Source organism: Georgenia sp. TF02-10, assembly GCF_022759505.1.
Lineage (GTDB): Bacteria > Actinomycetota > Actinomycetes > Actinomycetales > Actinomycetaceae > TF02-10.
In genome coordinates, this window is the sequence record NZ_CP094289.1 from 54,785 (window position 1) to 110,008 (window position 55,224).

Annotated in this window: 56 protein-coding genes and 1 pseudogene (1 of these 57 running past the window's edge); 27 read left to right on the top strand and 30 right to left on the bottom strand. The window is 75.2% G+C overall.

The genetic code is table 11. From position 1 onward, the window contains the following. The 6 genes in view from MF406_RS18810 to MF406_RS00310 are tightly spaced (each overlapping or abutting the next) and all read left to right on the top strand, a layout consistent with a single transcriptional unit that may run on beyond the window. A protein-coding gene (locus MF406_RS18810) for a glycosyltransferase family 9 protein (protein WP_305852975.1) crosses the window boundary here: on the top strand, nt 1–446 show its final stretch. 763 nt of this gene lie to the left of the window's left edge; 446 of the gene's 1,209 nt are visible here — the last part of the coding sequence; its start codon lies off the left edge, out of view; its stop codon occupies nt 444–446. Then, complete coding sequence (locus MF406_RS00285; protein ID WP_242896012.1) at nt 443–1,393, top strand: glycosyltransferase; 951 nt, start codon at nt 443–445, stop codon at nt 1,391–1,393. Before MF406_RS18810 ends, MF406_RS00285 begins: the two co-directional genes overlap by 4 nt. Beyond that, the gene (locus MF406_RS00290) at nt 1,390–2,715 is read left to right on the top strand and encodes a glycosyltransferase (RefSeq protein WP_242896013.1); all 1,326 of its coding nucleotides are present in this window, start codon (nt 1,390–1,392) and stop codon (nt 2,713–2,715) included. Before MF406_RS00285 ends, MF406_RS00290 begins: the two co-directional genes overlap by 4 nt. After that, nucleotides 2,712–3,395: an SIS domain-containing protein gene (locus MF406_RS00295; RefSeq protein WP_242896014.1), complete on the top strand. Its 684-nt coding sequence runs from the start codon at nt 2,712–2,714 to the stop codon at nt 3,393–3,395. The genes MF406_RS00290 and MF406_RS00295 overlap by 4 nt, the downstream gene beginning before the upstream one ends. Continuing rightward, nucleotides 3,392–5,020 carry a PfkB family carbohydrate kinase gene (locus MF406_RS18815; RefSeq protein WP_305852976.1) on the top strand — a complete coding sequence of 543 codons (1,629 nt, stop codon included), beginning with the start codon at nt 3,392–3,394 and terminating at the stop codon, nt 5,018–5,020. Before MF406_RS00295 ends, MF406_RS18815 begins: the two co-directional genes overlap by 4 nt. Then, entirely contained in the window at nt 5,017–5,745 is a 729-nt protein-coding gene (locus MF406_RS00310) for an SDR family oxidoreductase (protein ID WP_242896016.1), read from the top strand. Before MF406_RS18815 ends, MF406_RS00310 begins: the two co-directional genes overlap by 4 nt. A gap of 261 nt (nt 5,746–6,006) precedes the next feature. Here MF406_RS00310 and MF406_RS00315 read toward each other — a convergent pair whose 3' ends face one another. Further along, nucleotides 6,007–7,458, bottom strand: coding sequence for an MFS transporter (locus tag MF406_RS00315; protein WP_371744681.1), 1,452 nt, complete (start codon nt 7,456–7,458; stop codon nt 6,007–6,009). 341 nt (nt 7,459–7,799) lie between these two features. On the opposite strand from MF406_RS00315, the gene MF406_RS18620 reads away from it, so the two are divergent. The 7 genes from MF406_RS18620 (at nt 7,800) to MF406_RS00355 (ending at nt 14,510) form a co-directional block, all read left to right on the top strand. Next, nucleotides 7,800–8,315: a TetR family transcriptional regulator gene (locus tag MF406_RS18620; RefSeq protein WP_256463916.1), complete on the top strand. Its 516-nt coding sequence runs from the start codon at nt 7,800–7,802 to the stop codon at nt 8,313–8,315. Between the two features lie 35 nt (nt 8,316–8,350). Next, complete coding sequence (locus MF406_RS00330) at nt 8,351–8,956, top strand: response regulator transcription factor (RefSeq protein ID WP_242896019.1); 606 nt, start codon at nt 8,351–8,353, stop codon at nt 8,954–8,956. A 101-nt stretch (nt 8,957–9,057) separates the two neighbouring features. Beyond that, a complete protein-coding gene (locus tag MF406_RS00335; RefSeq protein ID WP_242896020.1) occupies nt 9,058–9,819 on the top strand; it encodes a deoxyribonuclease IV in 762 nt (253 codons plus the stop codon). A gap of 276 nt (nt 9,820–10,095) precedes the next feature. Beyond that, nucleotides 10,096–11,064 carry an ABC transporter ATP-binding protein gene (locus MF406_RS00340; protein WP_242896021.1) on the top strand — a complete coding sequence of 323 codons (969 nt, stop codon included), beginning with the start codon at nt 10,096–10,098 and terminating at the stop codon, nt 11,062–11,064. Between the two features lie 15 nt (nt 11,065–11,079). Continuing rightward, a complete protein-coding gene (locus tag MF406_RS00345; RefSeq protein WP_242896022.1) occupies nt 11,080–11,934 on the top strand; it encodes an ABC transporter permease in 855 nt (284 codons plus the stop codon). A gap of 167 nt (nt 11,935–12,101) precedes the next feature. Continuing rightward, entirely contained in the window at nt 12,102–13,424 is a 1,323-nt protein-coding gene (locus tag MF406_RS00350; protein ID WP_242896024.1) for a sensor histidine kinase, read from the top strand. Nucleotides 13,425–13,589: 165 nt separating this feature from the next. Beyond that, the gene (locus MF406_RS00355; RefSeq protein WP_242896025.1) at nt 13,590–14,510 is read left to right on the top strand and encodes an SDR family oxidoreductase; all 921 of its coding nucleotides are present in this window, start codon (nt 13,590–13,592) and stop codon (nt 14,508–14,510) included. Between the two features lie 23 nt (nt 14,511–14,533). On the opposite strand, the gene MF406_RS00360 is transcribed toward MF406_RS00355, so the two are convergent. Next, the gene (locus MF406_RS00360; RefSeq protein ID WP_242896026.1) at nt 14,534–15,511 is read right to left on the bottom strand and encodes a glycosyltransferase family 2 protein; all 978 of its coding nucleotides are present in this window, start codon (nt 15,509–15,511) and stop codon (nt 14,534–14,536) included. After that, nucleotides 15,508–16,248 carry an MBL fold metallo-hydrolase gene (locus MF406_RS00365; protein ID WP_242896027.1) on the bottom strand — a complete coding sequence of 247 codons (741 nt, stop codon included), beginning with the start codon at nt 16,246–16,248 and terminating at the stop codon, nt 15,508–15,510. Before MF406_RS00365 ends, MF406_RS00360 begins: the two co-directional genes overlap by 4 nt. A 397-nt stretch (nt 16,249–16,645) precedes the next feature. On the opposite strand from MF406_RS00365, the gene MF406_RS00370 reads away from it, so the two are divergent. After that, nucleotides 16,646–17,728 carry a YihY/virulence factor BrkB family protein gene (locus MF406_RS00370; protein ID WP_242896029.1) on the top strand — a complete coding sequence of 361 codons (1,083 nt, stop codon included), beginning with the start codon at nt 16,646–16,648 and terminating at the stop codon, nt 17,726–17,728. Between the two features lie 107 nt (nt 17,729–17,835). On the opposite strand, the gene MF406_RS00375 is transcribed toward MF406_RS00370, so the two are convergent. Beyond that, nucleotides 17,836–19,041 carry a sorbosone dehydrogenase family protein gene (locus tag MF406_RS00375; RefSeq protein ID WP_242896030.1) on the bottom strand — a complete coding sequence of 402 codons (1,206 nt, stop codon included), beginning with the start codon at nt 19,039–19,041 and terminating at the stop codon, nt 17,836–17,838. 91 nt (nt 19,042–19,132) lie between these two features. Here MF406_RS00375 and MF406_RS00380 point away from each other — a divergent pair, with 91 nt between their 5' ends. Then, nucleotides 19,133–19,585, top strand: a complete 453-nt coding sequence (locus MF406_RS00380; RefSeq protein WP_242896031.1) for a hypothetical protein — start codon at nt 19,133–19,135, stop codon at nt 19,583–19,585. 133 nt (nt 19,586–19,718) lie between these two features. On the opposite strand, the gene MF406_RS00385 is transcribed toward MF406_RS00380, so the two are convergent. Beyond that, a complete protein-coding gene (locus MF406_RS00385; RefSeq protein WP_242896032.1) occupies nt 19,719–20,489 on the bottom strand; it encodes a TetR/AcrR family transcriptional regulator in 771 nt (256 codons plus the stop codon). Nucleotides 20,490–20,570: 81 nt separating this feature from the next. Here MF406_RS00385 and MF406_RS00390 point away from each other — a divergent pair, with 81 nt between their 5' ends. Beyond that, nucleotides 20,571–20,948: a VOC family protein gene (locus MF406_RS00390; RefSeq protein WP_242896033.1), complete on the top strand. Its 378-nt coding sequence runs from the start codon at nt 20,571–20,573 to the stop codon at nt 20,946–20,948. 120 nt (nt 20,949–21,068) lie between these two features. Here the strand turns inward: MF406_RS00390 and MF406_RS00395 are convergent, their stop codons facing one another. Next, the gene (locus tag MF406_RS00395) at nt 21,069–21,635 is read right to left on the bottom strand and encodes a dihydrofolate reductase family protein (RefSeq protein ID WP_242896034.1); all 567 of its coding nucleotides are present in this window, start codon (nt 21,633–21,635) and stop codon (nt 21,069–21,071) included. Between the two features lie 295 nt (nt 21,636–21,930). Here MF406_RS00395 and MF406_RS00400 point away from each other — a divergent pair, with 295 nt between their 5' ends. The 5 genes from MF406_RS00400 (at nt 21,931) to MF406_RS00420 (ending at nt 26,567) form a co-directional block, all read left to right on the top strand. After that, nucleotides 21,931–22,098, top strand: a complete 168-nt coding sequence (locus tag MF406_RS00400) for a hypothetical protein (RefSeq protein WP_242896035.1) — start codon at nt 21,931–21,933, stop codon at nt 22,096–22,098. Between the two features lie 263 nt (nt 22,099–22,361). Next, entirely contained in the window at nt 22,362–23,591 is a 1,230-nt protein-coding gene (locus MF406_RS00405) for a zinc-dependent alcohol dehydrogenase (protein WP_242896036.1), read from the top strand. Between the two features lie 17 nt (nt 23,592–23,608). Beyond that, a complete protein-coding gene (locus MF406_RS00410; protein ID WP_242896037.1) occupies nt 23,609–25,291 on the top strand; it encodes an NAD-dependent epimerase/dehydratase family protein in 1,683 nt (560 codons plus the stop codon). Between the two features lie 198 nt (nt 25,292–25,489). Then, a complete protein-coding gene (locus tag MF406_RS00415) occupies nt 25,490–25,969 on the top strand; it encodes a pyridoxamine 5'-phosphate oxidase family protein (protein WP_242896039.1) in 480 nt (159 codons plus the stop codon). Between the two features lie 7 nt (nt 25,970–25,976). Beyond that, nucleotides 25,977–26,567, top strand: a complete 591-nt coding sequence (locus MF406_RS00420; protein WP_242896040.1) for a pyrimidine dimer DNA glycosylase/endonuclease V — start codon at nt 25,977–25,979, stop codon at nt 26,565–26,567. 264 nt (nt 26,568–26,831) lie between these two features. Here MF406_RS00420 and MF406_RS00425 read toward each other — a convergent pair whose 3' ends face one another. From MF406_RS00425 to MF406_RS00440, 4 genes are all read right to left on the bottom strand, one after another. Next, a complete protein-coding gene (locus tag MF406_RS00425) occupies nt 26,832–27,242 on the bottom strand; it encodes a toxin-antitoxin system YwqK family antitoxin (RefSeq protein ID WP_242896042.1) in 411 nt (136 codons plus the stop codon). Between the two features lie 161 nt (nt 27,243–27,403). Then, nucleotides 27,404–28,441: an Rv2578c family radical SAM protein gene (locus tag MF406_RS00430; protein WP_242896043.1), complete on the bottom strand. Its 1,038-nt coding sequence runs from the start codon at nt 28,439–28,441 to the stop codon at nt 27,404–27,406. Between the two features lie 477 nt (nt 28,442–28,918). After that, nucleotides 28,919–29,341, bottom strand: coding sequence for a VOC family protein (locus MF406_RS00435; RefSeq protein ID WP_242896044.1), 423 nt, complete (start codon nt 29,339–29,341; stop codon nt 28,919–28,921). 55 nt (nt 29,342–29,396) lie between these two features. Next, nucleotides 29,397–29,816 (bottom strand): helix-turn-helix domain-containing protein, encoded by a 420-nt coding sequence (locus tag MF406_RS00440; protein WP_242896045.1) that lies wholly within the window; start codon nt 29,814–29,816, stop codon nt 29,397–29,399. A 655-nt stretch (nt 29,817–30,471) separates the two neighbouring features. Here MF406_RS00440 and MF406_RS00445 point away from each other — a divergent pair. Beyond that, the gene (locus tag MF406_RS00445; RefSeq protein ID WP_242896046.1) at nt 30,472–30,660 is read left to right on the top strand and encodes a hypothetical protein; all 189 of its coding nucleotides are present in this window, start codon (nt 30,472–30,474) and stop codon (nt 30,658–30,660) included. Nucleotides 30,661–30,810: 150 nt separating this feature from the next. Here MF406_RS00445 and MF406_RS00450 read toward each other — a convergent pair whose 3' ends face one another. After that, nucleotides 30,811–33,096 (bottom strand): MMPL family transporter, encoded by a 2,286-nt coding sequence (locus tag MF406_RS00450; protein WP_242896047.1) that lies wholly within the window; start codon nt 33,094–33,096, stop codon nt 30,811–30,813. 134 nt (nt 33,097–33,230) lie between these two features. Between MF406_RS00450 and MF406_RS00455 the strand changes: the two genes are divergently transcribed. The 3 genes from MF406_RS00455 to MF406_RS00465 all read left to right on the top strand — a co-directional run bounded on the left by MF406_RS00455 (nt 33,231) and on the right by MF406_RS00465 (nt 34,534). Continuing rightward, a complete protein-coding gene (locus tag MF406_RS00455; protein WP_242896049.1) occupies nt 33,231–33,743 on the top strand; it encodes a MarR family winged helix-turn-helix transcriptional regulator in 513 nt (170 codons plus the stop codon). Nucleotides 33,744–33,852: 109 nt separating this feature from the next. Next, nucleotides 33,853–34,209 carry a spore germination protein GerW family protein gene (locus MF406_RS00460; RefSeq protein WP_242896050.1) on the top strand — a complete coding sequence of 119 codons (357 nt, stop codon included), beginning with the start codon at nt 33,853–33,855 and terminating at the stop codon, nt 34,207–34,209. Nucleotides 34,210–34,300: 91 nt separating this feature from the next. Next, complete coding sequence (locus MF406_RS00465; RefSeq protein WP_242896051.1) at nt 34,301–34,534, top strand: type II toxin-antitoxin system Phd/YefM family antitoxin; 234 nt, start codon at nt 34,301–34,303, stop codon at nt 34,532–34,534. A gap of 52 nt (nt 34,535–34,586) precedes the next feature. Here MF406_RS00465 and MF406_RS00470 read toward each other — a convergent pair whose 3' ends face one another. From MF406_RS00470 to MF406_RS00495, 6 genes are all read right to left on the bottom strand, one after another. After that, complete coding sequence (locus MF406_RS00470) at nt 34,587–35,132, bottom strand: DUF1697 domain-containing protein (RefSeq protein WP_242896052.1); 546 nt, start codon at nt 35,130–35,132, stop codon at nt 34,587–34,589. A gap of 61 nt (nt 35,133–35,193) precedes the next feature. Beyond that, complete coding sequence (locus tag MF406_RS00475; RefSeq protein WP_371744550.1) at nt 35,194–36,111, bottom strand: carbohydrate ABC transporter permease; 918 nt, start codon at nt 36,109–36,111, stop codon at nt 35,194–35,196. Further along, entirely contained in the window at nt 36,111–36,995 is an 885-nt protein-coding gene (locus tag MF406_RS00480) for a carbohydrate ABC transporter permease (RefSeq protein ID WP_371744682.1), read from the bottom strand. The genes MF406_RS00475 and MF406_RS00480 overlap by 1 nt, the downstream gene beginning before the upstream one ends. Nucleotides 36,996–37,224: 229 nt before the next feature. After that, nucleotides 37,225–38,472 carry an ABC transporter substrate-binding protein gene (locus MF406_RS00485; RefSeq protein WP_242896055.1) on the bottom strand — a complete coding sequence of 416 codons (1,248 nt, stop codon included), beginning with the start codon at nt 38,470–38,472 and terminating at the stop codon, nt 37,225–37,227. A gap of 160 nt (nt 38,473–38,632) precedes the next feature. Beyond that, the gene (locus tag MF406_RS00490) at nt 38,633–39,208 is read right to left on the bottom strand and encodes a hypothetical protein (RefSeq protein WP_242896057.1); all 576 of its coding nucleotides are present in this window, start codon (nt 39,206–39,208) and stop codon (nt 38,633–38,635) included. Between the two features lie 252 nt (nt 39,209–39,460). Beyond that, the gene (locus tag MF406_RS00495; protein ID WP_242896058.1) at nt 39,461–39,964 is read right to left on the bottom strand and encodes an SRPBCC family protein; all 504 of its coding nucleotides are present in this window, start codon (nt 39,962–39,964) and stop codon (nt 39,461–39,463) included. A gap of 327 nt (nt 39,965–40,291) precedes the next feature. Between MF406_RS00495 and MF406_RS00500 the strand changes: the two genes are divergently transcribed. Then, nucleotides 40,292–41,434, top strand: a complete 1,143-nt coding sequence (locus MF406_RS00500; RefSeq protein WP_242896060.1) for a glycerol dehydrogenase — start codon at nt 40,292–40,294, stop codon at nt 41,432–41,434. A gap of 11 nt (nt 41,435–41,445) precedes the next feature. On the opposite strand, the gene MF406_RS00505 is transcribed toward MF406_RS00500, so the two are convergent. Further along, a complete protein-coding gene (locus MF406_RS00505) occupies nt 41,446–41,604 on the bottom strand; it encodes a hypothetical protein (RefSeq protein WP_242896061.1) in 159 nt (52 codons plus the stop codon). 27 nt (nt 41,605–41,631) lie between these two features. Beyond that, nucleotides 41,632–43,338, bottom strand: a complete 1,707-nt coding sequence (locus MF406_RS18820; RefSeq protein WP_305852977.1) for an HNH endonuclease signature motif containing protein — start codon at nt 43,336–43,338, stop codon at nt 41,632–41,634. An 894-nt stretch (nt 43,339–44,232) separates the two neighbouring features. Between MF406_RS18820 and MF406_RS00515 the strand changes: the two are divergent. Continuing rightward, nucleotides 44,233–44,439 (top strand): annotated as a pseudogene (locus MF406_RS00515) (response regulator transcription factor); the annotation flags it as partial. A 231-nt stretch (nt 44,440–44,670) separates the two neighbouring features. On the opposite strand, the gene MF406_RS00520 reads toward MF406_RS00515, so the two are convergent. The 11 genes from MF406_RS00520 to MF406_RS00570 all read right to left on the bottom strand — a co-directional run bounded on the left by MF406_RS00520 (nt 44,671) and on the right by MF406_RS00570 (nt 55,193). Then, nucleotides 44,671–45,504, bottom strand: coding sequence for a CoA ester lyase (locus tag MF406_RS00520; protein WP_242896063.1), 834 nt, complete (start codon nt 45,502–45,504; stop codon nt 44,671–44,673). Beyond that, the gene (locus MF406_RS00525) at nt 45,501–46,709 is read right to left on the bottom strand and encodes a CaiB/BaiF CoA-transferase family protein (protein ID WP_242896064.1); all 1,209 of its coding nucleotides are present in this window, start codon (nt 46,707–46,709) and stop codon (nt 45,501–45,503) included. The genes MF406_RS00520 and MF406_RS00525 overlap by 4 nt, the downstream gene beginning before the upstream one ends. After that, nucleotides 46,709–46,957, bottom strand: a complete 249-nt coding sequence (locus MF406_RS00530) for a hypothetical protein (RefSeq protein WP_242896066.1) — start codon at nt 46,955–46,957, stop codon at nt 46,709–46,711. Before MF406_RS00530 ends, MF406_RS00525 begins: the two co-directional genes overlap by 1 nt. Beyond that, nucleotides 46,954–47,862, bottom strand: coding sequence for a ribokinase (locus tag MF406_RS00535; RefSeq protein WP_242896068.1), 909 nt, complete (start codon nt 47,860–47,862; stop codon nt 46,954–46,956). The genes MF406_RS00530 and MF406_RS00535 overlap by 4 nt, the downstream gene beginning before the upstream one ends. Further along, nucleotides 47,859–49,046: an ADP-ribosylglycohydrolase family protein gene (locus tag MF406_RS00540; protein ID WP_242896070.1), complete on the bottom strand. Its 1,188-nt coding sequence runs from the start codon at nt 49,044–49,046 to the stop codon at nt 47,859–47,861. Before MF406_RS00540 ends, MF406_RS00535 begins: the two co-directional genes overlap by 4 nt. Beyond that, on the bottom strand, nt 49,043–50,116 hold the full coding sequence (locus MF406_RS00545) for an ADP-ribosylglycohydrolase family protein (protein WP_242896071.1): 1,074 nt from the start codon (nt 50,114–50,116) through the stop codon (nt 49,043–49,045). The genes MF406_RS00540 and MF406_RS00545 overlap by 4 nt, the downstream gene beginning before the upstream one ends. After that, a complete protein-coding gene (locus MF406_RS00550; RefSeq protein WP_242896078.1) occupies nt 50,113–51,093 on the bottom strand; it encodes an ADP-ribosylglycohydrolase family protein in 981 nt (326 codons plus the stop codon). Before MF406_RS00550 ends, MF406_RS00545 begins: the two co-directional genes overlap by 4 nt. 77 nt (nt 51,094–51,170) lie before the next feature. Beyond that, the gene (locus MF406_RS00555) at nt 51,171–52,481 is read right to left on the bottom strand and encodes an ABC transporter substrate-binding protein (RefSeq protein ID WP_242896080.1); all 1,311 of its coding nucleotides are present in this window, start codon (nt 52,479–52,481) and stop codon (nt 51,171–51,173) included. Nucleotides 52,482–52,564: 83 nt separating this feature from the next. After that, entirely contained in the window at nt 52,565–53,479 is a 915-nt protein-coding gene (locus tag MF406_RS00560; protein ID WP_242896082.1) for a carbohydrate ABC transporter permease, read from the bottom strand. Then, nucleotides 53,479–54,375, bottom strand: a complete 897-nt coding sequence (locus MF406_RS00565) for a carbohydrate ABC transporter permease (protein ID WP_242896089.1) — start codon at nt 54,373–54,375, stop codon at nt 53,479–53,481. The genes MF406_RS00560 and MF406_RS00565 overlap by 1 nt, the downstream gene beginning before the upstream one ends. Next, on the bottom strand, nt 54,372–55,193 hold the full coding sequence (locus MF406_RS00570; RefSeq protein ID WP_242896091.1) for a substrate-binding domain-containing protein: 822 nt from the start codon (nt 55,191–55,193) through the stop codon (nt 54,372–54,374). The genes MF406_RS00565 and MF406_RS00570 overlap by 4 nt, the downstream gene beginning before the upstream one ends. Between the last annotated feature and the right edge of the window lie 31 nt (nt 55,194–55,224).

Sequence of the window (55,224 nt, forward strand, 5' to 3'; positions counted from 1 at the left end):
AGGATCGCACCCCGGCGGGGCACCCGGCCGGCGTCGGCGGGGAGGACGACGGCGCGAGCGCCCCAACCACCCCCGAGCCCAGCCCCGCACCCTCCCCCGGCACCCCCGCCACCACCCTGGCCGACCTCGGCGGGCGCACCACGCTGCCCGAGCTCGCCGCCGTCCTCGCCGGCGCGGACGCCGTCGTCGTCGGCAACACCGGCCCCGCCCACCTGGCCGCCGCCGTCGGCACCCCGGTGGTCTCCCTGTTCTCCCCGGTGGTCCCGGCCGAGCGGTGGGCGCCGTGGGGCGTGCCGACCGTCCTCCTCGGCGACCAGGACGCCGCCTGCCGCGGCAGCCGGGCCCGGGAGTGCCCGGTGCCGGGGCACCCGTGCCTGACCTCGGTGACCCCGGCGGAGGTGGTCGCGGCCGTCCGGTCGCTCGTCGGGGCGGGGGTGGCGGCATGAGGATCCTCGTCTGGCACGTGCACGGCTCCTGGCTCACCGCCTTCCTGGGCGGGCCGGACACCTATTTGCTGCCGGTCGTGCCCGACCGCGGCCGGGACGGCGTCGGCCGCGCCGACGGCTGGGACTGGCCGGCCAGCGCCGTCGAGGTCACCCCTGACCGGCTGCGCGAGGAGGAGATCGACGTCGTCCTGCTCCAGCGCCCCCACGAGCTGGAGCTGCTGGAGCGGTGGACCGGGCTGCGGGCCGGGGTGGACGTGCCGGCCGTGTACGTCGAGCACAACACCCCGGCCGGGCCGGCGGTGGCCACCCGGCACCCGCTCGCCGACCGCTCGGACATCCCGGTCGTGCACGTCACCGCGTTCAACGCCCTGGTGTGGGACAACGGCGCCGCCCCGGTGACCGTCATCGACCACGGCATCCCCGACCCCGGGCCCCGGTACACCGGCGAGCTCGCCCGGGTGGGCGCCGTCGTGAACGAGCCGGTCCGCCGCTGGCGGGTGGCCGGCACCGACGTGCTGCTGGACGTGGCGCGGCGGCTGCCCACCACCGTGTTCGGGATGAAGACGGCGGGCCTCGCCGAGCACCTCCCGGGCCTGCCCACCCAGGACCTGCCGCAGGACGCCATGCACACCGAGCTCGCGCGGCACCGGGCCTACCTGCACCCCTACCGGTGGACCTCGCTCGGCCTGTCGCTGCTGGAGGCGATGACGCTGGGCATGCCGGTGCTGGCCCTGGCCACCACCGCGGCCCCCGAGGCGGTCCCGGCCGAGGCCGGCGTGGTCTCCAGCCGCCCGGCAGACCTGGCCGCGGCCGCCGCCCGGTGGCTGGCCGACCCGGACGAGGCGCGCGAGCGGGGCCGGGCCGCCCGGGCCCACGCCCTGCAGACCTACGGCCTGGACCGGTTCCTCGCCGACTGGCAGCGCACGCTGAAGGAGGTAGTTCGATGAGGATCGCGATGGTCTCTGAGCACGCCAGCCCGCTGGCGGCGCTCGGCGGGGTCGACGCCGGCGGGCAGAACGTGCACGTGGCCGCGCTCGCCACCGAGCTGGCTCGCGGCGGGCACGAGGTCACCGTCTACACCCGCCGGGACGACCCCACCCTGCCCGAGCGGGTGGTGATGGCCCCCGGCGTCACCGTGGCGCACGTCCCGGTCGGCCCCGCCGCGCCGCTGCCCAAGGACGAGCTCGCCCCGTTCATGCCGGCGTTCGGGGCCTGGCTGGCCCGGTCCTGGGCCGCCCGCGGCGTGCCCGACGTCGTCCACTCCCACTTCTGGATGTCCGGCCTGGCCGCGCTGGCCGCCGCCGCCGAGGTCCGGGTGCCGGTGGTGCACACCTTCCACGCGCTCGGCTCGGTCAAGCGGCGCCACCAGGGCGCGGCGGACACCTCCCCGCCCGGCCGGGTGCGGGCCGAGCAGCGGATCGGCCGCGACGCCGACGTGGTCATCGCCACATGCACCGACGAGGTCGCCGAGCTCTGCCGGCTGGGCGTGCCCCGGGGGAAGCTCCGGGTGGTGCCGTGCGGGGTGGACGTGACCCACTTCAGCCCGGACCCCGCGCCCGGTGCCGGCACGACGGCGGCCGCGGGCGTCGTCGGTGACAGCCCGACGGCGGCCGGGGGCGCGGCCGTCGCCGGCGGTCCGACGGCGGCCCCGGGCGCGGCGGGCACCGCCCCGGTCCCGGCCCGGCGGCTGCCGCACCGGCTGCTCACCGTGGGCCGGCTGGTCGAGCGCAAGGGCGTGGCGACCGTCGTCGCCGCGCTGCCCGACCTGCCCACCGCCGAGCTCCTCGTCGCCGGCGGCCCGCCCGCCGCGGGGCTGGCCGCCGACCCCGAGGCCACCCGGCTGCGCCGCCTCGCGGCCGACCTCGGCGTCGCCGACCGGGTGCACCTCCTCGGCGCCGTCGCCCACGAGGACATGCCGGCCCTGATCCGCTCCGCCGACGTGGTGGTGGCGACGCCGTGGTACGAGCCGTTCGGGATCGTCCCGCTCGAGGCCGCCGCCTGCGGCCGGCCGGTGGTCGGCAGCGCGGTGGGCGGGCTGCTGGACTCGGTGGCCGACGGCTTCACCGGGCTGCTCGTCCCGCCGCGGGACCCGGCCGCGCTCGCCGCCGCCCTCGGCCCGCTGCTCGCCGACCCGTATCGGCGCCGCGGCATGGGGCTCGCGGCCCGGAGCCGGGCGGTGGACCGCTTCGCCTGGGAGCGGGTGGCCGCGACCACCCTGGCCGTCTACCAGTCGGTGCGCCACCCCGTGCTGAAGCAGGTGACGGCATGAATTCCGACGGCATCGGCGCAGACCTGGACGGCATCAGCGCGGACCGCGACGGGATCGGCACGGACCGGGCGCCGGCCGAGGCCAACGCACATGCCTGGCTGGCCGAGCACGAGCAGGAGCTGGTCGGCGCGCTGGCCGCCCTGCGCGCCGACGCGCCCACCGTCGGGCGGTGGGGCCGGGCGCTGGCCGGGCACCTCGCCGCCGGCGGCCGGCTGCTCGCCGCCGGCAACGGCGGCAGCGCCGCCGAGGCGCAGCACCTCACCGCCGAGCTCGTCGGCCGGTTCCGGGACGAGCGGCGCCCCTTCTCCGCGGTCTGCCTGGGCGCCGAAGCCGCGACGGTGACCGCGCTGGTCAACGACTACGGCGCGGAGGAGATGTTCGCCCGGCAGGTGGAGGGGCACGGCCGGGCCGGGGACGTCCTGGTGCTGCTGTCCACCTCGGGCACCAGCCCCAACGTGCTGCGCGCGGCCGAGCGGGGCCGCCAGCTGGGGTTGCAGGTGTGGGGCCTGACCGGGCCGGCGCCGAACCCGCTGCAGGCCCGCTGCCACGACGCCATCTGCGCCGACGCGCCCACCACCGCGGCCATCCAGACGATCCACCTGGTCGCCATCCACGCCCTGTGCGCGGCGCTGGACGCCGAGCTCGCCGCCGCCCGGCCCGCCCTGGGGCGGCCGGCATGAGGCCGGGCACGCCCCGGCCGCCGTCGGCCCGCACCGACGCCGCCCCGCCGTCGCCCGGCACCAGCGCCGGCCTGCCGTCGGCCGGCACCAACGGGCGCCGCGCCCCGCACGTCGTCGTGGTCGGAGACGTGGTCCTGGACCGCGACGTCGACGGCCGGGTGGAGCGGCTCAGCCCGGACGCCCCGGTGCCCGTCGTCGACGTCACCGGCACCCGCGACTCCCCCGGCGGCGCCGGCCTCGCCGCCCTGCTGTGCGCGGCCGCCGGGGCCCGGGTCACCCTCCTCGCCCCGGTCGCGGCGGACGACGCCGGCGCGCGGCTGACCGCCCAGCTCGAGCGCCACCTGACCGTGCTCCCCCTCCCGCACGAGGGCCCGACCCGCCGCAAGACCCGGGTGCGCAGCGCCGGCCAGTCTCTCGTCCGGGTCGACGACGGCGGGCCGGGCATCCCGGGCCCGGTCCCCCGGGCGGCCGTGGCCGCGGCGCTGGCCGAGGCCGACGCCGTCCTCGTCTCCTGCTACGGCGCGGGCGTGACCCGCGACCCGGTGCTGCGCGAGCTGCTCGCCGGCGCCGCCCGCCGCACCCGGCTGGTGTGGGACCCGCACCCGCGCGGCGGGGAGCCGGTGCCCGGCGCCACCCTCGTCGTGCCGAACCTCGCCGAGGCCCGCGGGCACGCGCCCGACCGCGGCGCCCCGCCGGACGTCCTGGCCACCGACCTGGCCGAGCGCTGGGCGGCCGAGGCGGTCTGCGTCACCGCCGGGGCCACCGGCGCGTTCCTCGGCCGGGCCGGCCAGGCCGCGGCGTTCGTGCCGGCCACCGCCGCCGACGGCGACCCGTGCGGCGCCGGGGACCAGCTCGCCGCCGTGGCCGCCACCGCCCTCGCCGGCGGGGCCCTGGTCAGCGAGGCCGTCGAGCGGGCCGTCGCCGCCGCCACCGCCTGGGTGGCCGGCGGCGGCGCGGAGGGCTTCCGAGCCCGCCGCGGCGACGGCGCCGGGCCGGGCACCCACGGCACGGCACCGGCCGGGTCGAGCACCGACGGCGCGGCCCCGATCACCGCAGCCGCCGCCGACGGTCCCCCGCCCGGGCCGGGAGCCGACGACCTGCCGCCGGCCCCCGCCCCGCCGTCGTCCGGGCCGATCCCGGCAGAACCGGCGGAGCTGGCCCGGCTGGCCGCCCGGCTGCGCGCCGACGGCGGCACCCTGGTCGCCACCGGCGGCTGCTTCGACATCGTCCACGCCGGGCACGTCGCCACCCTGCAGGCGGCCCGCCGCCTCGGCGGCCACCTGGTCGTGCTGATGAACTCCGACGCCTCCATCACCCGGCTCAAGGGCCCGGGCCGGCCGGTCGTGCGCGCCGCCGACCGGGCCAGGGTGCTCCAGGCCTTCGACTGCGTCGACGCCGTCGTCGTCTTCGACGAGGACGACCCGGCAACCGCGCTGGCCCACCTGCGCCCGGACGTCTGGGCCAAGGGCGGGGACTACGGCGGCGCGCCGCTGCCCGAGGCCGACGTCGTCCGCGACGGCGGCGGCCGGGTGGTCCTCCTGCCCTACCTGGGCGGGCGGTCCACCACCTCGATCATCGAACGCTCGGGCCTGGCCCGGGCCCGCACCGGAAGGACCACCGCATGACCGCTGCCACCCAGCCAGCCACCAGCCAGCCCGGCACCCCCCGGGAGATCGGCACCGTCTACGTCACCGGGGGCGCCTCCGGCCTGGGGGCCGCCGTCGTCGCGGCGGTGGCCGCGGCCGGCGGGACCCCGGCGATCCTGGACCGGGCCCGGCCGGCCGACGGCGTCGCCTTCGCCGCCGCCGACCTGGCGGACGCGACGGCGGCCGAGCGGGCGGTGGCGGACCTGGTCGACCAGGTCGGGCCGCCGTCGGCGGTGGTGACCGCCGCCGGGACCGACGCGTGCGGGCCGCTGCTGGAGATCGAGCCGGCCGCCTGGGAGCGGGTGGTCCGGGTCAACCTCTTCGGCACGGTCGCGGTGGTGCGGGCCTGCCTGCCGCACCTGGAGGCCGTGCGCGGGACGGTGGTGACCGTCTCCTCCACCCTGGGCCTGCGCGGCGCGGACGCCGCCACCGCCTACTCGGCGTCGAAGTTCGCGGTGCGGGGCTTCTCCCAGGCGCTCGCCGCGGAGTACGCCGGCCGGGTCGGGGTGACCTGCCTGGTGCCCGGCGGGATGCGGACGGCGTTCTTCGACGGGCGGGACGAGCGGTTCCGGCCGGCGCCGGACCAGGACCTCAACGACCCCGCCAACACCGCGGGCGCCGTCCTCACCGCGCTGCGGCAGCCGGTCGGCTGCGAGATCCGGGAGATGCTGGTGATGGCGTCGGGCGAGACGTCCTGGCCCTGACGGCGCCGGGCCGGGCGGACCGCTGCCGGGCGGCCGCCGCCTGGCCCTGATCCGGCTGGATCGGCGGCCGCCCACCGGCCGGCCACCGCCCGGCGGAGAACGGGTTGCCGCCGCCGGGTGGCCACGGCCCGGCGAAGAACGGGCCGCCGCCGGACCCCGGACCACGATCGCCTCCGGAGGCGAAAACGTGCGAGATCGGCACGCGATCGCCTCCGGAGGCGATCCTGGTCATCCGGTAGGCCCCGGTCAGCTGGGCCCCGGTCAGCTGGCGGTGGCCCGCCGCAGCGTCACGAACGACACCACCGCCGCGGCGACCGCCACCACCGCGCCGACGGCCGCGACGTGCTGCGTCCCGACGTCGAACGCCTGCCGGGCCGAGGCCAGCAGCGCCTCGGCCGTCCCCGGCCCGAGCGACCCGGCGGCCTCCACCGCGCCGCCGAGCGTCTGGCCGGCTGCGCCGCGCTGCTCGGGGCTCAGCGCGGCGGGCAGCACCACGTTCGCCCGGTAGGCGGCGTTCAGCACGCTGCCGAGCAGCGCCACGCCGAGGGTGGTGCCGAGCTCGTACGCCGTCTCCGAGATGGCCGAGGCGGCCCCGGCCTTCTGCGGCGGGACGGCGGTGGTGATCTGGTCGTTGGTCAGCGTCTCCGCCAGCCCCGCGCCGGCGCCCAGCACGGCAAAGGCCACGGCCACGGTGGCGGCGGTCGGCACCTCGCCGACCAGCGTGGCGACGGCGTAACCGCCGGCGGCGAGCAGGAAGCTGCCGCCGATGAGCGTGGCGGGCCGCACGTACCGCACCAGCCGCACGGCCAGCAGGCCCGCGGCGGCCGACGCCGCCAGCCCGGGCACGAGCACCAGGCCGGCGTCCATCGGGCTGAGCCCGGCGACGAGCTGGAGGAACTGGGACATCACCACGAGGAACCCGGAGAAGCCGAGCACCGAGAGCAGGTTGGCCGCCACCGCGCCGGAGAAGGTGGGCCGGCGGAACAGGCCGACGTCGAGCATCGGCACGGCCAGCCGCCGCTGCCGGCGGACGAAGGCCCACCCGGCGACCAGGCCGACCCCGGCGCCGGCCAGCGTGGCCGGGGTGGGGCCGTGCTCGCCGACGGCGATCACGGCGTGCACCAGCGGGAGCATGGTGGCCAGCGACAGCACGATGCTCACCGGGTCCAGCGGCCCGGGCTGGGGGTCGCGGGACTCCGGGACGAGCCAGCGGGCCAGCGGCAGCAGGAGCAGCAGCACCGGCACATTGAGCAGGAACACCGACCCCCACCAGAAGTGGGTGAGCAGCACGCCGCCGACGATCGGGCCGAGGGCGGCGCCGCCGGCGAACCCGGCGGACCAGATCGCGATCGCCAGCCGGCGCTGCCCGCGGTCGAGGAAGACGTTGCGCAGCAGCGACAGCGTCGAGGGCATCAGGGTCGCGCCGAAGACACCGAGCAGGGCGCGCGCGGCGACCAGCATGGCGGGGCTGGTGGACCAGGCGGCGACGGCGGACACCAGCGCGAAGCCGGTGGCGCCGATGAGCAGCAGCCGGCGGCGCCCGACCCGGTCCCCCAGCGCGCCCATCGGGACGAGCAGGCCGGCGAGCGTGAGCGGGTAGGCGTCGACGATCCACAGCAGCTGGCTGGCGCTCGGGCCCAGGGCGGAGGCGATGGCCGGCAGCGCGAAGCTGAGCACGGTGTTGTCCACGGAGATGAGCAGCACCGGCAGCATCAGCACGGCGAGCACCGCCCACGGGCGGGTGGGCCGGGCGGCGGTGCCGGGGCGCGTGCGGCCGACGGCGCCGGGGCGGGTGGGCCGGCCGGCGGTGTCGGGGCGCGTGCGGCCGACGGCGCCCGGGCGCGCCTGGTCGCCGCGGCGGCGGTCGGCGCGGTGGGAGCGGCCGGGGCGGGGGCCGCGGGCGGCGCGGTCGGGGTCGCCGTCGTGCGGGCGGGGTGGACGGACGGCCGTCTCGGCGGGCGTGGGCATGGCAGGACCTCGGGATCGATCGAACTGTACCGGCTGGACGGTACACCAACGCGGAGCGCAACACCGCTCCGGGTACGGTCATTCCCATGTCGGCGACGCGCGACCGGATCCTCGACGCCTTCGAGTCCCTGCTCATCAGCCAGGGTCCGCGCGCCGCCACGCTCGGCGCCGTCGCCGCCGCCGCCGGGGTGTCCAAGGGCGGGCTGCTCTACCACTTCCCCAGCAAGGCGGCGCTCGCCGAGGGCCAGCGCGCCCGGCTCGCCGCGCTCGGGTCGGCGGACGTGGCCGCCATGCGCGCCGCGCCGGAGGGCGCGACGGCGGCCTACCTGCGCGGGTCGATGGAGTCCGGCAGCCCGCTGGACCGGGCGATCGTCGCGGCCGTGCGGCTGTCCGAGGAGCCCGGGGAGGCGACGGCGGTGCTGGACGAGCTGCGCACCGGCTGGTACGACGCGCTGCTGGAGGAGCTCGGCGACCCGGCGCTCGCGCACGTCGTCCAGCTGATCGGGGACGGGATGTACTACAACGCCGTCACCGGCATCCGGGACGACACCGCGCTCGCCGACGCCCACACCGTGCTGGCCCGGCTCCGGCCCGGCGCCTGACGCTGGCCGCGGCGGGCTGCCACCATGGGCGCACCATGATCCGCCTGCTGCTCGCCGACGACGAGACCCTCATCCGCGACGCCCTCGCCGGCCTGCTCGGGCTGGAGGAGGACCTCGCAGTGGTGGCCACCGCCGCCTCCGGGCCCGAGGCGGTGGCCGCCGCCCGCAAGCACGTCCCCGACGTCGCCGTGCTGGACCTGCAGATGCCCGGCCTGGACGGGATCGCCGTCGCCGAGCAGCTCGCCGCCCAGGTGCCCGGCTGCCGCAGCGTCATCGTCACCAGCCACGGCCGTCCCGGGTACCTGAAGAAGGCGCTGGCGGCCGGCGTCGCCGCCTTCCTGCCCAAGACCGTCTCGGCGCGGGTGCTGGCCGACGTCGTCCGCCAGGTGCACGCGGGCGGCCGGTACGTCGACCCCGAGCTGGCCGCCGCCGCGATCAGCGCCGGGGACTCGCCGCTGACCCCGCGGGAGTCCGACGTCCTCGAGCTCGCCGCCGAGGGCGCGCCGATCGAGGAGATCGCCCAGCGCGCCCACCTCTCCGCCGGCACGGTGCGCAACTACCTCTCCGCCGCAGCCGCGAAGCTCGGCGCCGCCAACCGGCACGAGGCGGTCCACGTCGCCCGCCGGCACGGCTGGATCTGACCGGCGCGCCGGGAGCGGCCGGGGCCGGCCGGCGCAGGCCACCGCCACCGCCCCGGTCGGCCGGTGCTGGCGCCGGCCGCCCGCCGCCTAGGCTCCTGCCCATGGGACAGATCGGTGCGCACGTCCGTGACGAGGACCCGGTGGCGGCCGGGCGGGAGGTGGGCGCGGAGATCGTGCAGTTCTTCCTCGCCAACCCGCAGGGCTGGAAGAAGCCGCAGCCGCGCCCGGACGCGGCCGAGGTGGTCGCCTCCGGGCTGGGCGTCTACGCCCACGCGCCGTACCTGGTCAACGTCGCTTCGACGAACAACAAGATCCGCATCCCCAGCCGCAACATGATCGCCCAGCACGCGGCGGCGGCCGCGGCGCTCGGCGGGCGCGGGCTCATCGTGCACGGCGGCCACGTCGGCGCCGGCGACGACGTCGCCGTCGGGGTGGCCAACTGGCGCAAGACGCTCGAGCGCGCGACCTACCCGGTCCGGGTCCTGGTGGAGAACACCGCCGGCGGGGAGAACGCGTGCGCCCGGGACCTGGACCGGCTCGCCCTGCTCTGGGACGCCGTCGGGGAGTTCGACGTCGGCTTCTGCCTGGACACCTGCCACGCCTGGGCGGCCGGGCTGGACCTGGAGACCGTCGTCGACGACGTCCGGGCGATCACCGGCCGGATCGACCTCGTGCACGCCAACAGCTCGCGGGACCCGGCCGGCTCGAGCCGGGACCGGCACGCCAGCTTCGCCACCGGCACGATCCCGCCCGAGCTCATCGCGCACGTCGTCCGGGAGGCCGGCTGCGACGCGCTGGTGGAGACCCCGGCGGAACGCCAGGCGGAGGACATCGCCTTCCTGCGGGCCGCGCTCGCCGGCTGACCGCCCGTCGGGGCGTGGTGACGGTGGCCGGCGCCGGGGGCGTGGCGACGGCGACCGGCGCCGGTCGGGCGGGCACAGGGGGCCCGGGCGGCACGGGTGGGTGGGCGGGTTTGAGGCGACGGCGGCACCCGGGCGGCGGCGGCACCCGTCGGCCGGGCGACCCGGAGCCCCCGACCGGCCCGGATGACATCTGTCATGCCCCGCCCGGGCACGCGTCACGAGAACCGGTGACCCCGCGCACCGGTCAGCGCCCGGATCCCGCGGGAGCGTGGGGGCATGGACACCTCAGTGATCACCGCCCACGCGCTGCGCCGGACCTACGGCTCGGGCAGCGACTCCTTCGAGGCCGTCCGCGGCATCGACCTGCAGGTCCGGCGCGGGGAGCTCTTCGCCCTGCTCGGCACCAACGGCGCCGGGAAGACCTCCACCCTGGAGGTCCTCGAGGGCCTCGCGCCCGCCTCCGCCGGGCGGGTCCGGGTCCTCGGCCACGACCCCTACCGCGAGCGCCACGCGGTGCGCCCGCGCACCGGGACGATGCTGCAGGACGCCGGCTTCCCACCCGAGCTGACCGCCGCGGAGACCGCCCGGCTCTGGCACGGCACGCTCTCCCGGCCGGTGCCGGTGGACCAGGCCCTGGCCGCCGTCGGCCTCGAGCACCGCGCCGGCGTGCACGTCGCCGCTCTCTCCGGCGGGGAGCAGCGCCGCCTCGACCTCGCCCTCGCCATCATGGGCCGCCCCGAGGTCCTCTTCCTCGACGAGCCGACCACCGGCCTGGACCCGCAGTCCCGGCGGGCCACCTGGGACCTGGTCGCCGGCCTCCTGCACGAGGGCGTCACCGTGCTGCTCACCACGCACTACCTGGAGGAGGCCGAGACGCTCGCCGACCGGCTCGCCATCATGCACGCCGGCCGGGTCGCGCGGGCGGGCACCGTGGCCGAGATCGTGGCGACGGAGACCGCCCGGATCACCTTCGCCGACGACGCCGACGTCCCCGCCCTGGAGCTCACCGCCCTGCCGGCCCTCGCCGCGGCGCCGGCCCGCGAGCGCGGCCGGTGGACGCTGACCGCCACCGACCTGCAGGTCACCCTCACCGCCCTGCTCACCGCCGCCGGCGACGCCGGCGTGCAGCTGACCGGCCTGGAGGCCCGCAGCGCCAGCCTGGAGCAGGCCTTCCTCGCCGTCGCCGCCGACGACGACGCCCCCACCGCCCACGGCAGCCGGCGTACCGCGCCGGTGGCCGCCTGAGAACGGAGCGCCCCGATGACCACCCTGACCCCCACCGCCCCGGCCCCGGCCGCCGCGTCCCGCCCGGCCTGGCGTGGCGCGCTCCGGCGCCTCACCGCCCTCGCCCGGGCCGAGCTCACCCTGCTCGTCCGCAACAAGGTTGCGGTGTTCTACGCCGTCCTCGCCGCCCCGGTCTTCGTCCTCGCCCTCGGCAGCTCCGGCCTGCTGGACAACATCGCCGACGTCATGCCGGGCGGCGGCATGACGACCATGCTGGTCGTGCTGCTCGTGCTGATGGGGATGTCGATGTCGGTGTACATCAACGTCACCACCGCCGTCGTCGCCCGCCGCGAGGCCCTCGTCCTCAAGCGGCTGCGGACCGGGGAGTCGCGCGCCTGGGAGATCCTCACCGCCGTCGCCACGCCCAACGTGATGATCCTGCTGGCGCAGGTCGTCCTGGTCACCGCCGCCCTCGCCGTCGTCCTGGAGGCACCGGCGCTGACCAACCCGCTCGTCGCCGCCCTCGGCGTGCTCCTCGGCGGCGTCGTCTTCGCCGAGCTCGCCTACCTCACCGGGGTCAGGACCCGCACGGTGGAGTCCGCCCAGCTCACCACCATGCCGCTGTTCATCCTGTCCTTCTTCGCCTCCGGGTTCATCATCCCGCTGCCGATCCTGCCCGACGCCGTCGCCGCCGTGCTGCGCTACCTGCCCGTCTACCCGGTCACCGAGCTCGTGACGATCGGGGTCGGCGGGGCCACCATGGCCGGCGAGCCGCTGGACCTGGCGGCGACCTTCGCCGCCGCCGCCCAGCCGCTCGCGGTCATGGCCGTGTGGGCCGTCGTCCTCGGCTACGCCGCCGCCCGGTACATGCGCTGGGAGCCGCGGCGCTGAGCGGCGGGACTGGGGGTCCGGGCCGGGGCGCCGCCTCGGCGCCGAGACCCGCTCGGCGGGGTGCGCCGGGCGCCGGGGTCGCGACGCCGAGACCTGGGCAGGGGCCGCGGCACCGAGACCTGGGCCGGGGCACCGGGCGGACCACCGATGCTGGGAGAGTTGAGACCGTGACGAGCACGAGCGGGCCGCGCGGGCGCACCGACCCGGAGCGCTTCGACCTGTACACCCGGTGGTCGCTCTACCTCCTCCTCTTCACCACGCCGCTGCTCGGCGTCGGGGCCGTCGACGGCCTCGCGCAGGGGCCGGCCGTGCGCGGCTACCTCCTCGGCCTGGTCCTCGAGGCGGCCGTCGCGGCCCGGGTGACGGCCCTGGCGCTGCGCCGGTTCCTCGCCGGCGCGCGGGTGCCCGCCGGCTGGTACCTCGCCCTCGGGCTGGTCGCCGCGGCCGGGGCGGGCACCGCCGCGCTCGCCGTCCCCCCGGCCGAGGGCCTGGCCGGGCGCGCCGGCGCCGTGGCCGTCCCGCTCGGGGTGGCGCTCATGGCCCTCGCCCCGGTGCTGCGCACGCGGTGGCTGGTCCTCGGGACCCTCGCCGTCGCCGGCGCCGCGGCCGCGTCCTTCGCCCTGCCGGTCCCGGGCGGCCCGGACCCCGGGGTGCACCCGCTCCCCGCGGCGATCAGCATCACCTTCGCCGTCGGCGGGATCGCGGCGAGCTTCCGGCTCTCGGCCTGGATGCTCGGCGTGGTGTGGGCGCAGGAGCGGATGCGGACCGTGCACGCCCGGCTCGCCGTCGCCGAGGAGCGGCTGCGCTTCTCCCGCGACCTGCACGACGTCGTCGGCCGCACGCTCTCCGGCATCGCGATGAAGAGCGAGCTCGCCGCCGAGCTGGCCCGGCGCGGCCACGACGGCGCCGTCGAGCAGATGCTCGAGGTGCGCGGGCTCGCGCAGGACGCGCTCCAGGAGGTCCGCGGCGTCGTCGCCGGGTACCGGGCGGTGGACCTCGCCACCGAGCTCGACGGTGCCCGGTCGGTGCTCCGCTCGGCCGGGGTGAGCACCCGGGTGATCGGCGAGGGCACCACGCTGCCCGCGCCGGTCCAGCAGGCGCTCGCCTGGGTGGTCCGCGAGGCGGTGACCAACGTCGTGCGGCACGCCCGGCCCGGCTCGTGCACGATCGACCTCGACCTCGACCGGGAGCCCGACCGGGCCGGAAGCGGGCGGGGCGATGTCGCCCGGCTGCGGATCGTCAACGACGGCGCGGGCCCGGACACCGGCCCCGGCACCGGCTCCGGCCTGATCGGGCTGCGGGAGCGGCTCGCCGCGGTCGGCGGCGAGCTGAGCACCAGCGCGGGTAGCGGGACGTTCACCCTGACCGCGACCGTGCCGCTGACCGCCGCGCCGAGGGCGGCTACGGGGCCGGCAGCGGATGGGCAGGCACCGACCGGGCGGACGGCGCTCGGGCAGACGGGGCCGGTGACACCGGCCGGCGGCGCATGACACGACGAGCAGCGACGGAGCTTCCCGCTCCTCGTCGAGGACGGTGAGCCCGCCCGGCCGCTCCGCCGCTCCCGCCCGGGGTGACCGCGGCCGCCGGCGTGCGCGGCGCCGTCGGCTGGCCCAGGCTGGACGGGTACCCACGCAACCGACCAGTCAGGAGGAGCGATGGCTACCGACGACGCCAGCGCCACCACGACCGACCAGCTCACCTTCACCAACCCGGTCACCCGGTACCCGACGATCAGCCCGCCCGAGCAGCAGCAGGACGAGCCCGGCCTGGAGTCGCAGATCGAGCCGCAGGCCGACCTCGGGGAGCAGTCCTACCGCGGCACCGGCCGGCTGGAGGGCCGCAAGGCGCTGGTCACCGGCGCCGACTCCGGGATCGGCGCCGCGGTCGCGATCGCCTTCGCCCGGGAGGGGGCGGACGTCGCCATCACCTACCTGCCCAGCGAGGAGCGGGACGCCCAGCACGTCGCCGAGGTGATCCGCGACGCCGGCAGCACGGCGGTGACCATCCCGGGCGACCTGACCGACCCGGCGTTCTGCCAGGAGGTGGTCGAGCGCGCCGCCGCCGAGCTGGCCGGGCTGGACATCCTGGTCAACAACGCCGGCAAGCAGGTCGCCGTCGAGAGCCTGGAGGAGCTGCCCGACGACCAGCTTGAGCAGACCTACCAGGCCAACGTCCTGGCCATGTTCCGGATCACCAAGGCCGCGCTCAAGCACCTGCCGCCCGGCTCGACGATCATCAACACCACCTCCATCGAGGCGTACAAGCCCGCGCCGATCCTGCTGGACTACGCCTCCACCAAGGCCGCCATAAACAACTTCACCAAGGGGCTGGCCCAGCAGCTTGCGCCGAAGGGCATCCGGGTCAACGCCGTGGCGCCCGGCCCGGTCTGGACCCCGCTCCAGACCAGCGGGGGCCAGCCGCCGGAGAAGCTGCCGCAGTTCGGGCAGAGCACCCCGCTCGGCCGGGCCGGGCAGCCCACCGAGATGGCGCCCGCGTACGTGTTCCTCGCCTCGCCGGAGTCCAGCTTCGTGATCGGCGAGACGCTCAACGCCAACGGCGGCATGCCGACGCCGTAGCGGGCGGCGCTTCGCCAGCGGCGTCACCGACGCGGCCGGCCGGCCGCTCCCGCGGCCAGCGGTGCCGGGCGCCTGACCGACGGCGCCGACGGCGGCCGACCGCCGGCCGTCCGCCCACCAGTGGGCGCTCCGGTCGGCGCGGCCTCGGCGACGTCGTCCGGATCCACCTCGCCCAGCCGCACCAGCCAGGCGAGGACCTCGGCGGAGAGCACCCGCCGCCGGCGCAGCGCGGCCGGCAGCTCGCGCACCGCGTCCGCGGCGCCGGCCCGCTCCGGCGGCTCGCCGTGCCACGCCCGCTGCAGGCGGGCCGTGGCCGCGGGCCAGGGCAGCCGCATGAACCCGGTGAGCACCGCCGCCCGGGCCACCTGGCGGCGCCGCTGCGCGGCAAGGTGCCGGCGGGCGCGGGGCTGCCGGTGCACCACGACGTCGTCCCGGTAGGCCAGGTGCCAGCCCTGCTCGGCCAGATCCCAGGCGAGCCGCTCCTCCTCGCCGGGAGAGCCGACTACCGGGTCGAACCCGCCGGCCGCCAGGAAGGCCGACCGACGCACCACCGCGGCGCCGGCGACGAACCCGAGCAGGCCCGGGGCGCCGTCGACGGGCGGCAGCGGCGAGGCGGCCAGCGGCGCGCACGCCGGGTCCGGGCGCCCGTCCGGGCCGAGGATGCGGGCGGCCACCACGGCGAGCCGGGGTGCGGCGTCCAGGGCCCGGGCGGCTGCGGCGAGGGAGCGGGCCGGCCACCAGGAGTCGGCGTCGGCGAGGGCCACGTACTCGCTCCCCGCCCGCCGCACCCCGAGGGTCCGGGCGTACGCGCCGGCGTCGCGGCGCAGGTGGACCACGGTGACGGCGGGGCAGGCGCCGCGCACGGCGGCCGCGGAGCCGTCCGTGGAGGCGTTGTCCACGTAGATGACCGGGGCGGGCTGGCGGTCGAGGGTGGCGAGCAGCTCTGCCCGGCGGTCCCGGCCGGCGACGACGACCGTGACGGGTGGGGCGGCCGCGCTCACGCCGGGCCTGCCGCCCGGGCAGCGGCGGCGGCGGCTGCGGCGTCCGGCCAGGGTTCGCCGTGCCCGGGCAGGACGACGGCGGCCCCGGTGTCGGCGAGGGCGTCCAGCGAGCTCAGGGCCTGGGCGGAGTCGGCGGTGGCCGCGCCGGCCACGATCCGCGGCCCGGTCCGGCCGGTGTAGGGGTCCAGGGTGACCAGGGCGTCGCCGCTGAGCAGGGCGCCGCGGTCGGGCAGGTGCAGGGCGCAGTGGCCGTAGGTGTGCCCGGGGCTGAACACCACCCGGGGCCGGCCCGGCACCGGCACCTCGGCGCCGGGTGCTAGCGTCTGCCCAGCGGCGGTGCCGCGGACCCACAGCGCCCCGGCGGCCGCCATCCTGGCCAGCAGCGGGATGCTGGCCGGGTAGCGCAGCGGGTAGACGCCCCGGACGGACTCGTGCGCGTACCGGTAGGGGTGGGCGACCAGCCGCTTCTCCGCCTCGTGCGCCCACACCGGCACCCCGAGCCGGGCCTGCAGCCGCCGGGCCACGCCGACGTGGTCGAAGTGGGCGTGGGTGAGCACCAGCGCCCGTACCTCGGACGGCCGCCGGCCGACCGCGCGCAGGGCCCGGCCCAGGTGCGGCCAGACCGCCGGCAGCCCGGCGTCGACCACCGTGACGCCGTCGTCGTCCTCGACCAGGTAGCAGTTGACGACCGCGTGCTCGATCCGGTGCACCCCCGGGGCGACCTCCCGGTGCAGCATCGCTCCTCCTCGTGCTTCGTCTGGGTGCGGCCTGGACGACGGCGGCGCTGCGGCGGCCGGCCGCCGTCCGGTGATGGTGCTCACCGTGGCACGGGTCACCGGGCGGCGCATGCGGAGCGGGGGCGCGGAGCGGGCAGACGCGTGCGGAGCGGGCAGGCGGGTCCGAAGTCGGTCGGCCCGGTCCGGTCCGCCTCCTCGGCGGGTCGCCCCTGCGGGCCGGTCTTCCTCCGCCGGCGACCGCCTCGCCCGGGCCAACTCCCCTCCCCCGCCGATCACCGGCCGCGGCCCGTCCGCCGCCCCAACCGCGCCCTCGCCCCGTCCCCGCGCCGGCGCTCCGGTTGCCGGGGCGGGGCGCCGGTCCCATGCTGGCACCAGCACCGCCCACCTGGAGGGACACATGAGCACGCACGACCGGCCGCACGAGGATCACCCGGCCAAGCCCGACTCCCTCAGCGAGATCCGCAAGCCCTCGTGGGGCTACGTGCTGAAGAAGTCCCTGCGCGAGTTCCTGGACGACCAGTGCACCGACATCGCGGCCGGGCTGACGTACTACGCCGTCCTGTCGCTCTTCCCCGCGCTCATCGCGCTGGTCTCGATCCTCAGCCTCGTCGGGCAGGCGGAGTCTACCACCAACGCCATCGTCGACATGCTCGAGGGCGTCGTCCCGGAGACCACCATGGAGACGCTGGAGCCGGTGATCGAGACGCTCACCACCGCGCCGGCCCCGGGCATCGGCCTGCTCATCGGTCTGCTCACCGCGCTGTGGACGGCGTCGAACTACGTCAACGCCTTCAGCCGGGCGATGAACCGGATGTACGAGATCCCCGAGGGCCGCCCGTTCTGGAAGCTGCGTCCGGTGATGTACGGGCTCACCGCCCTGCTGCTGGTGCTGGTGGCGATCGCGGGGGTCCTGCTCGTCGTCAGCGGCCCGATCGCCCGGACCATCGGGGACGTCATCGGGCTGGGCTCGACCGCCGTGACGGTGTGGAACATCGCCAAGTGGCCGGTGCTCCTCATCGTCGTCATCGTGATCGTCGCGCTGCTGTACTACGTCACCCCCAACGTGAAGCAGCCGAAGTTCCGGTGGATCAGCCCGGGCGCCGTCGTCGCCATCGTGGTGGCCGGCCTTGCCGTGCTGGGGTTCGGGATCTACGTCTCGAACTTCGGCAGCTACTCCGAGACCTACGGCACCCTCGCCGGCGTCATCATCTTCCTGCTGCTGCTGTGGATCACGAACCTCGCCCTGCTCTACGGCGCCGAGTTCGACGCCGAGCTGGAGCGGGGGCGGGAGCTGCAGGCCGGCATCGCCGCGGAGGAGAAGGTCCAGCTGCCGCCGCGGGACACGCGGGCGAGCGACAAGAAGGCCGCCAAGGCCCGGGACGACGTCGAGCAGGGCCGGCGGCTGCGCGAGCAGTACGCCGCCCGCCGGCCGGACCGGGACAGCGCAGCTGCCGGCGCGGGCGACCGCGGGCGGCGCTGAACCCGTCCTGCCTCGGAGACCGGTGACCCCGCTGCCTACCCAAGGGCCGGTGAGCCCCCTCGGGGGCCGCTGTCCCCGGGACAACTGGGGGGCAGCCGACCCCCCGCCTACCGCAGCGTCGCTGGGTCCAGCACGACCACCCGGTCGTCGCCCGGGCGGACCTGCCCACGGAAGGTGTTGGACGTGACCAGCCACAGCCGGCCGGCCGCGTCGGCGGCGACCGTGCGCAGCCGGCCGTACTCCCCGGCCAGCAGCCGGTCCGGCTCCCCGCCGTCGAGCGGGACCCGCCAGAGGGCGTTCCCGCGCAGCGCCGCCAGGTACGCCGCACCGCCGGTGACGGCGATCCCGCTCGGCGACGCGTCCGCCGTCGCCCACTGCTGGACCGGGTCGACGAACCCCTCCCGGCCGGCCGCCCCCTCCACCTCGGGCCAGCCGTAGTTCCCGCCGGGCTCGATCAGGTTGAGCTCGTCCCACCGGTCCTGCCCGAGCTCGCTGGCCCACAGCCGACCGCGGGCGTCCCAGGCGATGCCCTGGACGTTGCGGTGCCCGAGGGACCAGACGGGCGAGCCGGGGTCGGGGTTGCCCGGCGCCGGGCGCCCGTCGGCGTCCACCCGGAGGATCTTCCCGGCGAGGGAGGCGCGGTCCTGGCTGCGGGCCGGGTCGCCGGCGTCGCCGGTGGTCACGTAGAGGAAGCCGTCCGGGCCGAACGCGAGCCGCCCGCCGTTGTGGTTCCCGGCGCGGGGGATAGCGGAGAGGACGACGGCGTCCGGGACCAGCCGGTCCCCGTCCAGGCGCAGGCGCAGCACCCGGTTGTCCTGCTCGGTGGTGAGGTAGACGAAGACCCGGGTGTCGTCGGCGGGGTCGACGGCGATGCCGAGCAGGCCGCCCTCGCCCTGCGCCGCCACGCCGGGCACGCGGCCCAGGCTCGCCGGGGCTGCGCCCGGGCGCAGCCGGAGCACCTCGCCGCGGTCGCGCAGGGTGAGCAGCGCCGACCCGTCGGCGCGGAGGGCCAGCCCCCAGGGGACGTCGAGGTCGGTGGCGACCTCGCCGAGCGGGAAGGCCGACCCGGCAGCTGTTGGGCTCGGGGTGCCGGGGCCGGGCGCCGGCGTGGTCGACGGCCCGGGCGCGGGCGTCGTCGGTTCGCCGGCGGGTGCCGCGCCGGGGGACGTGGGAGCGTCGGCGCTGGTGGGCGCGGCGGACGGGCTGGGCGCGGCCGGCGACGGCGTGCCCGCTCCGTCCCCGCCCGGGCCGGCGGGCTCCCCGCAGGCCCCCACGAGGAGCATGAGCACGACCACCGCAGCAGCTCGGCGCATGACCCAGTGTGCGCCCCGGACTTGCTCGCGGCGGCGCGCAGCACATTGTTACGTTCGCTGCGGACCAGCCACCGCGTCGCGGAAGGGGCAGATGAAGGACCACTCCGAGTCGAAGATATTCGGCGGCGTCGTCATGACGCTGCTCTTCCTCGCCGCCCTATGCGCCGCGTGCCTGCCCCTGCTCGCCGGGTTGGTCGTCGCTGCCTACGTCCCCGGAACGGGCGACCTGCGAACCGAGACCGGCGGGAGTCGGCTGCTGCACCTGTTGCGGATGTACCCGGCGGTCTTCCTGTTCGCCACCGTGCTGGGCGGCGTCAGGAAGTACCTCGAGCGTGCCGGGCCCCGCCGCTGGGTGGCCGCCGGCGAGGAGTTGGCCATGTGGCTGTTCGTCTCGGCCCTCTTCACGGTCTTCTTCGAGCAGGCCGCAGGAGCCTTGCTGGGCGCCGCGATCGCCCTCCTGCTGTACTGGCCGTTCGTCCGGTTCCTGGAACGCGGCGCGGAGAAGAACGGCCCCGACCCCGAGGAACCGGTCGCCAGCAGCTGACCGCCGCCCGGTCGAGGCGTCGACCGGTCGGGGCCCATGGCCGCGGCCACGTCCCGCATGCGGCCCGCGGGCGCCCACGGGCGTCGCCCGACCGGCCCGACTCGACCAGCGGGCCGCCTCGCACGGGCGTGGCCTACCGATCGGACGCGATCAGCGGGGCCAGTCCGTCGAGCACCCTCGACAGCCCGAACTCGAAGGCGCGGCCAGGGTCCCAGGCGGCGCCCTGCACCTCCCCTGCCGCCCCGCCGACCCGGGTGGCGAGCGGGAACGCCGCGGGGTCGATCACCTGCGCGAGCAGCGGACCGGCGGTCGCCCACCACTGCTGCTCGTCCATGGCGGTCTCGTCCTCGGTAGCGGCGGCCGCCGCCGCGGATCGCGCCCAACCCTGGACGAAGGCGAGCACCCAGTCCAACGCGGCGTCCATCGTTACGTCGTCCAGGCCCAGCCCGTCGAGCGCGGCGAGCTCGTGGTCGTACTTCGCGGTCGCGCCCGGCCCGAGGGTGGGGCGGGTAGTGGAGACCGACGCCGCCCACGGGTGCGCCTGGAACAGCTCCCGGTTCTCCTCCGCGACGGCCCGGACCCGCTCGCGCCAGGGCCGGCCGGTCGTGTCCGCGCGGTGCATCTGCGCGTAGAGGTGGTCGAGCATGAGGTCGACGAGCTCGGTGCGGCCAGGGACGTAGGTGTAGAGCGTCATCGGCGCCGTCCCGGCGGCCGAGGCGACCCTGCGCATCGTCACCGCCGCCAGCCCCTCGGCGTCGGCGAGGGCCACCGCCCGCTGGACGATGGTGTCGACGTCGAGGCGCTGCCGGGGGCCGCGCCGGGGCGCCGCGACCGGGAGGGAGTGGCGCCAGAGCAGCGCGATTGTCCGTGCGGGGTCGCCGCTGCCGGCGCTCGGGGCGGTCATAGAGAATAACCCCTGCACACCGTACGTCGTACGCCGTACCTTGTACGGGTTTCCGGTTCAGCCCACTTCCCAAGGAGACCCGTGCGCATCACCTCGACCGCCATCAGCCTCAACGTCGCCGACCCGGCCGCCGCCGCGCGCTTCTTGACCGAGCACTTCGGGTTCACCGAGGAGATGGCCGCGGATGGCTTCCGCTCGCTCGCCCGGCCCGACGTCGGCGCCAACGTGGTCTTCCTGCGCGTCGGGCTGCCGACGCTCCCCGGCGACCAGCGCGAGGTCCACGCCCAGGGCCAGATCCTCGCGTTCGTCGTCGACGACCTCGAGGGCGAGCTCGCCCGGCTCGAGCAGGAGGGAGTCACCGTCACCATGCCGCTGACCGCTGAGGAGTGGGGCGAGCGCGCCTTCCAGGTCCGCGACCCCAACGGCGTCATCATCCAGCTCGTCGACTGGAACGGCTGACACGCGTGGAGCGACTGACGTGCGCCCTCGCCGCCGGCGCCCCGGTCGGTGCGCCTGCACCCTCGACGGTTCGGCGTCAGCCGGGCCAAGCTCCCCGGCCCGCGCCACCGCCCGCCGGGGTCAGTGGCGGCGCACGCCGTAGCGGAGCCAGAGCGTCCCGTTGCCGAACCGCCGCTCCTCCAGCAGCTCCAGGTCCAGCCGCAGGCCCTCGGGCCAGAACCGCAGCCCGCCGCCGACGGACACCGGCGCCACGTACGGCTGCACCTCGTCGACGATCCCGGCGCGCAACGCCTGCGCCGCGAGGGTCGGGCCGTCGATCGTCGCGTCGTGGTCCAGCGCCGCCACCGAGGCACGCACGGCCTCGGGGTCGAAGGTCCGCTCAAGGGTGGTCCGCGCGGTGCTTGGCGCGTCGAGCGTCGTGGAGTAGACGACCTTGGCGGCGGCCTGCCAGACGGCGGCGTACCGGCGGACGAACTCCGGCTGGTCCGGCTCGTCGAGGGCCGTCTCCCAGTAGGACATCGTGTCGTACATCCGGCGGCCGTACAGGTACGTGCCGACCGGCCGGGTCTGCTCGGACACGAAGTCGTGCAGCTCCGCGTCCGTGGCCCCGCCCCAGTCGCTGCTGCCGGAGGTGTCCGACGCGTAGCCGTCGAGGGAAGTGAACATCGAGTAGATCAGCCGCCCCATCGTCCAACCGTAGGGAAGCCCCGTCGCCGACGTCGAGGGGTCGCGGGGAGGGTCAAGGGTAGGGAAGCCGCTCGCCGACGTCGAGGGGCCCGGGGAAGTTCGACGTGACCCAGGAACATCGACGCCGGACAGCTCGGCGGTTCGGACCGAGCTCCAGGCCCGACGGACCCGACGAGGGCGTCGCCGCATGACGCCCGTGCCCGCACGGCGGTCGCTGCTGCCCGGCCCGGCCGGCCCCGGCCGCGCGGCGGCGGCCCCGGATGCGGGGTCCGGTGACGGGTGCCACCGTTGGAGCATGAGCGAGAACACCTCCAGCACCGAACCAGCCGAGCAGCCGTCGGAGCAGCCGTACGACCCGGCCCAGGACCCCGACGCCGACCCGGCGAACCTCACGTCCCGGCAGCCGGCCGAGCAGCCGGACCAGGCCGAGGGTGCGGACGACCCGGCCGAGACCCAGGGCTGACCGGACTGACGCTGCGGCTGCGGTCGCGGCCCCGGCCCAGGTCGGCGCGGGTGCCGCCGGCCGTGACCCCTGCCGGTCGCCGTCGCCGGACCGCCCGTGATGGCAGGCCGGAGTTGCCGGCAGCCGGGCGGGCGGGTAGCCGGACCCGGCCACCGTCGTCAGGACCGACCGCACCGCGCCGGACAGCCCGCCGTCGTCCCAGCACCGACCGCGGCCCGCCGGACAGCCGGCCCCACCCACCCACCAACCCCGAGGAGACCCACGTGCGCGCAGTGACCTGGCAGGGCAAGGAGGAGGTCCGGGTCGAGAGCGTCCCGGACCCCGAGATCGTCGACCCCACCGACGCGATCGTCCGCGTCACCTCCACCGCGATCTGCGGCTCGGACCTGCACCTCTACGACGTCCTCGGCCCCTTCCTCGACCCCGGGGACATCCTCGGGCACGAGCCGATGGGGATCGTGGAGGAGGTCGGCCCGGAGGTCAGCCACATCCGGCCGGGGGACCGGGTGGTGGTGCCGTTCAACGTCTCCTGCGGCCGGTGCTGGATGTGCCGGCACGGGCTGCAGTCCCAGTGCGAGACCACCCAGGTGCACAGCCAGCACACCGGCGCGGCCCTGCTGGGCTACACCAAGCTCTACGGCCAGGTCCCGGGCGGGCAGGCGCAGTACCTGCGCGTGCCGCAGGCGCACTACGGCCCGATCCCCGTCCCCGCCGACGACGAGCCGGACGAGCGCTACCTCTACCTCTCCGACGTCGTCCCCACCGCTTGGCAGGCGGTGGAGTACGCGCAGGTGCCCGACGGCGGCAGCGTCCTCGTCCTCGGGCTCGGCCCGATCGGGCAGATGGCCGCCCGGGTCGCCCGGCACCGCGGCGCCGGCACCGTGCTCGCCGCCGACCTCGTGCCCGAGCGGCTCGAGATGGCCCGCCGGCACGGGGTGGAGACCTTCGACCTGCGCGAGGTCGACGACCTCGTCGCCGCCGTGCGGGACCGCACCGAGGGCCGCGGCCCGGACTCGGTGATCGACGCCGTCGGCATGGAGGCCCACGGCTCCCCGTTCGTCAAGGGCGTGCACGCCGCGGCGAACCTGCTCCCCGACGCCCTCGCCCAGCCGGTGTTCAAGAAGGCGGGCCTGGACCGGCTGGCCGCGCTGCGGCTGGCGCTGGACGCGGTCCGGCGCGGCGGGACCGTGTCCCTCTCGGGGGTCTACGGCGGCGCCGCCGACCCGCTGAACATGTTCCAGATGTTCGACAAGCAGATCACCCTGCGGATGGGCCAGGCCAACGTGCACCGGTGGCTCGACGACGTCCTGCCGCTGGTCTCCGACCCGGCCGACCCCCTCGGGGTGCTGGACCTGCGCACCCACCGCCTGCCGCTCGCGGAGGCGCCGCGCGGCTACGAGATCTTCCAGAAGAAGCAGGACGGGGCCATCAAGGTCGTCCTCGACCCGTTCGCGGCCGCCCCGCCCGCCGCTCCGACGGAGGTGACGGCATGACGGACGGAGGTGACGGCATGAGGGTCGCCGTCATCGGCGCCAGCGGCAACGTCGGCTCCGCGGTCCTGCGGGCGCTGGCCGCCGAGCCGGCGGTGACCTCGGTGCTCGGCGTCGCCCGGCGCCTGCCGGACCGGTCGGCCCCGCCGTTCGACGCCGCGGACTGGCTGAGCCTGGACCTGGCCGCGGAGGACGAGGCCGACGTCGTCGACCGGCTGGCCACCGCGCTCGCCGGGGCGGACGCCGTCGTCCACCTCGCCTGGGCGATCCAGCCGAACACCGAGCGGGACTACATGCGCCGGCTCAACGTCGGGGGCACCCGCCGGGTAGCCGACGCGGCCGTCCGGGCCGGGGTGCGGCACCTGGTGGTCGCCTCCTCCTGGGGGGTGTACTCCCCGGTGCAGGACGACGTCCCGCGCACCGAGGACGCGCCCCGGGAGGGCATCCGCTCCTCCCACTACAGCGTGGACAAGGCAGCCCAGGAGCGGGTGCTCGACGAGCTGGAGGCCGAGCACCCGGAGATCACCGTCACCCGGATGCGCACCGCGCTGATCTTCCAGGCCGACGCCGGCGCGGAGATCGCCAGGTACTTCCTCGGCCCGTTCGTGCCGCTCGGGCTGCTGCGCCCCGGCGTGCTGCCCGTGCTGCCGCTGCCGGGGCACCTACGGCTGCAGGTCGTCCACGCCGACGACGCCGGCCGGGCCTACGCCACCGTGGTCGCCCAGCGGGCCGGCGGGGCGTTCAACGTCGCCGCCGCGGACACCCTGTGGCCGGTGGACCTGGCCCGGATCCTCGACCACGGCCACATCGTGCCGGTCCCCCCGGCCCTCGTCCGCCCGCTGGTGCACTACGCCTGGCGGGCCCGGCTGGTGGCCGCCGACGCCGGCTGGCTGGACATGGGGCTGGGCGTGCCGGTGATGGACACCACCCGGATCCGCGCGCTCGGCTGGCGGGAGACCCGCTCCGCCGAGGACGCGCTGCGCGAGCTGCTGGACGGCCTGCGCGACCGCCGCGGGCTGGCCAGCCCGGTCCTGCGGGCGAAGGACCGGAACTTCGGCGGGCCGGTGGAGTCAGCGCCGGCGCGGGCCGGCCTCGGGAACGGGCGCGGCAGGGGCGGGGCCGGCGCCGGGGGCGGTGCCGGCGGCGGGGGACGGCACCGCTCGCCGGCCCTCGCGGCCGCCGTCGGGCCCGCGCACGTCCCGCCGCACCTCGACGCCGGGCTGCTCGGGCTGTACCTCTCCGACCACCTGACCGGCGCCACCGCCGGCCTCGGCCGGATGACCCGGATGGCCGAGGCGTACGCCGACACCCCGATGGCCGACGACCTCGCCGCCATGGCCAGCCAGCTCCGCGAGGAGCGGGACCTGCTGCGCGAGCTCATCCACGCCCTCGGCCTGCGGCAGCGGCCCTACCGGCAGGCGGCCGCGCAGGCCGGGGAGCTGGTGGGCCGGCTGAAGCTGAACCGACGGGTCCTCACCCGGTCCCCGATGACCCCGCTGCTGGAGATCGAGGTCATGCGCGGCGCGGTGCTGGGCAAGCTCGGCGTGTGGCAGACCCTCGCCGACCACGCCGAGGAGCTGGGCCTGCCCGCGGAGACGTTCGTGTCCCTGGCGGACCGGGCCCGGGACCAGGCGGCCACGCTGGACCTGCTGCACGAGCGGTCCCGCCGGACCGCCTTCCGGGGCGGCTCCGGCACGGACTGACCCGGCCGACGGCGCCCCCGCCGGGCCCGGACCGCTCCCGCGCCCGGGCGTCCCCACCCGCCCCGCACCCGGCGGCGCCCGCCCCGCACCCGGCGGCGCCCGCCCTGCGTCCCGGCGGCGACGGGCGCCGGACCAATCCCCGCGGGCCCGCGCCGCCGGCGCCAGACCCACCCATAGACCCCTACCGAGGAGGAAGCGATGACCGACAACGACGGCGCCGCGAAGGTGTCCGACCTGATCAAGGGCATCCGCGTCGCGATGCTCACCACCACGTCCACCGAGGGCGGGCTGCGCTCCCGGCCGCTGGCCACCCAGGACGTCGACTTCGACGGCGACGTCTACTTCATCGTCGAGCGCGACTCCAGCGCCGTCGCCGACGTCACGAACCACGGCGCCGTCAACGTCGCCTACGTCGGCGACAGCACCTGGGTCTCGCTCTCCGGCACCGCCCGCGTCCTGCCCGACTCGCCCAAGCTCGCCGAGCTGTGGAACACCTTCACCGACGCCTGGCTGCACGGCGGCCCGGACGACCCGAACAACGTGCTGCTGCACGTGCAGGCCGAGTCGGCGGAGTACTGGGACGCGCCCGGGGCCAAGGTCGTCCAGCTCGCCAACCTGGTGCGGTCCAAGGTCACCGGCAAGCGGGTGGAGGGCGACTCCGGCACCGTCTCGCTGTAGGCCGGCGGTGCGGCTCTGGTCCCTGCACCCGCGCTACCTCGACCGGCAGGGCCTGACCGCCTGCTGGCGGGAGGCGCTCCTGGCGCAGGCGGTCCTGGCCGGGCGGACCCGCGGCTACCGCCAGCACAGTCAGCTCCGCCGGTTCCGCGGTCAGCCCGACCCGCTGGCCGCGGTGGGTGCGTACCTGGGCGGGGTCGCCGCCGAGGCCGCGGCCCGGGGGTACCGGTTCGACACCGCGCGCATCCTCCGGCCGGCAGTCGTGGCCGGTGGCCCGGAGGAGACGGGGACGCAGGAACCGTCCCTTCCCCTCAGCGGCCGACTGACGCCGGCGGCCGGGGGCGGTCCGCCGATGCCCGGGGGCGTCCTCCCGCAGGCGCCGGCACCGGCATCGCAGGGCGGCCTTCCAGTGCGCGTGCCGCCGGTACCGGTGACGGCCGGGCAGGTGGCGCACGAGTGGGCGCACCTGATGGCCAAGCTGGCGGTGCGCAGCCCCGACCTAGCCGCGGCGCATGCAGCGGTCCACCAGCCGGCGGTGCACCCGTTGTTCGTCGTCGTGCCCGGGCCGGTGGAGCCCTGGGAACGCAGTGCCGATGGTTAGGCGCCCGCGCGGTGAGCCGCGCGTCCGGCTCGCGCTGGCCTCCGGGACCATGCGACAGCACCGCGCACGCGGCCACACACGTGCGCGAGAAGTAACACAAACTCGGAGTGACCGATCTCTGCTGCGGCGGGATTCCGCCAGACCGGACCAGGGCCGCCCCGCGATTGTGTTACTTCTTGCACGCCGGCGGTGACCGCCGGCCCCGGCGTCGGGCGCTCGGAACGCCACGGCGGGCGGCAAGGCCTCGCCGGGCGCCGGCAGCGCTCAGCCGCGGTGGTTGCTGACCTTCTTCACCGAGCCGTCCGGGTTGTAGTAGGTCCACTCGCCGCGCTTCTTGCCGAGGGCGTAGTCGCCCTCGTCCATCAGGGACCCGGTGTCGAACCAGCGCCGCCAGTGGCCGTCCTGGACGCCGTCGACGAAGGAGCCCTCCTGCATCGGCCCGCCGCCCTGCCGGTACCAGACCCACGGACCGTGCAGCTCGCCGTGCCGCAGCGAGCCGCGCGCGCTGAGCGAGCCGTCGGCGAAGTAGTACGTCCACTCGCCGTGCTTCTTGCCCGCCAGGTAGCTGCCCCGCCCCGAGACGGTGGTGCCGTCCTTGAAGTACTCGGTCCACTCCCCCGTCCGCTGCCCGTCGGCATCGGTCGGTCCGGACTCGTGCCGCGCCTTGATCGCCATGGGCACACTCTGCCCGCCGTCGCCGCGCAGAGACGTCAGAACAGCGCAAGCGTCGCTCAGGGCAGCGTGGGTTCCGCGCCGGGCGGCGCGAATCCCCCTCCGAGCAGCGTGGGCTCGGATCAGAGCAGCGTGGGCTCGGATCAGAGCAGCGTGGGCTGGGATCAGAACAGCGTGAGCTGGTCCGGCCCGGTGACGGCGGGCGGCGCCGCGGCGGCAGGCGGCTCCGCCGTCGCCGGCCGCAGCCTGCGCGCCGGCCGCCGCCGGTCGAACCCGTGCGCCCGGCGCGCCCGGGCGGCCCGCTCGCCGAGCCACTGGCGGTACTCCTTGGTCACGTAGGAGCCGGAGCCGTACAGGCGGCGGTAGCGGGGGACCAGGTCGGGGTGCTCGCGGCCGAGCCAGGCGAGGAACCACTCCCGCGCGCCCGGCCGCAGGTGCAGCGGGCCGGTCGTGACGTCGGCGGCGCCGGCCTCGGCGAGCGCGGCGTGCAGGGCGTCGAGCTGGCTCTCGGAGTCGGTCAGCCAGGGCAGGATCGGCATGGCGAGGACGGTGCACTCGAGGCCGGCGTCGGTGACCGCCCGGACGAGGTCGAGGCGCGCCTTCGGCGTAGGCGTGCCCGGCTCGACCTGCTGCTGGAGCTCGGGGTCGACCAGGGCGAGGGAGACCGCCACGGAGACCGGCACGCTGCGCGCTGCCTCGACGAGCAGCGGCAGGTCCCGCTTGAGCAGCGGCCCCTTGGTCAGGATGGAGAACGGCGTGCCGGACTCCGCCAGCGCGGTGATGATCCCCGGCATGAGGCGGTAGCGCCCCTCGGCCCGCATGTACGGGTCGGAGTTCGTGCCGAGGGCGACGTGCTCCCGGCCCCAGGACGGCCGGGCGAGCTCCTTGCGCAGGACGTCGACCACGTTGGTCTTGACCACGATCTGGGTGTCGAAGTCCTTGCCGGCGTCGAGGTCGAGGTACTCGTGGGTGCGCCGGGCGAAGCAGTAGGTGCACCGGTGCAGGCAGCCACGGGTGGGGTTGATGGTCCAGCGGAACGGCATCGCGGACTGCCCGGGGACCCGGTTCAGGGCGCTCTTGCAGAGCACCTCGTGGAAAGTGACGCCGTCGAAGTCGGGCGTCCGGACGCTGCGGACCAGGCCGGCGAGCGGCAGCAGGGCAGAGGGGTCCGTGGCCCCCAGCTCGCGTCCTTCCCATCGCACCCGTTCATTCGAACACATTTTCGACCGGAGGTCCAGGGTGGGTCAGCAGCACCCAGGCTGTGTCGCCTGCCATAGGCATCGGACCGCTGTGAGCGGTCTTCTGCCAGGTTCATGGGACCACCTGGGTTGCCAATCATGGGACAACCCGGCGCGCCTTTCCGGTGCTCGCCGGCCGGCGCCTCCCCCCGGCTCGGTCGGTGGCGGCCCTCGACGCCGTCGCGCAGCCCGAGGAGCATCTTGCGCAGCATCCACACGCCGGCCAGCTCCAGCAGCAGCGCGAAGGCGAGGGACGCCAGGGTGGCCCGCGGCCGGGACCGGATCCGGGTGAGGACCCGGGTGGTGCCGTCCGGGCGCGGTCGAGCTGCCAGGCCCATGAGGTCTCCCCGGGGCGGCCCAGACCGTCTCGCCGTCGGACAGCCTGCGGCAGGGCTGTTGGTCCCCGGCCATGGGCGCCGGCGCCCTTGCGGCTGGTGCCAGCTACTCCTGCCACCAGGGGGTGTCGGCGAGCTCGGCGACCCGGATGTGGTTGCCGAACGGGTCCCGCAGGCCGAAGTCGACGCCGTACGGCCGGGTGGCCGGCTCGTCGGTGATGTCGACGCCGCGCTGCACCAGCTGCTCGTAGGTGCGCTGGGCGTCGTCGCAGGTGAAGAAGAGGTGGCCGCCGGCGGCGCCCTTGGTCAGCATGTCGCGGACCTGCTCGGCGGTGCGCTCGTCCATCGACGGCGGACCGGGGCGCTCCAGCAGGATCTGGCGCCCGTCGGGCGTGGTGACGGTGAGCCACCGCATGTAGCCGAGGTCCTGGTCGTCCCCGACCGCCAGGCCGAGGGTGCCGACGTAGAAGTCCAGCGCCTCCTGCTGGTCGAGCACGTAGACCTGGCTGATGCGCAGCGTGGTGATCATGGTGTCCTCCCGGTTGTGGCCGCCGCCGTCGGCGGCTCGACGGGCCCGACGCTATTCACCCGGCGGGTGACGAGGCTTCTCCGAAACTGCTCGGCCTGGTCCAGCGCTTGGTGAAGCAGGTCGGCACGGGCGCCGGGGCCGCCGTCGCGCGGAACTCGCTCGGGGAGGTGCCGACGACGTCCCGGAATGTGCGGCTGAACGTGCCGAGGCTGGTGAACCCGACGCTCATGCAGATGTCGGTCACGGTCCGGTCGGTCTCGCGCAGCAGGTTCATCGCCCGCTCCACCCGCCGCCGCTGGAGGTAGCGGTGCGGGGTCTCGCCGAAGGTGTCCCGGAAGGTGCGGATGAAGTGCGCCTCCGAGACCAGGGCGATGCGGGCGAGCGCGGGGATGTCCAGCGGCTCGGTGTAGGCGCGGTCCATGGCGTCGCGGGCCCGCAGCAGCCGGCGGTTGGCCTGCTCGGACTCCCGGCTCACCGGTGCACCTCCGGCCGTGGGCGGCTCAGGGGCACACCCGCGCGCGCCGCGCGCGCCGCTCGCGCCGGGCCGTCCTGCCGAGTCCGCGGGCTGGCCCGGTTCGGCTCGCCTAATCTCGTCACGGGCTCCTCCTCGCCCAGCTCCTCATCCGAGTCCATCTTCGGGGGCGACATGCCGCCAGACCACCTGCCCCGGTCCCCGCGACCGCTGCCCGAGCGGGCCCGCGCGGCCCTGGGGGTCGACGGGCCGGCCTGGGCCCGGGCCGGCGCGGACGTGGCGAGCGCCGCGGCCGTCCTCAGCCTGCTGGCCGGCGGGTGGTACGGCCACGTGGCGGTGGCGCTGTTCGCCCTGGTCCTCCTCGGCGTGGTGGTGGTGCGGCTGGTCCCGCTGCCCGGGCAGCTCCAGGCGCTGACCCTCCTCGTGCTGGTGGCCGCGGCGTGGGTGGCGCTCCTCGGCGGCTACCAGCGCGTCCCCGGGCTCGACGTCGCGGCGCACGCGCTCGTCACCGGACTCCTCGCCGTCGTCACGGTCGTGCTGCTCGCCGGCACCGCCCCGGGCGGCCCGGCCGGGGGCTGGCCGGCCGGGCGCGGGCCGCGGCTGAGCGCCCGCACCGGCCCCCCTCCTCGCCACCACCGCCGTCGGGACGACGCTCGCCGTGCTGTGGGAGCTCGGCGAGTGGGTGGGCCACACCTACGGCGACCCCGAGATCCACGTCGGCTACGACGACACCGTGGGCGACCTCGCCGCCGGCCTCCTCGGCTCCCTCCTGGCCGGCGCGATCGCCGCCTGCGTCGCCCGCGGACGGTCGGCCCGGGTCCCGGGACCGGCCCGGTCGGCGTTCTGAGCCCGGCGGGGACGTCACCACGGGAGTGACCGGCGACGGCGGACGGGTACCCGCGTCGTCCGCGCACCTGTCGTGGGCGGGACGCTCGGCGGTGCGCGGGGAGCCGGACGTGCCGGCGAGCTCGTCGGGCGAGCGGGCCGCGCCAGCGACTCAGTCGGCCGGCACCCGGGACTGCCACGGCCACCAGGACCGGCGGCCGACGTCGTGCACGAGGCCCGGCACCAGCAGGCTGCGGACGACGAGGGTGTCGATGAGGACGCCGGCCGCGACGATGAACGCGAGCTGGGCCAGGAAGAGCAGCGGGATGACCGCGAGCGCGCTGAAGGTCGCCGCGAGCACCAGGCCCGCCGAGGTGATGACCCCGCCGGTCACCGCCAGGCCGCGCCGGACGCCGTCGTGCGTGCCGTGGACGAGCGACTCCTCGCGGACCCGCGTCATGAGGAAGATCGAGTAGTCGATGCCCAGGGCGACGAGGAAGACGAACCCGTACAGCGGCACGGTGGGGTCGGCGCCGGGGAAGCCCGCGACGTGGTTGAACACGACCGCGGACAGCCCCATCGTGGCGGCGAAGGACAGCACGTTGGCCAGCAGGAGGATCAGCGGCGCGACGACCGCGCGCAGCAGGAGCACGAGCAGCACGAAGATGACGGCGAGGACGACCGGGATGATCGTGCGCAGGTCCCGCGCCGCGGTCTCCTGCGTGTCCAGCCGCTCGGCGGCGGCCCCGCCGACCAGGGCGTCCGGGTCGACGTCGTGCACGGCGGCGCGCACGTCCCGCACCGCCTGGACCGCCTCCTGCGTCTCGGCGCCGGCGTCCGTGGTGACCTCGACGAGCACCCGCCCGTCGACGACGACCGGCTCGGTCTGCCCGCCGTCGGGCCCGCCGCCCGGCTGCCCGCCGTCGGCCTGCTCGCCGGGCTGCCCGCCGCCCGGCGGACCGCCGATCCCCGCACCGGCCCCGCCGGCACCCTCGACGACGACCTCGGCGCCCGCGACGCCGTCGAGAGCCCGGACGGCCACCAGGACCTCCTCGGCCCGGTCCTCGGCGACGACGACCGTGACCGGCTGGACCTGCCCGGCGTCGAAGTGCTCGGCGAGCACCTCCTCCCCCGCCACCGCCTCGACGTCGCTGAGGAAGACCTCCGACTCCCCCGTGCCTTCCGCCCGCAGGGTCGGCACGAACGCCGCGCCGAGGAGGAGGACGACGGCGGTCACCGCCCAGACCGGCCGGGCGTGGGCGCTGACGAACCGGGCCACCCGCGCCCACAGGCCCGCGCGGCGGGGCGCCTCGCCCGGGTCCGCGGCGTGCCGCGGGAGGCGCGGGATCCGCGGCCAGAACACCGCGCGGGACCGGCGGCCGGCGGCGAGGAGGAGCGCCGGCAGCAGCGTGAGCGCGGCGAGCACCGAGGACACGATGCCGATGGCCGCGACCGGGCCGAGGCTGGCGTTGGAGCCGAGGTCGGACAGCAGCAGGCACAGCAGGCCGGCGACGACGGTGCCCGCGCTGGCCAGGACCGGCTCGAGCGAGGCCCGCCACGCGGCCCGCATCGCGGCGGCGGGGCGCTCGTGCCGGCCGAGCTCCTCCCGGTAGCGGGCGACGAGCAGCAGGGAGTAGTCGGTGGTCGCGCCGACGACGAGGATCGACAGGATCCCCTGGCTCTGGCCGTTGAGGGCGAGGACGCCGCCGCCGGCGAGCGGCTTGACGACCAGCGCCGCCAGGCAGAGGGCGAAGACGGCGGTGAGCAGCACCGTCAGCGGCAGGACCGGGGACCGGTAGACGACGACGAGGATGACGAGGACGACGGCGAGCGCGACGAGCAGGAGGATCCCGTCGATGCCGGCGAAGGCCTCGACGAGGTCGGCGACGTACCCGCCCGGGCCCGTCACCCACGCCTCGAGGCCGGCGTCGGCGAGCTCGCCGGCCGCCAGCTCGCGCAGGGCGTCGACCGTGACGTTGACGAGGCGCTCCTCGTCGGGGCCGACGGCCTCGTTGGCGACCTCGGCGTCGAGGGCGACGGGGACGAGCACCGCCTCGCCGTCCTCGGCGGGCACGGCGACGACCGGACCGGCGAGGGCGTCCTCGAGGTCACCCCCGTCCGGCAGCGGCAGGCCCGGCACCTCCTCGGCGAACGCCTGGGCCGCGGCCACCTGCTCCGCGGTGAGGGCCCCGGCCCTCGAGGTCATCACGACGAGGACCGGCAGGCTCTGCCCGTCCTCGAACTCCCGGGCAGCCTCGGCGGCGAGGGTGGACTCGGCGCTGGCGGGCAGGAAGGCGGCCTGGTCGTTCTCCTGGACCTGCGACAGCGTGCCCTGGGCCGTGCCGCCGAGGTAGCCGACGACCAGCCACAGGCCGAGGACGGCGACCAGGAGGAGCCCGCGCAGGACGCCGCGGCCGCGGTTGGCGCGGGGGGCGGTCGGGCCGGCGGCGTGGGTCACGGGAGGACCGCGGAGTCGATGCTCAGCATGCTGACCAATATTGTGGGGCGGAGGGACGCGCTGCAAGCCAGGGTGAGGGTCCACCGCAAGCGCGAGCGCTCAACCGGCCCGCCGGCACCTGCGACGATGGGCCGGTGAGGCAGGACGAGGTGCCGGGCGGCCCGAGCGTCCCGGGCGGTCGGGATCCTCGAAGTCCGGGGGCGTGGCCGGCGCCCGGCGACGCGACCGCGACGCCGCCGGAGAGCTGGCCGACCGGCCGGCTGCTCTCCGCCGCCGCCCGGCGGGTCGAGCGACGGTGGGACGCCTACCTCGAGCGGTGGTCGCTGACCCACGCCTCCCTCCCGGTGCTCGCGGTCCTCGCCGGCGGCCCCCGGTCCCAGCGCGAGCTCGCGGCCGACCTGCGGGTGACCGAGCAGACGACGAGCCGGATGCTCGCCGGGCTGGAGCGCACCGGGTACGTCGCGCGGCAGCGGCACGCCGCCGACCGGCGCCGGCACGTCGTCGCCCTCACCGACGCCGGCCGCGCGGCCCTCGCCGAGCTCGACGACCCCCGGGCCGTCGAGGCGGTGCTCGGCAGCGCGCTCGACGCCGCCGAGGCCGAGCAGCTGCGCGGCCTGCTGCTGCGGCTCGTCGAGCGCGGAGACTGAGCGCGGATCTCTCCCGGCAGCCGGGCGCGGGCGCCTACGCTGACCGCGACCGCCGTCGGGCCCGGCGGGGTCTGCGAGCCCGCGCACCGGCGGGTCCGAGGAGCCAGCGATGGAGCACCCAGGCGGCGCGAGCGTGGACATGGTCACCGGGGCGGCGAAGGACGTCCTCACCGTCCGCCGGGTCTTCGGCGAGCCGTACACCAGCGGGGACACGACGGTCATCCCCGTCGCGAAGGTGATGGGCGGCTCCGGCATGGGGTTCGGCGGCGGCGAGGGGCCCTCGGACCAGGAGTCCGGCGAGGGGGGCGGCGGCGGCTTCGGCGTGCGCGCCAGGCCCGTGGGCGCGTACGTCGTCCGCGGGGGCGAGGTGCACTGGCGGCCGTCGGTCGACGTCAACCGGCTGGCCACCGGCGGGCAACTCGTCCTGGCGATCGCCGTCCTCGCCTGGGCGCTGCGCCGTCGCTGAGACGCTCGGCGCGCCGTGCGGGACCGGCCGGGCTCCAGCGGACCGACCAGGCTCCAGCGGGACTGACCCGGCTGCACCTACCCTGGCTCGCATGGAGACAGTTAGCTCCACCGAGGCGCGGACGCACTTCTCGCGGCTCCTCGACGACGTCGCTCGCGGTCACTCCTTCACGATCACCAGGCACGGCCGCCGGGTGGCCCGCCTGGTGCCCGCCGATGACCGGGTGGAGGACACCGCCAGCGTCATCGAGGAGTTACGTGCGGCGCGCAGGGGCGTCACCCTGTCGGGATCAGTCCGCGACCTCGTCGACGCCGGTCGGCGCTGACGCCCCCGCCACCCGAGCCCGCCCCCCGGCCCCGGCGCCGGCCCCGCGAGCCTCAGCCCTCGAGTTTCTTGACGATCCGCTGGACCGTGAGCCAGGTCCGGGTGGTGATGTCCTTGCCGTAGGTCCGGTCCAGCCAGGACATGAAGTCCGGGGTTCTGCCGGGGTCGCTGTTGTCGATGACCGCGAGGAAGACGCGGGCCGCCGGGTTGTAGCCGACGACCCGCGTCAACGGGTCCGGCTGCTCCGGCAGCCGCACCGGGGCGGTGGCGCCGTCCTTGAGGAACGTCGCGGTGAGGTAGGTGCCGCGGCCGTGCGTCAGCCCCGGGAAGGGGTCGCTGTCCAGGAGGGCGCGCAGCTCGGTATGCGCGCGGATGATCGTGCCGCCGGGGATGCCGAGCTCCTCGGCGAGCGCCCGCTGGACCCGCCGCTCGAGGACGGGCACGTCGGTCGCGGGGCTGCTGAAGACGATGTTGCCGCTCGCCAGGACCGAGCCCACGTCCTCCAGGCCGAGCCCCTCGAACACCCCGCGCAGCTTGTCGTTGGTCATGTTCGGGTTGCTCGGCGCGATCCCGCGCAGGAGCGCCGCGTACCGGTGCATGGCACGACGGTACCCACGCTCGTGGGCCGGTGAGCGGTCACTTGCCAAAGGTGAGCGGCCGTCACTTGCCGGAGCCGCGCATGACCCCGGAGATGACCCACCGCTGGGCGAAGATGTACACGATCACGAGCGGCGCCATCGCCATCAGGTAGGACGCGAACGCGAGCGTGTAGTCGGTGCTGAACTGCCCCTGGAAGACGTACTGGACCAGCTGGAGCGTATAGCTCTCCGGGTTGCCAAGGATGACCAGCGGCAGCAGGAAGTCGTTCCACGCCCACATGCACGTGAGGATCCCGACGGTGGCGTTCATCGGCCCGAGCAGCGGGAAGATGATCCGCCAGAACGTCGTCCACACGCTCGCCCCGTCGGTCAGCGCCGCCTCCTCCAGCTCGCGCGGGATGGACTTGAGGTAGCGCACGTAGACGAAGATGTTGAACGCCAGCCCGTAGACGACGTACAGCAGGACGAGACCCACCTGGTTGGACAGCCCGAGCGTCGAGGTCTGCTTGACCAGCGGCAGCATGATGATCGGGAAGGGCACGAACAGCGCCGCCACGAAGTAGTAGTACAGGGCCTTGAAGAACGGCTTGTCCATGTTCCGGGAGATCGCGTAGGCGACCATCGAGTTGGACACCAGCGTCAGCGCGACGGCGAGGACGGTCACGACGGCGGTGTTCAGCGCCGCCCGCGGGTAGTTCGTCAGCCGGGCCGCCTCGGCGAAGTTGCCCCAGGCGAACGGGTCCGGCAGCCCCAGGCCGGCGCCGGTGAGCTGCTCGGGGGTCTTCAGTGCGGTGACGACGACGTAGTACAGGGGGAAGAACACGCTCACCGTCAGCAGGACCATGATCACCGTGAGCGGCCAGCTGGTCCCGCCCCGCCGGTCCTTGCGGTAGCGCCGCTCCGGCGCCGTGCCCGCCGCACGCTCCGCGGCCGCCGTCGCCGCGTTCCCCTCGAGGGACAGTCCCTGCTGGTCGGACATCAGGCCGCCACCTCCCGGCGCTGCAGGAACCGCAGCTGGAACATCGACAGGACCACGATCACGACGAGGTACACGACGGCGTTGGCCGTCTGGTACGCGAACTCCCCGCCCTGGAAGCCGCCGCGGTAGATGAGCAGCGAGATCGACGTCGTCGCGTTGCCCGGGCCGCCGTTCGTCAGGGCGACGATGTGGTCGAAGACCATAAGGAAGTTCTTCAGCGCGAGCACCATGTTGATGGTGAAGAACGGGGAGATGAGCGGGAACGTCATCGTCCAGAACCGGCGCCACGGGCCGGCGCCGTCGATCGAGGCCGCCTCGTAGACCTCGGTGGGGATCGTCTGCAGGCCGGCGAGGTAGAGGATGATGTTGAAGGCCGCCGCCTGCCACACCGCGACGACGACGATGCCGACCCAGGCCAGGCTCTCGTTGCCGAGGATGTTGGACGAGATTGCCTCGATCCCGAAGTTCTGCCCGAGCACCGGCAGGACGCTGGCGAAGAGGTAGCTGAACACGTACCCGACGACCAGCATCGGCAGGACGTTGGGCAGGAAGAACACCCCGCGCAGCGTGTTCCGGAGCTTGATGTTGGCGTTGAGCCCGACGGCGATCGCCAGCGCTATCGCGTTGGTGAGGATCGTGGCGACGACGGCGAACTGGAACGTGAAGAGGTAGGCGTCCAGGACCCGGTCGTCGCGGAAGAGGGCCAGGTAGTTGTTGATGCCGACGAACTCCCACTCGCCGTACCCGGCATAGTTCGTGAAGCTGTAGAAGACGCCCTGGAGCAGCGGGAGGGTGTGCAGCACGAAGAACAGGACGACGGCGGGCACCACCATCCAGTAGAACGTCGGGTGCGTGCGGTTGTGGCGGCCACGGACGGCGGACATCCCCGCCCCGGCCTGCCCGGCCCCGGCCTGCTCGCGGGCCTCGGTCGTGGTGGCCACCGTGTCCCTCCTCCTCCTCGTCCGGCCCGCTACCCGGTGCGCGCGGTCACGGCTCGGTCCCGAGACTGCTGCCCGGGGTCACGGCTGCTTGCTCGGCCGATCCCGCCCGGCCGTCGTGCCCGCTGCCCGCTGCGCGCGGTCGCGGCTCGGTCCCGAAGCCGCTGCGCGGGACTCACGGCTCGGTCCCGAAGCTGCTGCGCGCGGCGACCTTGTCCCACTCCTCGTCCAGCTCCCGCAGCCACCGGTCGCTGTTCCCGGAGAGCAGGAAGGCCTGGGTGAGCGGCTGCAGGTTGACCGCGGGCGGGATGGAGTGCTCGACGTAGGAGGTGACCCGTTCCTGCTCGAAGAACGGGAACACCTCCGCCACCGTCGGGTCGGACGGCTCGAGCCCCTCCAGGGTGGGCACTGCGGACTGCTCGTCCACGTAGCGCTGGATGTTCTCCGGCTCCATCAGGAAGCGGATGAACTCCAGGGACTCCTCCTCGTGGCGCGGGTTTGCGCCCATGGTGAGGATGACGTCGACGCCGGAGACGAGCTTGGTCTCGGCTGGGTCGTCCGTGGCCGGCAGGGCGAAGGAGCCGAGGTCGAGGTCCGGGTTGAGCGCGCGCACCGCCGGGATGACGTAGCTGCCGTGCATGAGGATCGCCGACTCCCCGTTGGCGAAGAGCCGGTTGCCGTCGTCGTACCCGAGGCCGGCGGCGTCGTCATTGCCGTTCTCGGTCAGGGTGAGCAGGGCGTCGGCGACGGGCGGGTACGCCTCCTGGAACGAGGCCTCGTCCTCGGCGAGCCGGTCGAAGAAGTCCTCCGGCACGAGGTTGGCCGCGAGCTGGTTGAAGTAGGGCATGGTCGTCCACGCGTCGACGAGCGTGAGCGCGTACGGCTGCACCCCGGCCGCCGCCAGCTCCTCGACGACGGTGCGGAACTCGCTCCACGTCTGCGGCGGCTCCAGCCCGTGCTCGGCGAAGATCTCCTTGTTGTAGACGAAGGCGTTGGCGTTGGAGGCAAGCGGGATGCCGTTGGTCTGCTCCTCGTACCGGCCCAGGTCCTGGAGGATCTCCAGGATCGCCGGCCTGACCTCGGTCAGGGATTCCTCGCCCGAGAAGTCGTAGAGGACGCCGGCCGAGGCGATCTCGCCGTACGTCGCGTTGCCGTTGAGCGTCATGACGTCCGGCAGGTCCTCCCGGACCAGGCGGGTGCGGATGGCGGTCTCGGCGTCGGGGACCTGGTTCTGCCGCACCCGGATGTCGGGGTGGGTGGCGTTGAACTGCTCGACGAGCCCGTTGAACGTCGCGAACGCCTCGGGCTTGAACTGGAAGAACTCGAGCTCGACGACGTCGTCCTCGGCGCCGCCGGCGGCCGAGCACGCCGCGGCCAGGAGCATCGTCGCCGCCACCGCGGCGGCTGCCGCCGACCGTCGCATCGCGCACCCCTTCGTGGTGGACGGACCAGCACCACCCCGTGGCGTCCGCGCTGCTCCACGGGTGCTGCCCCTGCCCGTTCCGCTCGGTCGTCAGGCTAGGGGCGACGGCGGGCGGGTGCACCCGGCGTGCTGGATCCGTTACGCGACCGTGACCTGCCCGTCACCCGCCGGCTGCACCGCCCGCCGGCACCGACCGGCGCCGCCGCGCCAGCCCCCGGCGCCCCCAGGGCTTGAGGACGGCGAGGGTCATGGCCGTCAGGACCGCCGTCGTCGAGACCACCGGCGGGAAGAGCAGGTTGGTCAGCTCGAGGCGCGGCCGCGTGCCCGTGGCGAGGGCGTCCCCGGCGGCGCCGCCGAGCGCGCCGAGCTCGGGGGCGAGGAGGACGAAGACGAGGGCGACCAGGACCACGTTGAGCGCGAGCTTGACCGCCACCCACCAGTAGCGGACGAGGCCGTACTTCGTCCCGAGCCCCAGGACGACGCCGGTGGCCAGGGTGAGGAGGCCGGCCGCGGCGAGGGTGGCCGGAGCGTACGTCCCGAGCGCGACGAGCGCGGCCAGCGAGTCGACGCCAGCGCCGGTGAAGACGGTGAGGACGAGGACGGCCATGACGACGTCGGCGCCGAGCCAGGTCCCGGCTGCGGCGATCTGCGCGAGCAGCACCAGCTTGTGCACCGTCGGCCGCAGCCGCAGCCGCGGGCGGCTGGTGCGGGGCGACGTCCGGTCGGTGGCGGTCATCCGCCCATGCTGGCCGCCCGGGCCGCTCGCGCGCCTCTGCCGGGAGTCGGACCCTGCCCTACGCCGGTCGGGGTAGGCGGGGGCCGTCCGGACGACTGCCGGTGCTCGGCGCCGTCGGGACGACAGCGGGTGCTCGGCGCCGTCGGGACGACGGCGGGTGCTCGGCGCCGTCCCGACGACGGCGGGTGCCGGCCCGTCCGACGACGGCCGGTGGCCTCACGCCAGGGCGGCTGCCTGCCGCTCGAAGTGGCCTCACGCCAGGGCGGCTGCCTGCCGCTCGAAGTGCGCCGAGGTCGATGGGTGGTAGTCCTCGAAGCGGGGCCGCGGCGACCCGTCCCGTGCGGCCACGAGCAGGTCGAGGTAGTACTCCCAGCCCGGTCCGATGTCCCCGACCCCGGCCGTGGAGGTCAGGTGGTGGACGAGCCGCAGCTCGATCGTGCCGCCGGCCTCGGCGAGCAGGAGCTCGAGGTGCCAGCTCCCCGCCTGGTCGGACGTCGTCACCGCCAGCCGGTGCGGCGGCTCGCACGCCTCGATGCGGGCCGTCGTCCAGGGAGCGCCGTCCTCGAAGCCTAGCTGGACCTCGATGGTGCCGCCCGGCCGGGCGGTGCCGCGCCACGCGCCGAACCACAGGGCCGTGCGCTCCGGCTCGGTGACGCTCGCCCAGACGTCGTCGATCGGTGCGGCGAAGGTGCGGGCTAGGACGAGGTCGTAGCCCTCGGCCGTGCGCCGCAGCTCGCCGGTCGGTGTCGGTGCCATGTCTGCTCCCGGTCGCCGTCGTCCCCGGGCGGGGCTCATGGCGAGGACTGTAGCCGCCGCCGTCGCCCGGGTCCCGCCGTCGCCCGGGTCCCGCCGTCGCAGCGCGCCGTCACGAGCCGGCGCGAGCCCGCGGACCGGTGACAGGACGACCCGCCCCCCGGACACTGGAGCGGTGCCCGCGCGTCCCGACCCTCGGTCCCGTGCCCGTCCCAGGTGACGCTCGCCATGGGGCTCTCGGCCCCGACCCGGGCCGGGAGTCCCCCGGCACCCGCGCGAGCGGTCCGTACCGTCGTCGGTGGAAGCACGCCAGACACAGGAGGAAGTTCCATGCCGAACGAGATCCGTTCCCTCATCGCCCCCGCCCGGTACGTCCAGGGCCGCGGCGCGATGGCCCGCCTCGGGGAGTTCCTCAAGCAGATCGGGTCCACCCCGCTCCTCGTCGCCGACGACGAGGTGTGGGGCTTCGCCGGGGAGGCGGTCACCGCCTCCCTCGAGGCGGCCGGCCTGCCGGTGAACCGCGAGCGGTTCGCCGGGTACGCCACCGCGGCGACGATCGACCGGCTCACCGAGGCGACCAGGTCGGCCGGGGCCGACGTCGTGGTCGGCGTTGGCGGCGGCAGCACGATCGACGCGGTCAAGGCCGCAGGGCACCTGGCCGGCGTCCGCTGGGCCTCGGTCCCCACGGTCGCCTCGACGGACGCGCCGTGCTCGGCCCTATCGGTGGTCTACCGCGAGGACGGCTCGATGGAGGAGTACCGCTTCTTCCCGCACAACCCCGACCTCGTGCTCGTCGACTCCCAGCTCGTCGCGAACGCGCCCGTGCGGTTCCTGATCGCCGGCGTCGGGGACGCGCTCGCCACCTGGCCCGAGGCCCGCGCGGTCGCGGCCGCGAGCTCGGCCACGATGGCCGGCGGCCTGCCGACCGTCTCCGGCACGGCGTTGGCGCGGCTGTCCTGGGACATCCTGCACGAGTACGCCCTGCCGGCGATCGCCGCCGTGCGCGACCACCTCGTCACCCCCGCGGTGGAGAAGGTCATCGAGGCGAACACCCTGCTCTCCGGCCTCGGCTTCGAGTCCGGCGGGCTGGCGGCCGCGCACGCCATCCACGACGGGCTGACCGCGGTGCCGAACACGCACGGCCTCACCCACGGCGAGAAGGTCAACGTCGGCACCCTCACCCAGCTCGTCCTCGAGGGCGCGCCGGCGCAGGAGGTCCACGACTTCATCACCTTCACCACCCGGGTGGGCCTGCCGAACACGCTCACCGAGGTCGGCCTCGCCGTCGACGCGAAGGACGCGCTGCGCACGGTGGCCACGGCGGCCACCGCCGAGGAGGAGACGATCCACGCGATGCCGTTCGAGGTCACGGTGACCGACCTCGTCGACGCGCTCGCCTCGATCGAGGGCCTGTCCCGGTCCGTGCGTCGTGAGGCCGGTCTCGCCGAGCCCCGGCCGTTCGTCCAGCACTGAGCGAGGGCACCTCAGGCGAGCACCGCCTCGATCACCGTCGGGGTCGGCGCGGCGGCTCGTCGGCGCCTCGCCGGGTCTACCCGGACCGACGGCAGCACCATCGCCGCTACGACCGCGGCCGCGCCGCCGCGCGCCCGGTTCGAGACGTCGGGACGGCGACTGATCAGCACGGCCAGCAAGCGATCACTGGCAACCGGTCAGGTGACGGTGGGGTCGTCCCAGAGCATGGGTGCGGCGCTGGTGCCGGCCTGGCGGGGCCGAGCGGGGTGCTGCCCGGCGGGGCCGGTGCCAGGGGGCGTGGCGGTGCCAGGATCTCGGGTGTCCGGGCCGGTCCGTCCGCCGGGTCCGGGGCTGGTGGTGGGCAGGGTTGTCCCCTGGACGCCGGGTTGACCTCTGGAGGCGTCCGGTAACCCGCCCGGTCCGCCGGGCGCGAGGCCCGGTCTGCCGTCAACGCGGGTAGGCGGGTCGGGCGCGCGGCCGCCGCGGTTCAGGGGGTCGGTGAGGTGCTGGCGGGTGCCGGTCAGGTCTGGGGTGTACCCGTCGGCGACCGGCGCCCGCCGGGTGGAGCGCGGCCCCCTTGGGGGGTGCGGGCTGGTCCCGATCAGGTGCCCGTCGCGGTGGTAGAACGCGAACCCCTCCCCGGCGGGGACCACGAGCACGTGCTGGGCGTGCAGCACGTGATGGTGGAAGGAGCACAGGGTCATCCCGTTGGCCACCGACGTCACCCCGCCGTGGGACCACCACCGGACGTGGTGGACCTCGCACCACGACGCCCTCATGGTGCACCCGGGCCACCGGCAGCGCCGGTCCCGGGTCGTCACCGCCCGCCGCAGCTCGGCGGTGTAGGTCCGCTGGGTCTGCCCCACGTCCAGCACCACCGAGGCGGCGTCCAGCACCACCCGGGTGGCCTCGCAGTCGCACAGCAGCCGGCCCAGCTCCCCCAGCGGGACCACCGTGCCGTCCTCCAGCTCGGCCGGGGCCACGTCCGGCAGCCCCACCACCGGGCGCAGCGCGGGCCGCACCCCCACACACCCGGTGTCGTCGTCTTCGTGGTTGTCGGGGTTGGTCAGGCCGAACGCGGCGCCCCGGTCGGCGGCCTCCTGCGCCCGCCGGTGGGCGGTGGTGGCGGCCCAGGTCTCCTCCTGGACCACCACCGCCAGGTGCGGGCGGACCTGGGCACCGTTGAGGTCCGCCCCGACCTGCAGCACCCGGGAGGCCATCGTCACCAACGCATCCGCCAGCCGCTGCTCCCGCGTGCGGGTGTCCTCCTTGCCCGGCACCCCGACGATGGCGTCCAGCGCGGTCGCCACCACCGTCCCGGACACCGGGTCCAGCACCCACTGCCCCGTCGCCGCCCCGCCGCTGCGCCGGGTCGTCACCGACCGGCGCTGCCACACCGCCTCGAAGTCCGCCTGCGCCGCCGCCGCATCGATCTGCGCCGCGACCTTCCGCGCCTCCTTCGCCAGGTCCGGCGCGGACAGGCCCTTGCCCTTCTCCACCAGCTCGGCCCCCACCTCCCCCGACAGCGCCTCCTTCACCGGCCCCGACGCACCCTGGCGGACCCGGGCCAGCGCCTTCGCGTGCTCCAGCCCCAGCTCCCCCCGAGCGACCGCCTCGCCCAGGGCCCGGATCTGCGCCATCCCCTCCGCGACCACGAGCTCCCCGGTCGCCGCGCCCCGCCCACCACCGGTGGTCCGCGAGCGCCAGTCCGCGAAGTCCCGGTCCTGCCCCGTCCCCCAACCCCCGTCCTCCCGGTGCGCCAGCAGCACCTGCCCCCGATACACCGTCAGGTCCCTGATCACCGCGTCCAGCCCGGCGATCACCCCCACCCGCACCGCCTGCCCCCACCCCCCGGCGCCCGACGCCGGCGCCCCCGAGCCCAGCGCGGCCACCGCCTCAGCCACCAACCCCAGTAACGCAGCCGGGGCGTCCGACGGCGACGCAGCAGGAGGCGGTCCAGCGGGCGCGACGGGCGCAGGCGAGGCGGGCGAGGCGGGCGCAGGCGAGGCGGGCGCCGTCGCACCGGGTGCAGGCCCGGCAGGCGACGGCGCAGCAGGAGACGCCACGACGGGCGCGACCCCCGAGACCGGCGAGGAGATCGCGACCGGCGAGGCGGCCGCACCCGACCGGGCCGGCGGCACCGACGTCGTCGTCGTCATCGTCACCACCCCTCCCCGGCACCCGTGCCGTCGAGCCCTTCATCGAACGCCTGTACCGAGGCTAGCGCGAGGCTCCGACACCGTCGCCCACCCTCCACAGCCCCACCCCGTCCGTCCGAGGAGCAGGACCGCTGTGCACGAGCAGGCAGGGCCCAACCATCGACCAGCCACCTCGCGGCCCCGTCCGCGAGGGCTGCCAACCCCTTGGCGGCCGACAACGCGGAAGCCGCACTCGACGGCGGCGCGGTCACCAGCGGCAACGGCGCGGACGTCGTCGTCGTCATCGCCACCACCCCTCCCCGGCTCCCGTGCCGTCGAGCTTGTCGTCGAACGCTTGTACCAAGGCTAGCGCGAGACACCGACACGGCGGGTCGTCCTCCACAGCCCCACCCAGCCCGCCCCTCAAGGAGAACCGCTGTGCACGAGCAGGCCACAGCGCACCACGCTGGACACCGCCCAACGAGCACCACCACCGGCGGGACGAGCGCGACCACCGCCAGGACGAGCCCCGAAACCGACCCCGCCCCCGACACGAACGAACGGGCACCCCATTCCCAGCGCGAACCCGGTCGGCAGCCGGCACGGAAGGTCAGTGATCGCGGCGGCGGGCGCGGTAGGTCGCCATCTTGGAGCGCCAGACCGCTGGACCGGCTCACGCCCCGCGAGCGGCAGGTGCTCGAGCAGATGGCGCAGGGCCGGAGTAACACCGCGGTCGGGCGCGAGCTCGTGGTGACGGAGAAGGCCGTGGAGAAGCACGTGCCCTCGATCTTCGACAAGCTCGACCTCCCGCCGTCGGCCGACGACCACCGCCGGGTGCTCGCCGTCCTGGCGAGGCTGCGGGGGTAGCGCGGCCGTCCAGGTGCCCCGTACTCCGTCAGCACCACCGGCCTGTCAGGAGGAGCACCTCTCGTCAAACCCCTTCAGGCTCTTACGAGGATGCGGCGGTCGAGCACGGAGTGCGGCCGCCACGCTGACGACGGCGGGCCGGACCTCCACGGCCAGGTAACCTCGGCGTCCGGCCCGTCGCCGGCGAGCGCCGGGGTGCCTTCGTCGAGCTTCCCCTCGTCGAGAGGCGGCCTAACTGATGGTCGGCTCGTCGGCGAGGGCGAGGACATCGCGGGCCTGCTCGACCATGGCGACATCCAGAAAGGTGCCGTCCTCCATGGCGACGGCGCCGATGCCCTCGGTGTGCGCCTGACCGACCGTGGCGACCACCGATCGTGCCCACTCGACCTCCGGGGCCGTGGGCCGGAACGCGTCCCGGATCGGCGCGAGCTGTATCGGATGGATGGCGGTGCGGCCGAGGAAACCGAGCGCCCTGCCCTCCCGGCAGGAGGCCATGAGACCACCGGTGTCCTTCACGTGCGGGTAGGCGGACATGTGCGGGGAGGGCAGCCCGGCGGCGCGGGCGGCGACAACGACGCGGCTCCGCGCCCATGTCAGCCCGGCGTCACCGGAGAGCCGCAGGTCTGAACGCAGGTCTGCCTCCCCCAGTCCGACCGATGCCACCTGCTTCGACGCCGTCGCGATCTCGAAGGCACGCTCGACGCCGAGGGCCGACTCGAGGAGGAGGTGCAGGGCCCGGCCGGGCAGCGCCGCCGCGAGCTCTCGCACCTGCGCGGGCGACTCGACCTTGGGCACCCGGGCAGAGATGCCGGCGGGCAGGGCGGCCAGCAGGGCGACGTCGTCACTGTGCCACGGCGTGCTCGGGTGATTGATGCGAACCTGGACCAGGCGGCCCGCACCCGTGAGCAGCTGCGCCGCTGCGGCTCGGGCCGCGTCCTTGGCAGCAGGGGCGACGGCATCCTCGAGGTCGACGATCACGACGTCGGCGTCAGAGGCGAGCGCCTTGCCCACCCTGTCCGGCCGGTCGCCCGGCACGTAGAGCAGCGTGAGCACGGGCCGGGTCAAACGGCCCCCTCCTCGCGCAGCCGGGCGATCTGCTCGGCGCCGTACCCAAGCTCGCCAAGGACGGCGTCGGTATCGGCGCCGTGCGCCCGGCCGGTGAAGGCGATCACGCCGTCGTGCCCGGAGAGCCGGAACAGCGGGCCCTGCATGAGCATGGGCCCGAGCTCGGCGTCGTCGATCGCGTGGACGGTCCCGAGAGCCTGGAACTGCGGGTCCTCCACGATGTCCTTGGCGTCGTAGACGGGAGCGACGGCGGCCTGGGCCTCCTCGAAGGCCGCGATGACCTCGTCACGTGTGCGTCGGCCGATCCATCCCCCAACAGCCTCGTCGATGACGTCAGCATGCCGGGCCCGCTGGTGGCCGCTGGCGAACCAGGGTTCCTCGGCCAGGTCGGGCCGACCGACGAGCCGCACGATCCGCTCGGCGACCGACTGGGCCGAGCTGGACACGGCGACCCACTGCCCGTCCCCCGTTCGGTACGTGTTGCGCGGGCTGTTGTTGCTCGAGCGGTTGCCCATGCGTGGCTGGACGGTGCGGGTCTGGTCCCACCGGGTGATCTGGGGGCCGAGCATGCCCAGGATCGGTTCGATGATCGCGACGTCGACGACCTGCCCGCGCCCGCTCGCCTGCCGGGAGTGCAAGGCGGTCAGGATCGCGTACGCGGTGGCCAGGGACGCAATGCCGTCGGCGAGGCCGAACGGCGGCAGCGTGGGTGGGCCCTCGGGCTCGCCCGTCATGGCCGCGAACCCGCTCATCGCTTCGGCGAGGGTGCCGAACCCAGGGCGGGTTCGGTACGGGCCGATCTGGCCGAAGCCAGAGACCCGGGCGAGGATGAGGCCAGGGTTGGTGGCGGAGAGGGCGTCGTAGCCCAGCCCCCACCGTTCGAGGGTGCCGGGCCGGAAGTTCTCGATCACCACGTCGGCGGCCCCGGCTAGCTTGAGGAAGACGTCCCGGCCGTCATCGGAAGCCAGGTCGATGGTGACGGCGCGCTTGTTGCGGCCCAGGGTCTTCCACCACAGGTTGACCCCGTTCTTGGTGGCGCCGTGGCCCCGGGAGGGGTCTGGCCGGCGGGGATGCTCGACCTTGATGACGTCGGCGCCCATGTCCCCCAGGTGCATGGCGGCCAGCGGTCCGGCGAAGAGCGTCGAGGCGTCGACGACGGTGAGGCCGGCCAGCGCACCGCCGGTCTTGTCGCGAGAGACGGCCACTACTCCTCCAGGTCCAGGACCCACTGGAGCCCGGTGCTCGCGGTCGGGGCCAGGCTCAGCTCCAGGAGGAACGGCTCGGCGGTGCGCCACGATGTGAGGGCGGCGCGCGAGGCGGGCCACGGGGTCGGACCGTCGGGTGCGGCGAAGGTGTACGCCTCGTCGAGCGCGGTGAGGTCCACGCCCGGGGTGATGGGCACGACCGTCGGCATATCCGTAGGCCGGACGAGCGGGTCGAAGTTGTAGCTCACGGGAGCCTTCCTGCCATCTCGGCCACCTCGTCGGCACTCGGGACGGCCCCCTGGGCGCCCGGCCGGGTGACCGCCAGCGCAGCGGCAGCCGAGGCGACCCGGGCAGCAGCGGGGAGGTCCTCCCCGCGGGCCAGCGCCGCGGCGAGCGCCCCGCAGAACGTGTCCCCGGCCCCGGTGGTGTCCACCGGTGCCACCTTCGGTGCTGGCACGGTGACCGGCTGGTGCCCGCGGCGGGCGACGAGCGCACCTGCGGGGCCCAGCGTGACGACGACGGCAGCCACCTTCTCCAGCAGGATGGCGGCGAGCCGGACTGGGTCGGTGCCGGGGCCAGCGGCGGCCATGTCGACGGCCTCGGGCTCGTTGGCGACGAGCACGTCGACCTGCTCCCACAGCACGTCCGGCAGGCTGCGTGACGGTGCGGCGTTGAGGACGAAGACTGCACCAGCCGTGCGGGCCCGCGCCGCGGCCAGCACGGTCTCGAGCGGAATCTCGAGCTGGGCGAGGACGACGTCGGCGCCGGCGAGCTGATCCTTGGCGGCGTCGTCGAGCGTGACCTGGGAGTTGGCTCCGGGGGCGACGATGATCGAGTTCCCCCCGTCGGGCGTGACCCAGATGAGTGCGGTGCCGGTGGGCTCCTCGGACCGGCCGAGCAGGTCCGTGCGCACCCCGGCGTCGATGAGCGAGCACAGCAGCAGGTCGGCGGCGCCGTCCCGGCCGAGCGCGCCGAGGAACCAGGTGTCCGCACCGCCGGCCCGGGCGGCGGCCACGGCCTGGTTCGCGCCTTTGCCCCCGGCGGTGCGGCGCAGGGTCCCGCCGAGGACGGTCTCCCCCGGCCCCGGGCTCCGTGGGACGTCGACGACGAGGTCGATGTTCGCGCTCCCGACGACGACGACCCTGCCCGTCATGCCGCCCCTCCCCCGGCGGTACCGGTCGCGCCAGCCACGGCGCCTCCGGCGAGCGCGGCGAACGCCCGCTCGACGTCGGCGCGCCGCTCGGCATCCCGGCGCCGGATCTCGACGGTGACGGCGGCGAGCTCGCGGGCGGGGGCCGCTAGGTCCATCCGGCTCGCCGCTGCGACGGCGTCGACGAGGTCGCCGCGCACCGCTGCCGCGCCGCCGAGCGCACCGGCGAGGGCGCCGCCCATCGTGGCGATGGAGTCGGCGTCCCGGCCGTAGTTCACCGCCCCGAGGACCGTGCCCTCCCAGTCCCCGTCTGCGATCAGGAGGAAGCCGAGGGCGATCGGCAGCTCCTCGATACTGTGCAGGCGGCTGGGTCGGTGCGCGGCGAGGCCCCGGTCCCGGTACCCCTCGGCGACCAGGTCGAAGGGCCGGACGGCGTCCCGCAGCGCCCCGGTAGAGATCGCATCGGTCCAGTGGTCCTGACCGGCGGCAGCCTCGGCGACCGCCTCGATCGCCGCCCGGGTGCCGTCCCGGGCAAGGCGAAGCGCCACCGTCACCACGTCCTCCGCCACCGTCCCGGGGATCATCGCCGCTGCCGTGGCGGCCGCCATGACCCCGGCCGCCTCCCGGCCGAAGGACGACTGATGTGCGCCGGTGACCTCGATGGCCTCCGCATACGCCGCCTCCGGGTCGGCGGCGTTGACCAGGCCGACCGGCGCGGCATACATGGCGGCGCCGCAGTTGACCGCGTTGCCGACCCCGGCCTCTCGCGGGTCGGCGTGGGCCCAGCGCAGCCGCAGGGACAGGTACTTCTCCGCAAGGGCGAGACGCTGGAGGAGGACCGTCTCCGTCTCGAGCTCGGGCACCCACACCCGCTCGGTGAGCAACCGCGGCACGAGCCGCTCGGCTACGTCGTACGCGTCGAGGTGGTCACGCTTGTCGCAGTACACCTCGATCAGCATCCGGGTCATGAGGGTGTCGTCGGTGACGTGCCCATCGCCCTTGTGGAACGGCGCCGTGGGTCTGCGGGTGCGCCAGTCCGGGTGGTACGGCTCGACGATCCCCTCGACCCAGCCGCCCCACCGCTCGCGGATCTCCTCGGGGAGGTAGGTCTCGGTCGCCCCGCCGAGCGCGTCCCCGACGGCGGCACCGACAACCGCCCCGATCGTCCGGTCGAAGAGCTCGCTCACCGTCCCTCCCCCACGACGGCAGAGCGGTCCGCTGACCGGCCCGCCTGCGCGGCGTCGATCTCGCCGAGGACGTCCTCGACCGCAAGGCCGGCGAGCGCGCGCACGCTCGTGCCCGTGAGGACCGGCAGGTCGGCGCCCGCCGAGGGGTCCCCGAACGCCGCACCGGCGACGGTCCCCGCCAGGGGGACCAGGGCGTCGGCGTGACGCGGGTGGGCGAACGCGCCGAGGAGGAGCTCCTCTCCGGTGCGTGCGGCGGCGAGGTGCGCCAGGAGCAGGCCGAGAGTCTCGGGGGCCTGGTTGGCGAAGGCGTAGACGTGGTCGACGACATCTCGCTCCAGCCGCGCGGCGAGCGGCAACGGTGCGGCCGGCCCGACGGCCAGGCACTCGGCGACGACGTTGGCGCACCAGCCCCCCGGTGGGAGCTCTCTCACGGCGACGTCGACGGCGTCCGCCCGGTCGCCGCCGCCCAGGAGGACGGCGAGGAGGGCGGCCGTGGCCCGGGCGCCATCCACCCCGTCGAGGGCGTGGGTGATCCGGGCGTCAGCGTCGGCGAGGTCCGCGGCGCCGCGAGGGTCACCCGGCCGCAGGACCGCGGCGGCGACGGCCCGTACGCAGGCTATGTCGTCGAAGTAGTGCGCGTTGTCGTTCCCGCTCTGCGGCGGCGTCATGCCCGCCGCCAGGTTCTCCAGCGCCATGAGCGTGCCGAGCCGGGCCCGGACGGTGCCCGGCTCGCGGGCGTGCTGCCCGGACAGCTCGGTCCACACGCTGTGCTCCTCGCCGGCCGGCGCGCCGTCGAGGCGCTGGCCGAGGTGATGGCGCAGGGACACGACGAACCACTCGACGTCGTCGGCGGGGCCGGCCGGGTCGATGACGTCCGGAGGGGTGGACTGCAGGTACGGGGTTGGCAGGGACGTCGACCCGAGCGCATGACTGTGCCGGACTGCCTCGCCGAGCCGGACACTGCGCCGAGGCGGCAGGACGCCGAGCCTGTGCCACCACGAGGACCATGCCGCCGCATCCCCCGCGCACATGCCGGCGAGCGCCGAGCGCGTCCGCTCCGACGTCGTCATGACACTCCCTGCAGCTCGGCCGCCAGGTCGCACAGCTCGTCGGCGATCGCCATCGGGTCCATGCCGCGCGTGGCCCTCAGGCACACCCCGGGGGCGACGGCGACCGCGGGCAGCCACTCCCCAGGCACCGCGCCGATCCCAGCCATCGCACCGGCCACGGCACCCGCCATTGCCGCAATCGTGTCGGCGTCCCGGCCGAGGTTGACGGCGTTGAGGATCGTCTCGCGCACGTCGCCGTCGCCGGCGAGGACGGCGGTGAACGCTAGGCCTACCGCCTCGGGGGCGAGGTCGGCCCAGTAGTAGTCGCGCACCGCGAGCCGGTCCACGGCGGCGCGGGCGACCACGGACCAGTCCGGGGACGACACTGCCGTCTCGGCGGCGACATGTAGGCACCGGGCGGTCCAGGAATCCGCGGGAACCGCCTCGATGGCGGCCGCCACGACGTCCACGACCGCGGCGCCGGTCATGGCGATGGCAACCGCGGCGGCGAGCGCCTGTCCGGCGTAGATGCCCTCCCCCGCATGTGAGACGGCACCGTCCTCGGCAGCAAGCCGCACGGCCAGCGGGACGTTGCCGGCAGCCGCGATCCCGATGGGTGCGACCCGCATGGCAAGTCCGTCGCTCCAGGAGTGGGCGTGCTGACCCGACCGGGGCGGACGGTGCCCCCGCTCGAGGTTGCGGATGGCGGCCATCTCGCTGAACCCGCCCCCGACGAACCCGCCCTCCTGCCCGCAGACCTCCTCGCGCCACAGGTCGGCGACCGTCTCGGCGCTGAAGCTTGCCCGGTGGCGCAGCAGAGCCTTGGCCGTGAGCAGGGCGTACTCGGTGTCGTCGCTGCCCAACGGGGTGTCCGCGACGTAGCCCTCGATCCGGCCCCACCGCGCGGCGATCTCAGCCGGCTCCATCCCCTCGGCGGGCCGGCCGAGGGCGTCGCCCACGGCCAGCCCCGCAAGGCACCCGCGGGCGCGGCTCCTCATGTCCTGCACGTTGCTCCTCTCTTCTCGTCCCGCTCCGAGGCCGAACGAGTCCTACGGCTCGACCCGCGGCACCCAGGTCACCGACCGATGTCGGCGCCCCCCGCCTCGAGCTGCTGGGCCAGCTCTTCGGCGCTAATCTCATCGGCGAAGTAGCGCTGGAAGGCCGGGGTGGCCGTGCGGTCGCGCCACTCCTCGAAGCCAGCCAGCTGCTGCCACGGGGCGGCCCTGAGCGAGTCGACAGACGCGATGGCGACGTCCCAGCCCTGCTCGCCGCCGGTCTGCTCGGAGAGCACCTCGAGCGCACCCTCGCTGGTCGGCACGAGCCAGTCCCCCAGGGCGAGCTGCGCCATGTTCTCGTCGTTCAGGAAGAACTCGATGAACTGGGCCGCTGCCTCCTGGTTCTCCGACTGCGCAGCGATCGACAGCGTCTGGGGGTTACCGGACTGGGCGCTGCCGTCGGAGCCCTCGAGCGGCGGGAGGGTCACCCACTGGAAGTCCTCAGGGGCCTGCTGGACCATCTGCTGGCGCAGCCAGATTGCCCCGAACAGCATGGCGGTCTCCCCGGCGAAGAAGGCCGGGAGGGCGTCCGTAGCGCTGACGCCCATGGAGTCGGGGTCGATGGTCTGCTCCGCGTAGAGCATCGAGTGGATGCGGGTCGGCACCTCGAGCTCAGCCTCCCCGACGCTGACGCGGGCGTCCTGTCCCTCGCCATCGACGTAGTCGCCGCCGAAGCTCATCGACAAGCTCAGCATGGCCATCGCGGGGCTGGCCAATGGCCAGGAGAGACCGTAGCGCCCGTCGGTGGTCAGCTGCTGGGCCGCGTCCTGGAAGTCGTCCCAGGTCCACGGGTCCTCCGGGGTCGGCACCTCGATCCCGGCCTCCTCGAGCATCGCGGCATTGGCGAACGGGACCCTGGACTCGAGGAGGAACGGGGCGCCGACGGTGCCGGCACCCTCGACCTGGACGGCTTCCCAGATGTCGTCGGGAATGCCGGCCTTGAACTCGTCGGAGAGCAGACCCTCGAGGTCCGCGTAGTAGCCGCCCTCGGCGAACACCTGCCCGGCCGCCGCCTCGTAATGGATGATGTCGGGCGGGTCACCGCCCTCGAACGAGGTGAGCAGCTGGTCGTGGACCGATCCCCAGTCGCCCTGGACGTACTCGACCTGGATGCCGGGGTTCTGGGCGTTCCACTCCTCGACGATGGCCCGGTTGGCTTCGATGGAGGCTTCCTGCCACGCGAGGGACTGGAACTCGAGGTTGATCGGGTTCTCCGCGTCACCGGTCAGCTGTTCGGTGCCCCCCTGGCCGCCCCCGCCCCCGCCGCAGGCGGCGAGGACGAGGGACGCATTCACCGCGGCCGCGGCGACACCTGTGCGCCTGTTCATCATGTTGCCCCTCTCGGTTGTGCTGCCGCTGTGGGTTCCTTCTGCGTTGTTCGGGTCGTCATCAGACTCCTCTCGATGGCCTGCGGTCAGCCCTTTGTGGCCCCGGCCGTCATTCCGCCGATGAGGCCCTTCTGGATGAAGCCGAAGAAGACCAGGCCGGGGATCGTGGCGACGAGCGCGCCGGCGGCCAGGGGACCGAGCCGGGCGACCCCTTCGAGGCCGACGAACCGGGCGAGGGTCAGCGGCAGGGTTTCCAGCTCCGGGCTCTTGATGAGCACGAGGGCGAAGAAGAACTCGTTCCACGCCGTGATGAACGCGAAGAGCGTGGTCGCGACGACGCCGGGCAGGAGGAGCGGAAAGATGATCGAGCGCAGGATCCGGAGCCGCGAGGCGCCGTCGACCATCGCGGCCTCCTCGATGTCCTCGGGCAGCTCGCGGACGTAGCCCTGCAGCATCCACAGCGCGAACGGCAGGATCCACACGACGTAGATGAGGACCAACCCAGGACGGGTGTCGACCAGCTGGGCGCTGCGCAGGAGGAGGAAGATCGGGATGACGAGCAGGATGAACGGGAAGAGCTGGCTCACGAGCACCCACGCGAGGATCGGCTTGCCGAGCCGAGAGCGCAGGCGGACGACGGCGTAGGACGCGGGCAGGGCCAGCGCCACGGTAAGCAGGGCACTGGCGAGCGCGACGACAAGGCTGTTGACGATCGAGCGCACGAGCGCCTGCTCGCTGAACGCGGTGACGAAATTGTCGAGGGTCGGCTGCTCGGGGAAGAGCCCGGGGTGCAGCCGGACGAGGTCCTGCGGAGAGGCGAACGACGTCGAGAGGAGCCACAGGAGCGGGAAGGCGAGGAAGAGCAGGTACAGCGCGAGCGCGAGGTACTGCAGCGGCCGCACCCCGCGCGGGAGGCGCTCCATCGGAGAGGTGCCCACGCGCCCTCCGGCGCTCGGGGGCGGGGCGGCAGCGGTCTCGGCGGTGACGACTGTGGTGGCCATCAGGTTTCCTCCCTCAGGCGCCGGCGCAGGTAGAACAGGACGACCGCAAGCACGATGAGGACCATGACGTTCCCCAGTGCGGCGGCGTACCCGTAATTGCCGTACCGGAACGCCTCCTCGTACGCGAAGAGCATCGGCAGCAACGTCCGGCCGCCCGGGCCGCCCCGGGTGAGGACGTAGACGAGGTCGAAGGAGTTGAAGTTCCAGATGAAGTTCAGGGTCGTGATGGCGGCAATCACCCCGCGCATGTTCGGCAGGGTGATCGAGAGGAACCGCCGCCACCGGCCCGCCCCGTCCATCGCGGCGGCCTCGTGAAGCTCGTGCGGGACGCCTTGCAGGCCCGCCAGGAGCACGACGGTCGTAACCGGCAGACCCGCCCACACGCCGACGACGATGACGGCGGGCAGGGCCGTGCTGAAGTCGGCGAGCCAGTTCCGGCCCAGCTCGGCCAGGCCTAGGCGGTAGAGGATCTCGTTGACCAGGCCGGCGTCCGGCCGGTAGACGAGGGACCACATGATCCCGACGACGACCGGGGGCATCGCCCACGGCACGACCGCGAGAATCCGGGCGAGCCAGCGCCCGCGGAGCTTTTCGTTGAGCAGGAGGGCCAGGCCGAGGGCGAGGGCGAACTGGATGAAGGTGACGGCGAACGCCCAGATGAAGCCGATGCGGAAGGACGACCAGAACTTCGAGTCGTCGAGCATCTGGCGGTAGTTCTCCAGCCCGGTGAAGGTGTACACCGCGTTCAGCCCCGCCTGGGCGTCGGTGAAGCCGAGGTAGACACCCCGCAGCAGCGGGTAGACGCTCAGGGCGAGGATCGGCACGACAGCGGGCAGCAAGAGCCACAGCGCACCGCCGCCGCGCCGCTTCTCCTTGACGGCGGGTGCCGGGGTCACTGTCGCCTCCCTCGTCGGCTCGAGCCGCGAACCACGAGCTCGGTGTAGACCTGCTGGCGTCGCGGCGCCCCGGTGTAGCGGCCCTGGATGCGGTCGAGCAGCATCTGGCCGGCGAGCCGCCCGCGGTCGGCGAACCGCAGGTCGAGGCTGGTCAGCTGGGGGCGGCACACCGTGGTGTCTCGGGAGTTGTCCATTCCGACCAGCGCGATGTCCTCCGGGACCCGCCGCCCCGCCTCCTCGCAGGCGTGGAGCGCTCCGATCGCCAACTGGTCGTTGGCGCACACGATGCCGTCCAGGTCGTGCTCGGCGAGCAGGCGGACGGTCGTCTCGTACCCGGCCTCGCGGGTGAACTCGGCGGCATGGCGGATGACCGGCGCGTCCAGGCCCCGGGCAGCGAGACCGGCCCGGAAACCTCCGGCCCGGCTCCGCGCGGGCAACGTGCCCTCCGGGCCGTTGACCATCGCCAGGCGCTCGCACCCCTCCTCGATCAGGTGCTCGGTCGCGGTGCGTGCGCCACCAACGGCGTCGGCACCGACAGAGTCGCCGGCGAACCTGTCGGGGACGGAGCCGATGACGACGACAGGGACGGCCGGTGCCCGCAGCGCCTCGACGAGCCTCGGCGGGAACCGCGTCGAGGTCATGACGAGGCCGTCGACGTACCGCTGGCGCAAGCTCTCCACGACGCGGAGCTCCTCGTCGATGCGCCCGTTCGTCGACTCCACCAGGAGCCGGAAGCCATGCTCGCGGGCGAGCGCCTGCAGGGCTCGCATGACCTCGATGTATGCCGGGTTCCCGATGTCGTCGACGACGAGGCTCATCTGCCTGGTCGAGCGGCCTCGGAGTGAGCGG

Bases quoted from the DNA above. Each gene is read 5' to 3' on its own strand.
- MF406_RS00335 (WP_242896020.1), top strand. From the start codon at position 9,058: ATGGGACAGATCGGTGCGCACGTCCGTGACGAGGACCCGGTGGCGGCC.
- MF406_RS00490 (WP_242896057.1), bottom strand. From the start codon at position 39,208: ATGACCGCCACCGACCGGACGTCGCCCCGCACCAGCCGCCCGCGGCTG.
- MF406_RS00355 (WP_242896025.1), top strand. From the start codon at position 13,590: ATGGCTACCGACGACGCCAGCGCCACCACGACCGACCAGCTCACCTTC.
- MF406_RS00545 (WP_242896071.1), bottom strand. From the start codon at position 50,116: ATGACGACGTCGGAGCGGACGCGCTCGGCGCTCGCCGGCATGTGCGCG.
- MF406_RS00535 (WP_242896068.1), bottom strand. From the start codon at position 47,862: ATGACGGGCAGGGTCGTCGTCGTCGGGAGCGCGAACATCGACCTCGTC.
- MF406_RS00470 (WP_242896052.1), bottom strand. From the start codon at position 35,132: ATGCACCGGTACGCGGCGCTCCTGCGCGGGATCGCGCCGAGCAACCCG.
- MF406_RS00295 (WP_242896014.1), top strand. From the start codon at position 2,712: ATGAATTCCGACGGCATCGGCGCAGACCTGGACGGCATCAGCGCGGAC.
- MF406_RS00395 (WP_242896034.1), bottom strand. From the start codon at position 21,635: ATGGGGCGGCTGATCTACTCGATGTTCACTTCCCTCGACGGCTACGCG.
- MF406_RS00465 (WP_242896051.1), top strand. From the start codon at position 34,301: ATGGAGACAGTTAGCTCCACCGAGGCGCGGACGCACTTCTCGCGGCTC.
- MF406_RS00415 (WP_242896039.1), top strand. From the start codon at position 25,490: ATGACCGACAACGACGGCGCCGCGAAGGTGTCCGACCTGATCAAGGGC.
- MF406_RS00425 (WP_242896042.1), bottom strand. From the start codon at position 27,242: ATGGCGATCAAGGCGCGGCACGAGTCCGGACCGACCGATGCCGACGGG.
- MF406_RS00480 (WP_371744682.1), bottom strand. From the start codon at position 36,995: ATGTCCGCCGTCCGTGGCCGCCACAACCGCACGCACCCGACGTTCTAC.
- MF406_RS00345 (WP_242896022.1), top strand. From the start codon at position 11,080: ATGACCACCCTGACCCCCACCGCCCCGGCCCCGGCCGCCGCGTCCCGC.
- MF406_RS00340 (WP_242896021.1), top strand. From the start codon at position 10,096: ATGGACACCTCAGTGATCACCGCCCACGCGCTGCGCCGGACCTACGGC.
- MF406_RS00570 (WP_242896091.1), bottom strand. From the start codon at position 55,193: ATGAGCCTCGTCGTCGACGACATCGGGAACCCGGCATACATCGAGGTC.
- MF406_RS00330 (WP_242896019.1), top strand. From the start codon at position 8,351: ATGATCCGCCTGCTGCTCGCCGACGACGAGACCCTCATCCGCGACGCC.
- MF406_RS00495 (WP_242896058.1), bottom strand. From the start codon at position 39,964: ATGGCACCGACACCGACCGGCGAGCTGCGGCGCACGGCCGAGGGCTAC.
- MF406_RS00290 (WP_242896013.1), top strand. From the start codon at position 1,390: ATGAGGATCGCGATGGTCTCTGAGCACGCCAGCCCGCTGGCGGCGCTC.
- MF406_RS00370 (WP_242896029.1), top strand. From the start codon at position 16,646: ATGAGCACGCACGACCGGCCGCACGAGGATCACCCGGCCAAGCCCGAC.
- MF406_RS00380 (WP_242896031.1), top strand. From the start codon at position 19,133: ATGAAGGACCACTCCGAGTCGAAGATATTCGGCGGCGTCGTCATGACG.
- MF406_RS00285 (WP_242896012.1), top strand. From the start codon at position 443: ATGAGGATCCTCGTCTGGCACGTGCACGGCTCCTGGCTCACCGCCTTC.
- MF406_RS00315 (WP_371744681.1), bottom strand. From the start codon at position 7,458: ATGCTGCCGGTGCTGCTCATCTCCGTGGACAACACCGTGCTCAGCTTC.
- MF406_RS00375 (WP_242896030.1), bottom strand. From the start codon at position 19,041: ATGCGCCGAGCTGCTGCGGTGGTCGTGCTCATGCTCCTCGTGGGGGCC.
- MF406_RS00475 (WP_371744550.1), bottom strand. From the start codon at position 36,111: ATGTCCGACCAGCAGGGACTGTCCCTCGAGGGGAACGCGGCGACGGCG.
- MF406_RS00400 (WP_242896035.1), top strand. From the start codon at position 21,931: ATGAGCGAGAACACCTCCAGCACCGAACCAGCCGAGCAGCCGTCGGAG.
- MF406_RS00460 (WP_242896050.1), top strand. From the start codon at position 33,853: ATGGAGCACCCAGGCGGCGCGAGCGTGGACATGGTCACCGGGGCGGCG.
- MF406_RS00500 (WP_242896060.1), top strand. From the start codon at position 40,292: ATGCCGAACGAGATCCGTTCCCTCATCGCCCCCGCCCGGTACGTCCAG.
- MF406_RS18620 (WP_256463916.1), top strand. From the start codon at position 7,800: ATGTCGGCGACGCGCGACCGGATCCTCGACGCCTTCGAGTCCCTGCTC.
- MF406_RS00365 (WP_242896027.1), bottom strand. From the start codon at position 16,248: ATGCTGCACCGGGAGGTCGCCCCGGGGGTGCACCGGATCGAGCACGCG.
- MF406_RS00435 (WP_242896044.1), bottom strand. From the start codon at position 29,341: ATGATCACCACGCTGCGCATCAGCCAGGTCTACGTGCTCGACCAGCAG.
- MF406_RS00555 (WP_242896080.1), bottom strand. From the start codon at position 52,481: ATGATGAACAGGCGCACAGGTGTCGCCGCGGCCGCGGTGAATGCGTCC.
- MF406_RS00560 (WP_242896082.1), bottom strand. From the start codon at position 53,479: ATGGCCACCACAGTCGTCACCGCCGAGACCGCTGCCGCCCCGCCCCCG.
- MF406_RS00550 (WP_242896078.1), bottom strand. From the start codon at position 51,093: ATGAGGAGCCGCGCCCGCGGGTGCCTTGCGGGGCTGGCCGTGGGCGAC.
- MF406_RS00410 (WP_242896037.1), top strand. From the start codon at position 23,609: ATGAGGGTCGCCGTCATCGGCGCCAGCGGCAACGTCGGCTCCGCGGTC.
- MF406_RS18815 (WP_305852976.1), top strand. From the start codon at position 3,392: ATGAGGCCGGGCACGCCCCGGCCGCCGTCGGCCCGCACCGACGCCGCC.
- MF406_RS00310 (WP_242896016.1), top strand. From the start codon at position 5,017: ATGACCGCTGCCACCCAGCCAGCCACCAGCCAGCCCGGCACCCCCCGG.
- MF406_RS00485 (WP_242896055.1), bottom strand. From the start codon at position 38,472: ATGCGACGGTCGGCGGCAGCCGCCGCGGTGGCGGCGACGATGCTCCTG.
- MF406_RS00385 (WP_242896032.1), bottom strand. From the start codon at position 20,489: ATGACCGCCCCGAGCGCCGGCAGCGGCGACCCCGCACGGACAATCGCG.